The following is a 57,671-nucleotide window of genomic DNA, read 5'->3' on the forward strand; positions in this document are numbered from 1 at the left end:
CCGCTAATCCGCTTGAGTTTCTTTAGAACGAAAGACTTCGTCGCCAGCAGCGCCGCCGCCCTCGTTCAGTGAGTGGGCTTATAGAACTAACCCTCCCAAACAGTCAACACACCAAACAAAAGTTTTTTGACATTTTTGTAACAGGTTGAAAATGAAGGGCTTTTAGCTCTCATCTCCAAAAACGACGAAATTCACCGCCCGAATGGGTGGCTTTTGAGATTCGTTTTCGCCGAATCCCCAAGAACGGCTTCGACGAGGGAGACAAGGCTTATATGGGGCGCTTGGCAGGGAATTCCAGGGCGCTTGCCTATGCCACGCCTCACTCGCTAGTTTGGCGATGAAGAACGATGCGGCGGAGTGAAGAATGCTTGTCCTTGATGAAGAACAGACGCGGGCGGCCCTGCCCTGGCCGGAATTGATCGAGGCGATCGCCCGGATGTTCCAGAGCGAATGCGTGATGCCGGTGCGCCATCACCATGAAATGGACGTGCCGGATGAGGAAAGCGCCACACTGCTCTTGATGCCGGCCTGGGTTCCCGGACGCTATGCCGGGGTGAAAACGGTCTCGGTCTTTCCAGGCAATGTGCGGCGGGGCCTGCCGGCGATCTTCGGAACCTATCTTCTTTCCTCCGGCGCTACCGGCGAAATGCTTGCTGCAATCGACGGCGGCGAGTTGACCGCGCGGCGGACGGCGGCCGCATCGGCGCTGGCGGCCCGTCATCTCGCCCGCCCCGACGCGGAAGAGTTGCTCGTCTGCGGAACCGGGCGGCTGTCGCTTAACCTGATGCTGGCCCACGGCACGACCCGGCCGATCAAGAGGTACCGGGTCTGGGGCCGCAACGGCCAAGCGGCGAAAAAGATCGCAGCCGAAGCACGGGCGCTCGGGCTGAATGCCGAGGCGGTCGCGGATGCTGAAGCCGCAGCGCGGACAGCTGACATCATTTCCTGCGCCACGCTTTCCAACGAGCCGCTGATATCAGGCGAATGGCTGAAGCCCGGCGCCCATCTCGATCTCGTCGGCGCCTTCAAGCCGAGCATGCGCGAAAGCGACGACGAGGCCATCCGTCGTGCTTCGATTTATGTCGATACCCGCGCCGGCGCCATCAGCGAGGCGGGCGACATCGTCCAGCCGCTGAAAAGTGGCGTGCTGAAGGAAGGCGACATCAGGGCTGAGCTTGCGGAACTCGTCAGCGGTGCCCATGGCGGACGAAGCCATGACGAGGAGATCACGCTGTTCAAGTCGGTCGGCGCGGCTTTGGAGGATCTCGCCGGCGCCATTCTTGCCTATGAGACAGTGACGGGCCGAAAGTGACAATCAGTGCATCCTTGCCGGAACTTCCGGTTTCACATGTCCTGCCGGCCGTCGCTGCTGCGCTGGAAAAGCAAATGCGCGCCGTTCTTTCCGCCCCGCCCGGCGCCGGCAAGACGACGCTGGTGCCGCTCCACCTGCTTGGTCAGGCCTGGCGCGGCGACGGCAAGATCATCCTGCTGGAGCCACGTCGGCTGGCGGCGCGGGCGGCGGCAGGTCGGATGGCATCGCTGATCGGCGAACAGGTCGGCGGGACGGTCGGCTACCGCATGCGCCTTGACAACAGGATATCGGCAGCGACACGGATCGAGGTGGTGACCGAAGGAGTTTTTGCCCGGATGATCCTCGACGATCCGGAACTGGCCGGTGTCTCGGTTGTCATCTTCGACGAGTTCCACGAGCGTTCGCTGGACGCAGACTTCGGACTCGCACTGGCGCTCGACGTCCAGTCGGCGCTGCGCGACGATCTGCGTATCCTCGTGATGTCGGCGACCCTCGACGTCGAACGCGTGGCCGCCCTGCTCGACCACCCACCGGTGATCGAAAGCCTCGGGCGCAGCTTTCCGATCGATATCCGTTACCAGGATCGGCCGGGCGGCGAGCGCATCGAGGATGCGGTCACGCGGGCAATACTCGATGCGCTTGCCAATGAGGCCGGCTCGATCCTTGCCTTCCTGCCCGGCCAGGCGGAAATCACGCGAACCGTAGAACGCCTGCAGGGACGATTCGGAGCCGAGACGCTGATTGCGCCGCTCTACGGCAATCTCAGCCAGAAGGAGCAGGATGCGGCGATCCGGCCGGCATCCCAGGGGACACGCAAGATCGTGCTTGCAACGTCTATCGCCGAAACATCGATCACCATTGACGGCGTCAGGATCGTGATCGACAGCGGCTTGCAGCGTCTGCCGGTATTCGAGGCGTCGACCGGAATCACGCGGCTGGAGACGGTGCGCGTGTCGCGGGCTTCCGCCGATCAGCGGGCGGGTCGTGCCGGACGAACGGAGCCGGGCATCGCGGTCAGGCTGTGGCACCAGGGACAGACGGCGGCATTGCCGGCCTTCACACCGCCGCAGATCCTTTCCAGCGATCTCTCGGGGCTGGTGCTCGACCTCGCGCATTGGGGCGTTCAAGATTCGGCATCGCTTGCCTTCGTCGATCAGCCGCCGGAAACGACCCTGAGGGAGGCGCGGGTTCTGCTTGGCCAGCTCGGAGCGCTCGACAAGGATGGAGCGCTGACAGCGCGGGGCAAGGTCATGCGCGATCTGGCTTTGCCGCCGCGGCTTGCCGCCATGGTCGTCTCGGCCGGAGAAGCGGGACACGCACGGGATGCGGCGATGATCGCCGTGCTTCTCACCGAGCAGGGGCTTGGCGGAACGAGTATCGATATCGAGGAGCGGCTGCGACGCTTCAAGGCCGAGCGGGGCGAGAGAGCGGAGGCTTCAAGGCGGCTGGCAGGACGGCTGGCAAGCGGTCTCGACAGCGTTGCATCAACGGCGCCGGCGCTTGCAGGCCAGCTGCTGCTGCATGCGTTCCCAGATCGAATCGCTCTTCAGCGCGGCGGGCGCGGGCGATTCGTAATGGCGAACGGGCGTGGAGCGGAGCTACCGGAAACCGAGAGGCTGGCCGGCAGCCAGATGCTGGTGATTGCCGACCTGACCGGACGGGCAGCCCAGGCGCGGATTCTGGCAGCTGCCGAGGTGACACGCGGCGACATCGAAGCCGAGTTACCGGGCGAAATCAAAACCGGGGACCAGATATTCTTCGACCGACAGAGCCGGCAAGTCAGAGCGCGGCGGGCAACCCGACTCGGCGCGATCGTCTTCGAAGAGACGCCGTTGCCACGACCTTCCGGGGCAGCAGTCACCCAGGCACTGGTGGAGGGAGTGCGCGAGCTGGGGCTCGATCAGCTTGCCTTCTCGAAAGAGGCCGTGCAGCTTCGCGAGCGGATCGGATTCCTGCATCGGACGATCGGCGAGCCCTGGCCTGATGTCAGCGACAGCGCCCTGCTTTCCCGGCTGGACGAGTGGTTCGCACCCTTTCAGACCGAGGCCCGCGGCCTTTCCGAGATTTCCGCAGCCGGCCTTTCGAACGGGCTGATAGCGCTGGTACCGCACGAATTGCAGCGCGACCTCAGCCGGCTTGCGCCAACGCATTTCGAAGCGCCGACCGGCCAAAGGCATCCGATCCAGTATGAGGGTGAGGAGCCGGTGCTGACGATCCGCGTACAGGAGCTGTTTGGACTGAAGCAGCATCCAGCCATTGCCGGTGGCCGCCTGCCGCTGCTGCTCGAGCTCACCTCGCCGGCGCACCGGCCGATCCAGACGACACGCGACCTGCCGGGCTTCTGGGCCGGCTCGTGGAAGGATGTGCGTGCAGATATGCGCGGCCGCTATCCCCGGCATCCCTGGCCGGAGCGGCCGGAGGATGCGTTGCCGACGACACGGGCAAAACCGCGTGGTACATGAGGGCCATTCAAGGAGCCCCCGGCATGATCGACAAGCCTAGCATGATCGACAACACGGAAGGCTATACGCTGGAGGACCGGCACAACAGCCGCAGGCTGCGTCTGCAGACATTGGTGCGGCTGCGCTGGCTTGCCGTCGGCGGACAGGCGCTGACGGTTTTTATCGTTGCCTTCTGGCTGAAATTTCCTCTGCCGTTGATTGCCAGCTCTTCGTTGATCGCCGCCCTTGCCTGGGTGAATTTCTACTTGACGATCCGCTATCCGCCGACGCATCGGCTGGAACCGCCAGCCGCCTTTGCGCTGCTCGGCTTCGATCTCTTGCAGCTCTGCGCTCTGCTCTTCATCACCGGTGGCCTTGCCAATCCTTTCGCGGCGCTCGTCTGCGTGCCCGTCATCATCTCCTTTGCCTCGCAGCCGATCCGCTACAGCACCGCGCTGATCGGCTTTGCGATGGTCTGCATCACGGTGCTTGCCTTTTCGCCCTTTCCGCTGCCCTGGTTCGACGGGGTCGAGATCAACGTGCACAACGTCATGCAGTTCGGTGTCTGGTGCTCGATTGCCTCGACGATGGCATTTGCCGCCTTTTATGCCTATCGGGTCTCGATGGAAGCGAGCCAGCTTGCCGATGCGCTGGCTGCGACCGAACTGGTGCTGCAGCGGGAAAAGCATCTGTCGCAGCTCGACGGCCTGGCGGCTGCGGCCGCCCATGAGCTCGGTACGCCGCTTGCGACGATCAGCGTCGTCGCCAAGGAAATGGAGCGGGAACTCAAGAACGACGATCGTTTCCGCGAGGACGTGATGCTGCTGCGCAGCCAGAGCGAACGCTGCCGTGACATCCTGCGGCGGCTGACGACGCTTTCCTCCGAAGACGAGGCGCATATGCGCCGCCTGCCGCTTTCGTCGATGATCGAGGAGATCGTCGCCCCGCACCGGGAATTCGGTATCGCTCTCGAGCTCATCGAAAAGAGCCCGCGCAAGGGTGAGCCGGTCACCGACCGCAATGCCGGCATCATGTACGGGCTCGGCAACCTGATCGAAAACGCCGTCGATTATGCGCGGGAGAAAGTGATCGTTACTGTCGAGCACGATCACGACAAAGTGCTGATCGTCATCGAGGACGATGGCAACGGTTATGCGCCTGACATTCTGACGCGGATCGGCGAACCCTATGTGACCAAGCGGCAGAAGGAGGATACGGCGGGCGGCCTCGGGCTTGGACTTTTCATCGCCAAGACGCTGCTGGAGCGCTCCGGCGCATCGCTGGTTTTCGAGAACCGCGATCCGGAAAGTGCGGGCGCGCGTATCCGAATCGAATGGCCGCGCATGCTGATTGACGCAAATTCGACAAAATGACTTTGTCGGCATAAACAGGATATAGCGGTTGACGCAGATCGGGCGCTCAACCGCCGGGACCGAGACGATGACAGAACAGAATCATGACAATTTCGCCGCGTCGGACGAGGATCATATCGGTCCCGACGCCAGCCTACTGATCGTCGACGACGACGGGCCGTTCCTGCGCCGCCTGGCACGGGCGATGGAGACGCGCGGCTTCCAGGTGGAGACGGCCGAATCAGTGGCGGAGGGCGTTGCGAAATCGAAAGGCAGGCCGCCGAAATATGCGGTGGTCGACCTTCGGCTCGGCGACGGCAATGGGCTCGACGTCATCGAGGCGATCCGTCAGCGGCGCGACGACACCAGGATCATCGTGCTGACCGGCTACGGCAATATCGCAACGGCGGTAACGGCCGTGAAGCTCGGCGCCGTCGATTATCTTGCAAAGCCTGCAGATGCCGACGACGTGTTTTCGGCGCTGACACAGCGGCCGGGCGAAAAGGCTGAGCTTCCCGAAAATCCGATGTCGGCCGACCGCGTGCGCTGGGAACACATCCAGCGGGTCTATGAAATGTGCGAGCGCAATGTTTCCGAAACGGCGCGCCGGCTCAACATGCACCGGCGGACGCTGCAGCGTATCCTTGCCAAACGCGCGCCGAAATAGACGAACACCTCGCGCGCTTATAATCAGACGTCGTCCACAGTGAACGGTTTTCCGCTCGCCCATTCGGCCATCATCAGCCTTTGGGCGGCGGCACGCGAGAAGTTGAGCGTGACGGATTTGCGCGTGGCCGGCGCCATGCGGTGTTCCGGCGCCTCGCGAATCATATGGGCGCCATAACCATCCGACAGGAACAATCCGCATTCCTCGGGAAAGATCTCCAGCTGCACATCCTTGTGAGTCGCAAAGAATAGACGGTCGCAATGCAGCCTATATTCCGGCCATTTGCGATCCACCCTGAAATCCTCGATCGACGTCTTGATTTCGATGATCCAGACCTCGCCCTTGTCCGAAAGAGTGATCAGATCGGCGCGGCGGCCGCTGGCTAGCGGCAGTTCGGGCAGCACGGCGTGGCGCATTTCATGCAGCAATATCTGCGTTCCGCGCCGTACCATCATGGCCCTGTCCGATTGCCGGCCATCGATTAACGGATTGTTATTGTAAACGCTCAAAATCGTCATGGATAACCATCAGAGGGGCTGGCGTGTTGTTGCAAAAAAACCATGCGCTTCTAATTTGCGCGGCAGACGGATTTGTCGCGCTGCAGTAGCCTTGCAAAGCGCAAGTTAATCGAAAATAAACCATAATCAACGATGGTCGAAAGACCGTTCTCCTTGCCCCAAAACTTCAAGAGTCATCCATGCGCATCTGCAATGCATTCCCTGTATTTGGCCTGCTGGCGACGCTCGCTCTGGCCGGTTGCTCCACGACATCAGACAGCGCATCCGTCGACGACAAGGGCGCAGGCCCAACGGTACAGACAGCACAGATCTTCAATGACGCCTACGGCGTGACGAAGGATGCCGGATACTCCCTGCCGGCGATCCCGATTGATAGGGTCAAGCCGCAGTTCCGCCGCCAGGTCGTCAGCTACGAGACCACCGAGCGCCCCGGTACGATTATTGTCAACACGCGCGAGCGCTTCCTCTATTACATCCTGGCCAACGGCAAGGCGATGCGCTACGGCATCGGCGTCGGTAAGCAGGGCTTCGCATGGGCCGGCACCGCCTACGTCGCCTGGAAGCAGGAATGGCCGAACTGGCACCCGCCAAAGGAAATGGCCGTCCGCCGGCCTGATCTCGCCAAGTACGTCGAAGACGGCATGGGCCCGGGCCTCACCAATCCTCTCGGCGCACGCGCCATGTATCTCTTCAACGAAGACGGCAAGGACACGCTCTTCCGCCTGCACGGCACGCCGGAATGGGCCTCGATTGGCACCGCCGCTTCCTCGGGCTGCATTCGCCTGATGAACCAGGATGTCATCGATCTCTACAGCCGCGTCCGTCCCGGCAAGGGCACGTCCAAGGTCGTCGTCATCCAGTAAGCTAATTGCCGAATTCGGTATAAAAAAGGCCGCCGGACTGTCGTCCCGGCGGCCTTTTCGCATCCTCCCTCACGCCATCAGGCGGCCTGTTTCGCCTTGAGCTCGAGGCGACGGCGGTGAAGCACCGGCTCGGTGTAACCGTTCGGCTGTTCCCTACCCTTCAGGACGAGATCGAGGGCAGCCTGGAAGGCGATCGAATCGTCGAAGTTACCAGCCATCGGCTGATAGGCGATATCCGACGCATTCTGCCCGTCGACGACGGCGGCCATGCGTTTCATCGTCTCGACGATCTGAGCTTCGGTGACGACCTTGTGATGCAACCAGTTCGCCATGTGTTGGGCCGAAATGCGCAGCGTCGCGCGATCTTCCATCAGGCCGACATTGTTGATGTCGGGCACCTTCGAGCAGCCGACACCCTGATCGACCCAGCGCACGACGTAGCCAAGGATGCCCTGGGCGTTGTTGTCGAGTTCGCGCTGGATTTCCTCGGGCGTCCAGTTCGGCCGCACCGCAACCGGCACGGAGAGAATGTCGGAGAGCTTGGCGCGAGCGCGGTCTTTCAGTCCCTGTTGAACTCGGGCGACATTGACCCGGTGATAATGGGTGGCATGCAGGGTTGCGGCCGTCGGCGACGGCACCCAGGCGGTGTTGGCGCCAGCCTTCGGGTGGGCGATCTTCTGTTCGAGCATCGCCGCCATCAGATCGGGCATCGCCCACATACCCTTGCCGATCTGGGCGTGGCCGGAAAGACCGCATTCGAGGCCGATGTCGACGTTCCAGTTCTCATAAGCGGAAATCCAGGCCGCCTGACGCATGTCGCCCTTGCGAATCATCGGACCGGCTTCCATCGAGGTGTGGATCTCGTCACCGGTCCGATCGAGGAAGCCAGTATTGATGAAGACGACGCGCTCGCGGGCAGAGCGGATGCATTCCTTGAGGTTGACGGTCGTGCGGCGTTCCTCATCCATAATGCCCATCTTGATGGTATTGCGCGGCAGGCCAAGCGCATCTTCGACCCGCGAGAAGATTTCGACGGCGAAGGCGACCTCTTCGGGCCCATGCATCTTCGGCTTGACCACATACATGGAGCCGGTGCGGGAATTCTTCTTCCTGCCGGCCGGGCCAATATCGTAAAGCGCGATCAAGCCGGTGATCACAGCATCCATGATACCTTCAGGCACTTCGTTGCCGTCGCGGTCGAGGATCGCCGGATTGGTCATGAGGTGGCCGACATTGCGCACCAGCATCAGCGAGCGGCGATGCACCTCGAAGGAGGTGCCGTCCGGACCGGAATATTGCAGATCCGGGTTGAGCTTGCGGATGAAGCTTGTTCCGCCCTTTGCCACCTCTTCCTGCAGGTCGCCCTTCATCAGGCCGAGCCAGTTGCGATAGACAACGACCTTGTCCTCGGCATCGACAGCGGCAATCGAATCCTCGCAGTCCATGATTGTCGTGATTGCCGACTCCAGCCAGACATCGGAAATATCGGCCGGATCGGCCTTTCCGATCGTCGTCGTCGCATCGATGACGATTTCGATGTGAATACCGTTATTCTTTAGAAGAATATGCGTGGGAGCGACGGCGTCACCACGATAGCCGGCAAAATGCTTGTCGTCCGTCAGCATTGCCTGCTCGCCATCGACCGATCTGACGACCAGCGCTCCATCCTTGACGGCGAAGCTTCCGACATCCTTCCAGCGGCAGTCCTGCAACGGCACTGATGTATCGAGGAAATCGCGCACCCAGGCGATGACCTTCTCGCCGCGTTTCGGATTGTAGCCCTTGCCCTTCTCGGCGCCGTCGCTCTCGGGAATCGCGTCCGTGCCGTAGAGGGCATCGTAGAGCGAGCCCCAGCGGGCATTGGCGGCGTTCAGAGCATAGCGGGCGTTCATGACGGGAACGACGAGCTGCGGGCCGGCGATCGAGGCGATCTCCGGATCGACATTTTGGGTCGAAACCTGAAAGTCCGAGCCTTCCGGCAGGAGATAGCCGATTTCGCGGAGGAAGGACTGGTAGTCGTCCATATCCGCCGGGGCGCCATGCCGGCGATACCACTCGTCGATCTTCACCTGCAGGTCGTCGCGTTTTGCCAGCAGCGCACGATTTTTCGGGGCGAGATCGTGGACGATCGCCGAAAAATCGGCAAAGAACTTGTCTGCATCGACCGCCAGACCCTGCAGCACCTCCTTGACGAGGAAATCATGAAGGACGGTTTCGATGGCAAGACCGTTCTTATCAACGCGGCTCATGCGACATTCTCCCTGGCAACGACTTTGAATGCTGCCACTTTGCCCGGCTTTCATTCACAGTCAATTCTGCAATAATTCGAAAGATTTATGCCTTCGTGGAAATTATGCGCGGTGTCACGCGCATCGGCAGGCCGTTCTGCGGCTGCGTCGTCAGCTTCTGCACCGGCCAGGGGTTGGTCTGATCGGTGGAATCGAAACGATAGCGATGCATCAGGACGGCAAGGGCGATCACCGCCTCCTGAAGTGCAAATGTTGCACCGATGCAGACACGCGGACCGGCGCCGAAAGGCAGGAACTGGAAACGGCCGATCGAGCCGCGATTTTCCGGCAGGAAGCGTTCGGGCATATAGGCACGTGGCCTGTCCCAGTGAAGTTCGTGGCGATGCAACGTCCAGGGCATGATCAGCACCGTGACACCGGCCTCGATCTCGACCCGCTCGCCCTTGGGGCTTGTCCAGGAATCATTCGATATGGCGGCGCGATTGATGGATGGCGCCGGCGGATAGAGGCGCAAAGCCTCCTCAAAGGCGGCGCGCGTCTGCGGCATCATATCCAGCCATTCCACGGGTTCAGCCCGGGTGGCGAGCACCGCGTCGATTTCTTCTTCCATCGCTTCGCGGATATGCGGGCTGTTTGATACGCAATACAGCGTCCAGGCCAATGCCCGGGCTGTGGTCTCATGCCCGGCGCCGATGAAGGTCAGAATATTGTCTTCGATCTCCTCCTTCGTCAGCCCCTCAGGGCCGGCCTGTTCCAGGAGCAGGGTCAGGAAATCCTCGGGCGCGGTGCTGCGATTCGCCTTCATCTTTGCGAGCCGCATATCCATCGTGTTGCGCACGATGGCGCGGAATTTCTCCAGCACTTTCTGACCGCCGATGCGTGTCACACGTGGAACCCAAGACGGAGCGCGCATCAGATCCATCGGATCGACGCGGCCCATGCGATGCAGGAGTTCATTGACATCGTCGGCGAAATGGCCGCTCGAGGTGACGATTTCACCGGAGAACAACGTATCGGCGAGAATCGCGAAGGTCAACTCGGTCATGTCGGTGCTGATATCGAAAATTGCGCCTGCCTCGTCTGCGCTTTCATATTTACGGACATAGTCTTCGGACTGGCGCAGCATCTGCCCGGCGAAGCCTTGGGCGTGGCGAGGCGTGAAGACAGGCGCCACCGCCTTGCGCGATCTTTTCCAGACCGAACCTTCGGCGGTCAGAAGGCCGTCGCGGAGGATCGGTCGCAGGACGAGTTGGCGCACATCCGACATGCGGTAATTATTGGCATTGTCGACCAGCACATGTTTGATAAGGCCGGGATCGTTGACGATCAGCGTCCGCTGCCCGAAGAAATTGGTACGGATCCAGGGAAGCGTGTAGGACGGCTCGCCCCAGAGTTCGAGCGGATTGCGCAGGATGATGCGAATGATTTCCAGCCGGCTCGGCGGCACGGTACGCGGCAGCGGTGCTGGCGGAACGAAGGGGTCCGGACGCATGTCCATCGTAAAAGCCTTTCGGGGAAGATCTAAGCTTCCCGGCAAGCTTGAAGCTAGAGCAGGCCCTTAAGTTCGTCCAGCTTGTCGTTGATCAGCCAGCCGTAATAATTCTCTTCCGGCCAGACGGTCGTACCGGCGCCCCGGTTCTTCGCAGCAAGTGCTGCGGCGCGCTGGCGCGAATTGCCGACATTATAAAGCGTCGCCGTCAGGCCGGGATTGCCCGAGATATCCATGCCGGCGATCTCCTTGTAGTCGTCGATCGACCTGCGGATCGAAGCCGCGACGAAGGCGAGCGAGATATCGGGATCCATGATTGCCTTGTAGACGGCGCCGGCATCCTTCTCAGTCAGCTTCGGATAACCCGACACGCGGGTCACGAGATCGGAGAGCATCAGTGCCGTCAGCGGATTGACCTGGCCGAGGCCGAAGGTCTGGCCGGCGTAGAAAGGCTGGAAGAAGACCGCGCTGAAGCGGTTGTTGGGGAAACTCTTGCCACCTACCGTCTTGCCGCGGAAATCGCTTTCCCACACATCTTCGCGGCAGGACCAGAGCGTGTAGGAATCGCTCTTGCCCTTGCATTCGGAAAATTGCGGCCGCGCCACGAATTCGTCGACGCTTTCGCCGTCATAGGCGAAGCGGAAGCTTTCTCCGGCATAGGAGGCCGCCTTGACATAATAGGCCTGCAGCCGGTCATAGGCGTCGACATTATAGGTGTGCTCGCCGACGATCGCGCCGACGACATGGATGGGATTGATGCCGTAGGCGCTGGAGATCTTCCGGATCTTGCCCATCAACTCGCGATCGGTCGCCAGAAGCTCATGAACCTTTTCGTATTTCAGATCGAAGCTGCTCATGGTGCCCTTGGTGCGCCTGATGGAAGCGCCCGGAATATCGGGCTGCTCAGCGTGACGATTGCCCGCCGGCACCGTCTGCATCGCGAAGGCAGGCGCCGAATTCACCAGGGCAACGGCAATCATAAGGCTTGTCAAAAGGCGTCGCACGATCCGTTATCCCGTCCGTTCCATCGTCCTGTTTGCGATGCGGCTGCCTGGACCAGAATCTTGGCCGAATAAAGCCGGAGCAGAAAACAAGACGGGCCTTCACTAGAAAGTAAAAGGCCCGCTGTCGAGAGTCGAGTTCGTCACAATCCGGCATTCATACCGGGAAAGTCATGAACCGGTGCGCCGATATCACAGAATGAAGCGCGACAAATCCGTGTTCTGTGCGAGATCGCCGACATGCTCGCGCACATAGGCGGCATCGATCGTCACGGCCGTCCCGCCCCGATCCGGCGCGTTATAGGAAATATCGTCGAGCACCCGCTCCATGACCGTCTGCAGACGGCGTGCGCCGATGTTTTCGACGGAAGAGTTAAGATGCACGGCGACATCGGCAAGCGCGTCGATCGCGTCGTCGGTGAATTCGAGGCTCAGGCTTTCGGTTTCCATCAGTGCGCGGTACTGACGGATAAGGCTCGCTTCCGTCTCGGTCAGGATTCGACGGAAATCATCCTTGTTCAGCGGACGCAATTCGACACGGATCGGCAGGCGGCCTTGCAGCTCCGGCAAAAGATCCGAGGGCTTGGAGACATGGAAGGCGCCGGAGGCGATGAAGAGGATGTGGTCTGTCTTCACCGGTCCGTACTTGGTCGAAACCGTCGTGCCTTCAACGAGCGGCAAGAGGTCGCGCTGGACGCCTTCGCGCGAAACGCCGGCGCCCATGCCACCGTCGCGGGCGGCGATCTTGTCGATTTCGTCGAGGAAGACGATGCCGTCATTCTCGGTGGAGCGAACGGCTTCGCGCTGGATCACTTCGTTGTCGATCAACTTGTCGGATTCGTCGCGGATCAGGTCGCTGTAGGAGGCCTTGACTGTGGTGCGGACCTTCTTGGTGCGGCCGCCCATCGCCTTGCCGAACATTTCCGACAGGTTCAGCACGCCGATATTGGCGCCCGGCATGCCAGGAATTTCAAAGCCACCCATGCCGGAACCGGCATCGGCCACCTCGATATCGATTTCCTTGTCGTCGAGCTCGCCATCTCTCAGCTTCTTGCGGAAGTTTTCGCGGGTGGCGGGCGAAGCGGTGGTGCCGACCAGCGCATCGAGAACACGCTCCTCGGCGCTCACATGCGCCTTGGCCTGCACCTCGGCCCGCTTCTTCTCGCGCACCAGACCGATGCCGACCTCGACCAGATCGCGGATGATCTGCTCAACATCGCGGCCAACATAGCCGACTTCGGTGAACTTGGTGGCTTCCACCTTGATGAAGGGTGCTCCGGCAAGTTTTGCCAGGCGGCGGGAGATCTCGGTCTTGCCGACACCGGTCGGGCCGATCATCAGGATGTTCTTCGGCATGACTTCATCGCGCAGGCTCGGGTCGAGCTGCTGGCGGCGCCAGCGGTTGCGCAGCGCAATTGCGACGGCGCGTTTGGCATCATGCTGGCCGATGATGTAGCGGTCGAGTTCGGAAACGATCTCGCGGGGGGAAAAGGTCGTCATTGGGTGTTATTCTCCTGGCGGTCCAGGGCCATTAGCAGCGCCCGGCCGTAATTCGTCGTTGTTTCGCCAAGTCCTCGAAGGCCTGTTCGTCTAGGCCAAGCGGCCGGAAGGCATGGGGTTCAGCCTTCAACATCCAAGGATTCCACCACGATATTGTGGTTCGTGTAGACGCAGATGTCGGCTGCGATATCGAGGGCGCGGCGAGCAATCTCTTCGGCCGATTTGTCAGTATCCATAAGCGCACGGGCGGCGGCCAAGGCAAAATTGCCGCCCGAACCGATCGCCGTCGTGCCATGCTCAGGCTCCAGGACGTCGCCGTTGCCGGTGATCGCCAGCGTGATCGACTTGTCGGCGACGAGCATCATGGCTTCGAGATTACGCAGGTATTTGTCGGTGCGCCAGTCCTTGGCGAGCTCGACGGCGGCACGCATCAATTGACCGGGATATTGCTCAAGCTTCTTTTCGAGCCTTTCGAGCAGGGTAAAGGCATCGGCAGTGGCGCCGGCGAAACCGGCGACGACTTCGCCCTTGCCGATACGGCGCACCTTGCGGGCATTGCCCTTCATGACGGTCTGGCCGAGGCTCACCTGGCCGTCGCCCGCCATCACTACCTTGCCGCCTTTTCGAACTGTAATGATTGTTGTCATAAAACACCTGTCCGCCCATGACGCGGGCCGTTACGCTAGAGCATGATGCCGAAAAGTGTGAAGCGGTTTTCGGACGACATCATGCTCTATTTCTTCAATTTAGATCCGGATTCAGATCTTAGGCCGAAGAGCCTGAGATCATCCGGATCTAAGCCGCACACCGGCCTTGTTGAGCCCTATGTAAGGGGGCCGAGGCAGATTGCAAATGGGCCGGCTTTTCTCTTGCCCGGCTTCTGGATATTTCCCGATGCGCCTGATAAGGAACGGCCTTATTCCCGATGGAGGGCCATATGGCCGAGACCGCAGCAAGCCGCACGGGCAGCGTTTCCCGCAGGACCAACGAAACCTCGATTTCCGTTTCCGTCAATCTCGACGGCACCGGCAAATCGACGATTTCGACGGGCGTTGGCTTCTTCGACCATATGCTCGACCAGCTTTCGCGACACTCCCTCATCGACATGGAGATCGATGCCAAGGGCGACCTGCATATCGACGACCACCATACGGTCGAAGATACGGGCATCGCCATCGGCCAGGCGATCTCCAAGGCGCTCGGCGACCGGCGCGGCATCACCCGCTACGCCTCGATCGATCTCGCCATGGACGAGACGATGACCAAGGCTGCTGTCGATCTTTCCGGTCGGCCGTTCCTCGTCTGGAATGTCGCCTTCAGCGCGCCGAAGATCGGCACTTTCGACACCGAACTCGTTCGCGAATTCTTCCATGCGCTCGCCCAGAATGCCGGCATCACCTTGCATATTCTCAACCATTATGGTGCCAACAACCACCATATTGCCGAGACATGCTTCAAGGCCGTTGCCCGCGCATTGCGCACGGCGACAGAGATCGATCCGAGACAGGCGGGCCGTGTTCCCTCGACCAAGGGCACGCTCGTCTGAGCCCTTAGAGGGAGCGGCGACAATGACATCCAGCTATATCTTCCTGACACCGCCCGGCAGCACGAGCGCCACGGCCGACGAGACGCGAACCATCCGCGACGGCTTCACGCTGCTCGGCTTCCTGTTTCCATGGGCTTGGCTGCTGGCGCATCGGCTTTGGCTGCACGCCGCCGCCGCCTTTCTGCTGCAGGGGATTGGTGGTGCGCTGATGGACGAACCGGGCCTCGGGCCGGCGGGAGCGGCAATCCTCCTGGGCGTGAATATGCTGGTCGGTCTCGAGGGCCAGAATTTCCGTGTCCGCAAGCTTGCCGCCAAGGGATGGAACGAAGACGCACTCATTGCAGCCGATACGATCGGCATTGCAGAGCAGATCTATTTCTCGGACAGGGCTGTAATCGCGGATAGCGACGACGCCGCGGCACCGGACTGGCAGAACAGGGCCCGTCCGAACAGCCCGCGCGGCCACGGCACATCGCTTGGTCTCTTTGGTTTTGATGGAGGACGCTGACGATGCGCGTCGCGATTATCGACTATGGCTCCGGTAACCTGCGTTCGGCGACCAAGGCTTTCGAGCGTGCCGCCCGCGAAGCGGGCATCGATGCCCATATCGATCTTACCGACCGGGCAGAGGATGTTGCCGCGGCCGATCGTATCGTGCTTCCCGGTGTCGGCGCCTATGCCGATTGCCGGCGCGGCCTCGATGCCGTGCCTGGGATGGCCGAGGTGTTGATCGAGGCTGTCGAGAAGAAGGCGCGGCCGTTCTTCGGCATTTGCGTCGGCATGCAGCTCATGTCCTCGCGCGGCCTTGAGAAAACCGTGACGCACGGCTTTAACTGGATTCCCGGTGACGTCGTCGAGATGACGCCTGACGATCCCGCGCTGAAGATCCCGCAGATCGGCTGGAACACGCTCGACCTGAAGCGCGAACATCCGCTCTTCGAGGGAATTCCGACAGGGTCGCAGGGGCTACATGCTTATTTTGTGCATTCCTACCATCTTGCTGCCGAAAACGCCGAGGATGTCATTGCGACGGCCGACTATGGCGGTCCGATGACCGCTTTCGTCGGGCGCGACAACATGGTCGGAGCACAGTTTCACCCCGAAAAGAGCCAGAAGCTCGGCCTGGCCCTGATCCGCAATTTCCTGCGCTGGAACCCATAGTTCACGCAATTCCGGACGCAAAATCGCTGCGCAGTTTTGCTGGAATTGCTCCAAGGGCTGGCTTTTAATACAGCCGCCTTATTTCCTCTGTATGGAAACGGCGGAACAGGAGCGCACTCGATGCCGGCTTCACGGAAATCAGGCAAGGTGTTCTACACGTTGCGGCCCTCCAGGGAAGGCTTGCCTGCCTTTTCTGATATCAAGCTTCCCGGCGGCACGATCATCCGCCGTGTCGACGAAGCCATCCACAGACAAGCGCTTTCCAATGCAGCCAAGGCGCTGAAAGAAAGGCTGGACCGATGATCCATGAATCGTTCCCCGCAAACGACAGTGCGAGCCGGCGGCAAAATGGGGTCAGCGCCAGCGACATCGCCGAGGCCGTGCTGGAATTCTATATCGAAGGTGAGGACGATCTGATCGGCCTGCTCGCCTACGCACTCTACGAGCGTCAAAAGCGCGATTTCGTTCTCAGCCATCGCAAGCGAAATGCCGGCCGTTCGCCCGATGAGGCCGAACTTGCCGCCGTCAACAGCAATTATCTCTCGACCGACCTGCGCAATACGCTGCGCGACCGCGCCTCGCAGATCCTTTCGAGTTATGCCGAAACCTATGTCGAGGCGATGGAGCCGCAGATCCGGCTCACTGCCGTCAACAACGATGCGCTGCGCCAGGTGCGAAACATCGAGAAATCGATCAAGAGGCGCCTGGGCTTCTGGCGTCAGGTCCGGGCCGGCTTTGCCGTCATCCTGCTGCTTCTTCTGCTTTTCGGCGCGGCTACCATTGCCGCTGTCTTTTTCCGCTCGGATATCGTAGATGCGTGGAATGCGCTGATGGTACCGACCACTCTACGGACGTAAGACGACATGATCCTTTTTCCCGCGATCGACCTGAAAGGCGGCCAATGCGTCCGCCTGAAGCTCGGCGACATGCAGCAGGCGACGGTCTACAACACCGATCCGTCCGCCCAGGCGAGATCCTTCGAAGATCAGGGTTTCGAATGGCTGCATGTGGTCGATCTCGACGGCGCCTTCGCGGGACATTCGGCCAATGGCGATGCCGTCGAAGCGATCCTCAAGGCAACTGACAATCCGGTGCAGCTCGGCGGCGGCATTCGCACGCTCGATCATATCGAGGCCTGGCTGTCGCGCGGGCTGCGACGCGTCATTCTCGGCACCGTGGCGGTCAGAAATCCGGCGCTGGTCATCGAGGCCTGCCGGAAATTTCCTGGTCATGTCGCCGTTGGCATCGATGCCAAGGGCGGCAAGGTGGCCGTCGAGGGTTGGGCGGAGGCCTCCGAACTCGGTATCATCGAGCTCGCCAGAAAATTCGAGGGGGCCGGCGTCGCCGCGATCATCTACACCGATATCGACCGTGACGGCATCCTGGCCGGCATCAACTGGACCTCGACGCTGGAACTTGCCGACGCCGTTTCCATTCCCGTCATCGCCTCGGGCGGCCTTGCCTCTCTCGACGATGTCAGGCGCATGCTGGAGCCCGATGCGCGAAAGCTGGAAGGGGCGATTTCCGGCCGTGCGCTTTATGATGGCCGTATCGACCCCAAGGAAGCGCTGGCGCTGATCAAGGCGGCCCGGACCAAGGAGACCGCGTAATGACCCTCAAGGCCCGTGTCATCCCCTGCCTCGACGTCAAGGACGGCCGCGTCGTCAAGGGCGTCAACTTCCTCAACCTCGTTGATGCCGGCGATCCCGTCGAAGCCGCGAAGGCCTATGATGCGGCCGGTGCCGACGAACTCTGTTTCCTCGACATCACCGCTTCCTCGGACAATCGCGAGACGATCTTCGATGTCGTGTCGCGCACGGCCGACCAATGCTTCATGCCGCTGACGGTCGGCGGCGGGGTGCGTACTATCGCCGATATCCGCAAGCTGCTGCTGTGCGGTGCCGACAAGGTCTCGATCAATTCGGCGGCCGTCAGCAATCCCGACTTTGTCACTGAGGCGGCCGACAAGTTCGGCGACCAGTGCATCGTCGTCTCGATCGACGCCAAGCGCCGGCGCACCCAGGCGGTCGGCGGCGACAATCTCAGCGCCTGGGAAATCTATACCCATGGCGGCCGCAACGCGACCGGCATCGATGCCGTCGAATTCGCCCAGAAGATGGTGGCGCGCGGCGCCGGCGAGCTGCTGGTCACCTCGATGGACCGCGACGGCACCAAGGTCGGCTACGATCTGGAACTGACGCGGGCGATCGCCGATGCAGTGCGTGTGCCTGTCATCGCCTCCGGCGGCGTCGGCGATCTCGACGATCTCGTCGCCGGGGTAAAGGAGGGCCATGCCAATGCCGTCCTCGCCGCGTCGATCTTCCACTTCGGCACCTATTCCGTCAGCGAGGCAAAGCACTATATGTCGAAGTGCGGCATCGACATGCGTCTCGACTGAACCTTGAAAGCGGACCTATGAGCGGATTTTCCCTTTCCGATCTCGAGAGCATCGTCGAAGAGCGATCGAAAGCCTCGCCGGAGCAATCCTGGACCGCCAAGCTCGTGGCCGCCGGCCAGCCGAAAGCGGCAAAGAAGCTCGGCGAAGAAGCGATCGAAGCCGTGATGGCGGCGGTGACGGGCGACCGCGACAATCTGACCTATGAGGCTGCCGATGTGCTCTATCACCTATTGGTCGTATTGAAGATTGCTGAAATACCGTTAGAGAATGTCATGGCCGAGCTCGAGCGCAGAACCGCGCAGTCCGGCCTCAAGGAAAAGGCCAGCCGGCAGAGTTCATGAGTATCGCGACTGAGATTATCGGGGTGCCGGAAACGTTGGATCATTTCCAGTCGGAATCCTATTCCCCCTACCACTTCTTCTCTTCCGAACAATGGGCGAAATTCCGCGCCGACACGCCGTTGACGCTGACGAGCGACGAGGTCAAACGGCTGCGTTCGATGGGCGATCCGATCGATCTCGACGAGGTCCGGCGCATCTATCTGTCGCTGTCACGGCTGCTGTCGGCGCATGTCGAATCCTCGCAGATGCTGTTCGAACAGCGCAACCGCTTCCTCAGCCTGTCCGATGTGACGAAGACGCCCTTCGTCATCGGCATCGCCGGCTCGGTCGCTGTGGGAAAATCGACCACCGCCCGCATCCTCAAGGAGCTTCTGGGGCGCTGGCCCTCCAGTCCGAAGGTCGATCTCGTCACCACCGACGGCTTCCTTCATCCGAACGCCGTGCTGCAGCGGGAAAAGCTGATGCAGCGCAAGGGCTTTCCGGAAAGCTACGACACGGCTGCGATCCTGCGCTTCCTCTCGGCCATCAAGGCCGGACAGCCGGATGTGAAGGCGCCCAGCTATTCGCACCTCGTCTACGACGTGCTGCCGGACGAATACAAGATCGTCGACCGGCCCGACATCCTGATCTTCGAGGGCATCAACGTGCTGCAGTCGCGCGACCTGCCTGCCGGCGGCAGGATTGTGCCGATGGTCTCCGACTTCTTCGACTTCTCGATCTATATCGATGCCGCGGAAGACGAGATCCACAACTGGTATGTCACGCGCTTCATGCGGCTGCGCGAGACCGCCTTCCGCGATCCGAATTCCTATTTCCATCGCTATGCCTCGATCAGCGACGCGGAAGCGCTCGAAATCGCCGAGGATCTCTGGGCAAACATCAACCTGAAAAACTTGCGCCAGAACATTCTGCCGACGCGTCCGCGCGCCGATCTCATCCTGAAAAAGGGCAAGGATCACCTGATCGAACAGGTCGCGCTGCGAAAACTATAGCGACGTCTCTATTTCAGGGATTGACGCAGCGCAGCGTCAGATTGATGCGGCCGCCATTCTTCAGCAGCGTCGAAGTCGCCGGATGGATACGGTCGACGCCGTGGAAACAAAGCCTCCCCTCGCCGCCCAGCACCACCAGATCACCGCTTGAAAGTTTGAAAGACAGCGTAGGATCATTGCGGCTGAGGCCGCCGACACGAAAGAGGCAGCTGTTGCCGAGCGAGATCGAGACGACCGGGGCCTTGAGATCCTGTTCGTCCTTGTCCTGATGCAGGCCCATGCGGGCTTCGTCGGAGTAGAAATTGACGAGGCAGGCTTCCGGCAGCTTGTCGCAACCCGAAACGTCATTCCAGATATCGAGCAATTGCTGCGGCATATCAGGCCAGGGCCTGCCGGTTGCCGGATGCGTCGGCTGGTAGCGATAGCCGCGCTCCTTGTCCGTCACCCAACCGAGCGGCCCGCAATTGGTCATGCGCACCGACATCGGCTTACCGGTGCCGGGCATGACGGGCACGTAAAGCGGCGCTTCGGCGACGATGGTGCGGATCACCTCGACCAATGCCTCCTGACGCGCGCGGTCGAGATAGCCGGGGAGATGGCGGATGCCGTTCAAGAGCGCGACCATGTCATTCACTACCGCCGGGGCGGCCGCGCATTTTCTTGACTTCCGAGCGGCCGGATTTTTCTTTCAGGCGGCGTTCGACCGAACCCTTGGTCGGCTTGGTCTTCTTGCGTGGCGGCGGTGGCGGCTTGGCGGCCTCCAGGATCAGCTCCTTTAGCCGGTCGCGCGCATCCTCGCGGTTGCGATCCTGGCTGCGAAACCGGCTCGCCTCGATCATCAGCACGCCGTCCTTCGACAAGCGCCGGCCGGCCAGCTTGATCGCATTGGTTTTGACACGATCATTCAGGGACGGCGAATTCGGGATGTTGAAGAACAGCTGGACCGCGGTCGAGACCTTGTTGACATTCTGCCCGCCGGGGCCGCCCGCCAGAACGAACTGTTCCGTCAGCTCCCATCCCGCGATGGTGATCCTGTCATCGATATAGAGCGCGTCGCTGGCCATGCGGCGTTCTATCTCACATCAATGGCGAATTGAAAATATCGGCCATGATCAAGAAAAACCCGGCAATCCTGCGATGCCGGGTTTCACGTGAGTCAGAGACTGGGGCATTCCGTTCTTCTTGGAAGTACGGAATGCTCTAGCTTTTTGTTTTCACGCAATTCCGGACGCAAAACCGCTGCGCACTTTTGCTGGAATTGCTTGTTCGCCTTATTCGGCGGCAACCTTCACGCCGGGGGCGGCATCGCGAACACCGCCGTCGACATGATTTTCAAACTTGGCGAAGTTCGCAATGAACATCGAGACCAGCTTTTCGGCCTGCGCGTCATAGGCTGCCTTGTCGGCCCAGGTCGAGCGCGGATCGAGAATGCTGCTGTCGACGCCGTCGACGGAGACGGGCACGGCGAAGCCGAAGTTCGTGTCAGCACGGAATTCGGCCTGTCCAAGTTCGCCGGTCAGGGCGGCGGCGAGAAGTGCGCGCGTCGCCTTGATCGGCATACGCTTGCCGGTGCCGTAGGCGCCGCCGGTCCAGCCGGTATTGACGAGCCAGCATTGGACACCATGACGGCTGATCAGCTCCTTGAGCAGATTGCCATATTCGGCCGGATGCCGCGGCATGAAGGGTGCGCCAAAGCAGGTGGAGAAGGTCGCTTCCGGTTCGACGACACCCTTTTCCGTGCCGGCCACCTTGGCGGTGTAGCCGGAGAGGAAGTGATACATCGCCTGGTCAGGCGTCAAGCGGGCGATCGGTGGCATGACGCCAAAGGCATCGGCGGTCAGCATGATGATCGTCTTCGGATGCCCGGCGCGGCCCGTTTCCGAAGCGTTCGGGATGAAGTCCATCGGATAGGCGCAACGGGTGTTTTCGGTCAGCGACCCGTCGTTGAAATCCGGCTCGCGGCTTTCGTTCAGCACGACGTTTTCCAGCACGGTGCCGAAGCGCTGCGTCGTCGCATAGATTTCCGGCTCGGCTTCAGCCGAGAGGCGGATCGTCTTGGCGTAGCAGCCGCCTTCGAAGTTGAAGATGCCGTTTTCGCTCCAGCCGTGTTCGTCATCGCCGATCAGCGTCCGTGCCGGATCGGCCGAAAGCGTCGTCTTGCCGGTGCCGGAAAGGCCGAAGAAGACCGCCGCGTCACCGTCCGGACCGACATTGGCCGAGCAGTGCATCGGCATCACGCCCTTGGCCGGCAGCAGGTAGTTGAGCACGGTGAAGACCGATTTCTTCATTTCGCCGGCATAGGACGTGCCGCCGATCAGGACGAGACCATTGGTGAGATCGCAGGCGATCACCGTTTCAGAACGGCAGCCGTGGCGAGCCGGATCGGCCTTGAAGCTCGGCAGATCCATGATCGTCAGCTTCGGGACGAAGCTGGACAGCGCTGCGGTGTCGGGGCGGATCAGCAGATTGCGGATGAACAGCGAATGCCAGGCGAACTCGGTCACGACGCGGGTCGGCAGGGCATGGCCTTCCTCGGCGCCGCCGACGAGGTCCTGGACGAAAAGCTCCTTGCCCGCGGCATGCGCCAGCATATCGTCGCGCAACAAGGCGAAATGTTCCGGCGAGATCGGCTTGTTGTTGTCCCACCAGATTTCGCCATCGGTATTGATGTCGCGAACGACGAACTTGTCGCGCGGCGAACGGCCCGTGTGCTGGCCGGTGATAGCCCGCAGCGCGCCCTGAGCGGTCAGTTCGGCTTCGCCCCGGCGGATCGCTTCTTCATAGAGCGCGGCGGCGGAAAAGTTGTAACGAACGCTGGCTGCGCCGCCCAATCCCACCGTTGCCAGCTCTATTGCCGGGTTATGAACTCCGAACATTTCCATGGCTAGTTCCCTTCGCTCAGGCTCGTTGCCGTTAAAACTGAGCACGAAAATACGGGCAGAAATTTTAAAACACAAGATGGAAAACTTGAGAAAATGCAGTGATATCAAATAATTAATCGATTTAAATTTATACCCTCAATTTTAAATCGTTTGAAAAGTCTGCGTTTAACTATTTTGATATGCCACCTGAGATTGCTTTGCGAATTTTACGACAATCCTCCCCCTTTATCTTTGCCACAATTTGTTCCACCTTTATCCTCCATAAGCGCATCCGGTCATTGAGACCGCCTGGGGAGAGCAAAATCCGGGAGATTGCGCACTGATGACGGAGACCAACACCATGCCGACAATCGCGCTCGTTGATGACGACCGCAACATCCTCACCTCGGTGTCGATCGCGCTGGAGGCCGAAGGATACAAGGTCGAGACTTATACGGACGGTGCCTCGGCGCTCGACGGCCTCCTGGCACGACCGCCGCAGCTGGCGATCTTCGACATCAAGATGCCACGCATGGATGGCATGGAACTGCTGCGCCGCCTGCGGCAGAAGTCGGATATTCCCGTCATCTTCCTCACCTCCAAGGACGAGGAGATCGATGAACTCTTCGGTCTGAAGATGGGCGCCGACGATTTCATCACCAAGCCTTTTTCGCAGCGTCTGCTGGTGGAGCGCGTGCGCGCCGTCCTGCGCCGCGCATCAAGCCGTGAAGCCGCCGCCGCCGGCACCAGCCCCACCGGCGCGCCGAAGACCGGCGCGGTGCAGCAGGCCCGCTCGCTGGAGCGCGGTCAGCTGGTCATGGACCAGGAACGCCACACCTGCACCTGGAAGGGCGAGGCGGTGACGCTGACGGTGACCGAATTCCTGATCCTGCATTCGCTGGCGCAGCGCCCCGGCGTCGTCAAAAGCCGCGACGCGCTGATGGACGCGGCCTATGACGAACAGGTCTATGTCGACGACCGAACCATCGACAGCCACATCAAGCGGCTGCGCAAGAAATTCAAGATGGTCGACACCGACTTTGATATGATTGAAACACTTTACGGAGTGGGATACCGCTTCCGCGAAGCAGCCTGAGCCCAAGCGGCGCAGCAGCAGTCAAAATGTTACAGCGTCCTTTGCGCGTCTGAAAAGACGCGCGGCGCTGTAGGAAATATTAAGGGCTGCGGGCCGGTTCATCCGGCCCCGCCCTTCGAAAGGGCCTGTCATTGGCACAGTTGGTGCAGGAAAGGGATCTGGACGATGCGGAGGGCGTAAGCACCCGTCGCGTCCGGGGCCGGCGTTGGTCGCATCCCTTCACCCTGATCCGCCGCATCTTCGGCAATGCGGTCTTTTCGAGCCTGACGCGGCGCATCCTGTTCTTCAATCTTGCCGCACTGCTGGTGCTCGTCGGCGGTATCCTCTACCTCAACCAGTTCCGGGAGGGGCTGATCGACGCCCGCGTCGAGAGCCTGCTGACGCAGGGCGAGATCATTGCCGGCGCCGTTTCGGCCTCCGCTTCGGTCGATACCAACTCGATCACCATCGATCCGCAGAAACTGCTCGAGTTGCAGGCCGGCCAGAGCATCACGCCGGTGCCGAATGACGAGGATCTCGAATTCCCGATCGATCCCGAGAAGGTCGCGCCCGTCCTGCGCCGACTGATTTCTCCGACGCGCACGCGCGCCCGCATCTTCGATGCCGACGCCAATCTGCTGCTCGATTCGCGCCATCTCTATTCGCGCGGCCAGGTGCTGCGCTTCGACCTGCCGCCTGTTGAAGAGGAGAAACAGACCTGGAGCGAGTGGTTCGCCACCCTGTTCAACAAGGCGCTGCAGCCCGGCAATCTGCCGCTCTATAAGGAAGCGCCGGGCGGCGACGGCTCGATTTATCCCGAGGTGATGAATGCGCTCACCGGCGTGCGCGGCGCGGTCGTGCGCACCACCGAGAAAGGCGAGCTCATCGTTTCCGTCGCCGTGCCGATCCAGCGTTTCCGTGCCGTGCTCGGCGTTTTGCTGCTGTCGACGCAGGCGGGCGACATCGACAATATCGTCCATGCCGAGCGGCTTGCCATCATGCGCGTCTTCGGCGTCGCGACTCTCGTCAACGTGCTGCTTTCGCTGGTGCTTTCATCGACGATCGCCAATCCGCTGCGCCGTCTTTCGGCGGCCGCCATCCGTGTGCGCCGGGGGGCCAAGGCACGCGAGGAGATCCCCGATTTCTCTGCCCGCCAGGACGAAATCGGCAACCTTTCCATCGCGTTGCGCGAGATGACGACGGCGCTCTACGACCGCATCGATGCGATCGAGAGTTTCGCGGCCGATGTCAGCCACGAGCTCAAGAATCCGCTGACCTCGCTGCGCAGCGCTGTGGAAACGCTGCCGCTTGCCCGATCCGACGATTCCAAGAAGCGGCTGATGGACGTCATCCAGCACGATGTCCGCCGCCTCGACCGGCTGATCAGCGATATCTCAGACGCCTCCCGTCTCGATGCCGAACTCGCACGCGTCGATGCCGGCTCCGTCGATATGGAAGTGCTGCTGCGTGACCTCATCGAGGTTTCGCGCCAGGTCAGGAGCAGCAAGAAGCAGGTGGAGATCGAATATGCGATCGAGCGCAAGCCGAACATCAAGACGCGCTTCGTCGTCAATGGCCACGATCTGCGCATCGGCCAGATCATCGCCAACCTGATCGAGAATGCCCGCTCTTTCGTGCCGGAAAAGGGCGGCAAGATTACCGTGCGGCTGGTGCGGACGCGTTCGCGCTGCGTCACCACTATCGAAGACAACGGCCCCGGCATCCAGGCGGAAAATATCGACCGTATCTTCGAGCGCTTCTATACGGACCGGCCGGAATCGGAAGGCTTCGGCCAGAATTCAGGTCTCGGCCTTTCGATCAGCCGGCAGATTGCCGAAGCGCATGGCGGTTCGCTGAGAGCTGAAAACATCACCGATGCCGAAGGCGGGCATGTGCTCGGCGCGCGCTTCATCCTCTCTTTGCCAGTCGGCACCGCGGCATGACCGAGGCAGCTTTCAACATCCATGCGACGGCGATCGTGGTCGGCAAGACGGGATTGCTGTTCAGCGGGCCTTCCGGCTGGGGCAAATCGATGCTGGCCTTCACCTGCATGACGGAGGCGCGCCGCCTCGGACTGTTCACGGCGCTGGTCGCCGACGACCAAGTTCTTCTCTCAGGAGAGGCCGGCGCGGTGATTGCCGCGTGCCCGCCGTCGATCACCGGGCTGATGGAGCTTCGTGGCACCGGTATCGTTCATCAGGAGCATATTCCCAGGGCGGCCATGCATTATGCCGTGCTCCCGGGCAGTGCCACCGGCGAAAACCGGGTGCCTCCCGAGGGCGAAATGGTGAGCCTTGCCGCCGGTTTGTCGCTTCCCGCATTGCGGTTGCTCGCGGGCGTTTCCTCACCCCTTGCGATCCTGATGGCAAAAGTGCCGGATATCGGGCGCTAGGGCCTTCCGGATTGGTCAATCTGCCTTATATAGTCGCATTTTTATCTTGCACTTCGGCTTTTCATAGCCAAGATGTGCCCCCACCGGTGGACGTAATTGCTGCATTGCGATATTGGGTCCACCGTTTGCGTCTATGGGAGCAGTAATATCATGATCGGACTTGTGCTTGTCACTCATGGCAAGCTGGCTGAAGAGTTTCGTCATGCTGTCGAGCACGTCGTCGGTCCTCAGAAATTTATCGAGACGGTCTGTATTGGCCCCGAAGACGACATGGACCAGAGACGGCAGGATATTCTGGAAGCCGTTTCCGGTGCCGATGATGGCCATGGCGTYGTCATCCTGACCGACATGTTCGGCGGCACGCCGTCCAATCTTGCCATATCAGTCATGAGCAGCGGCCATACCGAAGTCATTGCCGGCGTCAACCTGCCGATGTTGATCAAGCTTGCCGGCGTGCGCGGCGAGAACAACATGGAGAAGGCGCTGGTGGAGGCTTCCGAAGCCGGGCGGAAATATATCAATGTCGCAAGCCGTGTGCTCAGCGGAAAATAACGAGCCTTCATGACATCGCTCTCCCGGGAACTCCTCATTATCAACAAGCGCGGTCTTCACGCGCGCGCTTCCGCCAAATTCGTGCAGATGGTCGAGACCTTCGATGCCGCCATTACCGTTTCCAAGGACGGGATGACGGTCGGTGGCACCTCCATCATGGGGCTGATGATGCTTGCGGCAAGCCCCGGCTCGAGCGTCGTCGTCTCGGCGAGCGGCAGCCAGGCCGAGGAAGCCCTGGAGGCGCTGGACCAGCTGATCCAGAATAGGTTCGGCGAAGAAATGTGAGCGCCGGCGAGCTCATATAAACATATAAAGACTTCTTTATATCCTTATTGCCATCCCGGGCGAAGCCTGCTAAACGGCGGACATGCCGTGCGCTTGCACGCGGTCATCTTCGCGCCTGCGCCAATTTTGAGACGTTTTCAGCCTGGAGGCCTCTATGAGCACTGAAAAAGATTATGTTGTCGCCGATATCGGGCTTGCGGATTTCGGCCGCAAGGAAATTACGATCGCCGAAACCGAAATGCCGGGGCTGATGTCCTGCCGCACCGAGTTCGGCCAGACTAAGCCGCTGAAGGGCGCGCGCATCACCGGCTCGCTACACATGACCATCCAGACGGCCGTGCTCATCGAAACGCTGGTAGCGCTCGGCGCCGAAGTCCGCTGGGCCTCCTGCAACATCTTCTCGACGCAGGATCATGCCGCTGCCGCGATCGCCGCTTCCGGCGTGCCTGTCTTCGCCATCAAGGGCGAATCGCTCGAGGATTACTGGGTCTACACCGACAAGATCTTCCAGTGGGCCGATGGCGGCCTTTCCAACATGATCCTCGATGACGGCGGCGATGCCACCATGTACATCCTGCTTGGCGCCCGCGCCGAGGCCGGCGAGGACGTGCTGTCTCACCCGCATTCCGAAGAAGAGGAAATCCTCTTCGCACAGATCAAGAAGCGCCTCGCCGCTTCCCCGGGCTGGTTCACCAAGCAGCGCGACGCGATCAAGGGCGTCACCGAGGAAACGACGACCGGCGTCAACCGCCTTTACCAGCTCAGCCAGAAGGGTCTGCTGCCCTTCCCGGCGATCAACGTCAACGACTCGGTTACCAAGTCGAAGTTCGACAACAAGTATGGCTGCAAGGAATCGCTGGTCGACGGCATCCGTCGCGGCACCGACGTCATGATGGCCGGCAAGGTTGCGGTTGTTTGCGGATACGGCGACGTCGGCAAGGGTTCTGCCGCTTCGCTCTCCGGCGCCGGCGCCCGCGTCAAGGTGACCGAAGCCGATCCGATCTGCGCATTGCAGGCTGCGATGGACGGTTATGAAGTCGTTCTGCTCGAGGACGTCGTTTCCTCTGCCGATATCTTCATCACCACCACCGGCAACAAGGACGTCATCCGCATCGACCATATGCGGGCGATGAAGGATATGGCCATTGTCGGCAATATCGGTCACTTCGACAATGAAATCGAAGTCGCTGCATTGCGCAATCTCAAGTGGACCAACGTCAAGCCACAGGTCGACCTGATCGAATTCCCCAAGGGCAACCGCATCATCCTTCTTTCCGAAGGCCGTCTGCTCAACCTCGGCAACGCCACCGGTCATCCGTCCTTCGTGATGTCGGCTTCGTTTACCAACCAGACGCTGGCGCAGATCGAGCTCTTCACCAAGCCCGACCAGTATTCCAACCAGGTCTATATCCTGCCGAAGCATCTCGATGAAAAGGTCGCACGCCTGCATCTCGACAAGCTCGGCGTGAAGCTGACTGAGCTTTCTGAGGAACAGGCTGCCTATATCGGCGTCTCGCCGAAGGGGCCGTTCAAGTCCGACCACTACAGATATTGATCTGATCGTTAATATCCACAAGATGTAGAAGCCGCGGCATTGACAAATGTCGCGGCTTATTTTTTGGGCGCTCCCTTCCCGCCGATTCCCTTCCGAAGTATTGTTTTAAGACTTGATTCGTGGCGCCGGACCCTGTCCGACCGCTGCGAAAATGGGATGTCTTGTCGTAATGCGGCACATTGAAGGACGGAGACATACCGCGGATGTCGGAAATGAAAAGCAGCCTGCCCGGTCAGGCGGATGATGGCGCTCGCGCCGATCGCCGCCCGCTCATGGCAGGCCAAGGATATAAATCTGCAACGGCACACGAGGCCGCAAAGCAAGGGCACGGACCATTGGCGCGCTTCCTGAAAAGCTGCGCTGCCGGCACGGCGCTTGCCGCGCTGGCGCGGCCGGCTCTGGCACAGGCGGAGCAGCAAGCGGCGGCTTCGGCTCACCTCTTCACATCCTCGCAGGTGATCGGTGTTTCCGTCGTCATCGGCGTCATATCGGCAGCACTGCTGTCGACGCTGTGGCTCGTGCGCCAGCGCGGCAACCTGGAAAACGAGAGCCGGGAAATCCGCTCGGCGCTCTCCGATGCCCAGCAGCGTATTTCGCAATACCAGGCTCTGATCGCCGACAAGAACCGGCGGATCGTTATCTGGGACGGCAATGCGCGCCCCGAACTGCTCGGCCAACTTCCGCCCGAGACCGGCGCGCCGCAGGACGGCGAATTCCTGGCCTTCGGCCTGTGGCTGAAGTCACGTTCGGCTTCCGAGCTGGAAAAGGCGATCGACCGGCTGCGCGACGAGGCGCAGAGCTTCGACATGGTGGTCGAAACCATCCGCGACGAAATCCTCGAGGCGCAGGGCCGGGTTTCCGGCGGGCGGGCCTTCGTCCGTTTCGTGGCGCTCAACAATCTGCGCGCCGAGCTCGCAGAGCTCAGGATCGAGCGCGACCGGCTGATGACCTCGATCTCGGCCTTCCAGACCATGCTCGACGCGATTGACATGCCGGCCTGGCAGCGTGACCCGGTGGGCCGCCTCACCTGGGTCAACCAGGCTTATGGCGAGGCGGTCGAGGCGCGATCGCCGCAGCAGGCGATCAATGAAGGCCGCGAGATGTTGACGACCGTGGCGCGCGAACGCATTCGCGCGACGACGACGCCGGAATCGCCCTTCCACGACAAGATTTCGACGGTCGTTCACGGCAACCGCACTTTCTTCGACGTCGTCGACGTCAGGGTTCCCGGCGGCTCGGCCGGCATCGCGATCGATGTGTCCGACATAGAGGCAGTGCGCGCCGAGCTGGAACGGACGCTGAAGAGCCATGCCGAAACGCTCGACCATCTCGCCACGCCGGTTGCCATCTTCGACGGCGACCGCCGGCTGCAATTCTACAACCAGGCCTTCGTCGCGCTCTGGGAGCTGGATATCGCCTTCCTCGAAGGCCGACCTGACAATAGCGAGCTGCTCGAGCGGCTGCGGGCGGCCAAGAAGCTACCGGACCAGCTCAACTGGAAAAGCTGGAAGGAAGCCGCACTTTCCGTTTATCGCGCGCTCGACACGCAATCCGATCTCTGGCACCTGCCGAACGGACAGACGTTGCGCGTCTTTGCAACCGCCCATCCGCAGGGCGGCGCCACCTGGGTGTTCGAAAACCTGACCGAGCAGGTCGATCTCGAAACGCGCTACAACACACTGGTCAAGGTGCAGGGCGAAACGATCGACCATCTTTCCGAAGGTGTGGCGGTGTTCGGCCCTGATGGACGCATCCGCCTTTCGAACCCGGCCTTCCGCGCGCTCTGGGGGATCACCGAAACCGAAGCCAAGCCCGGCACCCATATCCGTGCGCTGGGCGAGGCCTGCGCGCCGTCCTATGACCGGCCGGACGGCTGGAAGACCTTTGCGGAACTGATCACCAGCTTCGACGACGAACGCCGCTCGGGCCAGGGAACGCTGGAACTCTTCTCCGGCCTCGTGCTCGACTACGCCGTCATCCCGCTGCCGAACGCGCAAACCATGCTGACCTTCGTCAACATGACGGACAGCGTGCGTGCCGAGCGCGCGCTGACCGAGAAGAACGAAGCGTTGCGCAAGGCCGACGAGCTGAAGAACGACTTCGTCCAGCACGTTTCCTATGAACTGCGTTCGCCACTGACCAACATCATCGGCTTCACCGATCTCCTGCGCACGCCGGGTGTCGGGCCGCTGAACGAACGGCAGGCCGAATATATCGACCACATCTCGACCTCGTCCTCGGTTCTCTTGACGCTCGTCAACGATATCCTCGACCTTGCGACCGTCGACGCCGGCATCATGCGCCTCAACTATGCGGATATCGATCTCAACGACCTGCTCGACGACGTCTCGATGCAGATCGCCGATCGCCTCCACGAAAGCGGCGTGGCGCTTGAAATTACCGCACCCGCCTATCTCGGCTCGATCATTGCCGATCCGCAGCGGCTGAAGCAGATCCTTCTGAAGCTTCTTTCCAATGCGGCGAATTTCTCGCCCGAAGGCACCTCGATCTCGCTGGAATGCCATCGCGAAGGCACGGATTTCGTCTTCTCCGTCGGCGATCGCGGCCCCGGCATCTCACCTGATATGATCGCAACCGTCTTCGACCGTTTTGCCACGGGGGCGAAAAGCGGCAAACGCGGCGGCGCCGGCCTCGGCCTCTCGATCGTCGACAGCTTCGTCAGTCTGCATCATGGCGATGTGACGATCGACAGCGAGCCGGGTAAGGGCACGACCGTCGTCTGCCGTATCCCCTCGGTCGATGTACCGCATTCCGCCGCCGCCGAATGACGACCAGCGATGCGATCTCGCTTTTCCTGAAAGACGAGGCGGCTACCATCCGCCTCGGTGAAGATCTGGCGCTGGCCCTGAAGGCCGGCGATTGCCTTGCCCTTTCCGGCGATCTCGGCGCGGGAAAATCCTCGCTCGCCCGGGCGATCCTGCGCGCCATGGCCGATGACGAAGAGCTCGAGGTCCCGAGCCCGACCTTCACGCTGGTCCAGTCCTACGATCTGCGCATCCCCATTTCGCATTTCGATCTCTACCGGCTCGGCGACCCCGCCGAACTGACGGAACTCGGCTTCGACGAGGCTCTGCAGAACGGCATCTGTCTCGTCGAATGGCCGGAGATGGCAGAGAGCGAGCTGCCCACTCAGCGCATCGCACTGACACTGGAACATGAGGGCGAGGGCCGCCGGGCAACAATCAAAGCCGTTGGCGCGCAAATTACACGCATCCGCCGTGTCCTGGCGATCCGCGATTTCCTTGACGCTGCAGGTTACCCCGCAGCGAAACGCCGCTTCCTGACCGGCGATGCCTCGCTGCGCGCCTATGAGGCGATCTATCCGAAGGCCGAGAACCAGCGCATCATCCTGATGGACTGGCCGCCACTTGCCGAAGGCCCGCCGGTTCTCGACGGTAAACCCTATCCCAAAGTCGCGCATCTTGCCGAAAACGCCTATCCGTTCGTGGCGATCGCCGATGCGCTGCGCAAGGACGGCTTTGCGGCGCCCGAAGTCTACAAGGTGGATTATAACAAGGGTATCCTGCTCATCGAAGATCTCGGCAGTGACGGCGTGCTGGATGCCCACGGACAGCCTATTATCGAACGCTATCGCGAAAGCGTTGCCTGCCTGGCCAGACTGCACGCTCTGAAATTTCCGCACGACATCCCTGTTGGAAAGGGGCATGTCCATCATATTCCTGATTTCGACCGGACGGCGATGAAGATGGAGGTGCGGCTGGTGCTCGACTGGCACCTGCCCTGGAAGCGCCAGGGCGCACCCACAACCGAAGCCGAACGCGCGGATTATCTGGCGATCTGGGATACACTCATCGACGAACTCGCAACGGCCGAGAAGAACCTGCTGCTGCGCGACTTCCACTCGCCGAATATCATCTGGAGACCGCATGCGAAGGGCGTCGAACGGATCGGCCTCATCGACTTCCAGGACGCCATGATCGGCCCCACGGCTTATGATCTCGCCTCGATCGTCCAGGATGCGCGCGTAACGATCGAGCCGGGCCTCTTCCGGCAACTGATGGATGATTATCTGGGGCTTCGCCGCGCACAGGGCGGTTTCGACGAAGCCGGCTTCATGAGGGCCTGGGCAATCATGTCGGCGCAGCGCAATTGCAAGCTTGCCGGTCTCTGGGTGCGCTTGTTGCAGCGCGACGGCAAGCCGGGCTATCTGAAACACATGCCGCGCACGCTTGCCTATCTGAACGTCGCGCTAGAGCATGAAACGCTTGCCCCCTTGCGCGATTGGTGCACAAGGGCTGGAATAGACCAGAGCGAATCATAAGTTCCGGATCAGAATGACCATCAGACAAGCCATGGTACTGGCCGCGGGTCTCGGAACCCGCATGCGCCCGATCACCGATACGATCCCGAAGCCGCTGGTGAAGATCGACGGCAAGCCGATGATCGACTACGCGCTGGATTCACTGGTGGCGGCCGGTGTCGAACGGGCCGTCGTCAACGTCCACCACTTCGCCGATCAGATGCTCGACCATCTCAGGAACTACCGCGGCCTCGACATCATCATTTCCGACGAGCAGGACGCTCTGATGAATTCCGGCGGCGGGCTTGCGAAGGGCCTGACATTACTTAACCGCAACAATGTCTTCGTCATGAATGCCGATCTCTTCTGGATCGGCGAGCAGCCGGGGCGACCGACCAACCTGCAACGCTTAGCCGGATTCTTCGATAGTGAACGCATGGACATGGCGCTGCTTTGCGTTGGGATCGAGGATACGACAGGTCACAACGGCAAGAATGACTTCAGCCTCGCAACCGATGGCCGGCTGACGCGTTATCGCGACGATCCGTCCAATCCCGTTGTCTATGCCGGAGCGATCGTCATGAACCCGTCGCTGCTCGACGATGCACCGAAGGATGCCTTCAACCTCAATATCTATTTCGACAAGGCGATCGCGCGCGGACGGCTTTTCGGCATGGTGCTCGAAGGCCATTGGTTGACTGTGGGAACGCCGGAGGCAATCGGCGAGGCGGAGGAAACGATCCGCAGGTTGCGGGCGTTTGCCTGAGCCATGGCAGAGCGGCACCAGCCACGCATCCTGACAATCCCGGCGGGCCTCCCCTTCCTGAAAATGCTGGCGACGACGCTTTGCGATGGCCGACTGACGCCGCTTTTCCAGCACGAGGCCGATGATCCGCTGTCGCTCGCCAAGGTGACGATCTACCTGCCGACCCGGCGCGCCGTGCGTGTGCTGCGCTCGGAATTCGTCGACCTGCTCGGCGGCCGCTCGGCCATCCTGCCGGTCATCCGTCCACTCGGCGAAACCGACGACGATAGCGGCTATTTCGACGAGGTGCTGCCGGCAACGATCGATCTCGCCCAGCCGCTGTCGAATACCGCCCGTCTGCTGGAGCTGGCGCGCCTGATCCTTGCCTGGCGAAACAAGCTGCCGGAGATCGTCCGCCACATCCATTCGGACTCGCCGCTCGTTGCGCCGGCAAGTCCGGCGGATGCGATCTGGCTCGCCCGCAACCTTGCGGAGCTGATCGATTCCATCGAGACCGAGGATCTCGACTGGTCCGAATTGTCGAAACTCGACACCGGCGACTATGCCGCCTGGTGGCAGCTGACGGCGGAATTTCTGCAGATCGCCAGCGCTTTCTGGCCGGAGCGGCTTTCCGAACTCGGCAAATCCTCGCCGGCGCGGCACAGAAACGCCATTCTCCGGGCCGAAGCAAGCCGGCTTTCGGCGACGAAACCCGCCGGACCGATCATCATTGCCGGTTCGACGGGTTCCGTTCCCGCCACCGCCGATCTGATCAACGCCGTCGCCCATCTGCCTGAAGGCGTGATCGTGCTTCCGGGTCTCGATCTCTCCATGCCCGAAAGGCACTGGCAGATGGTCGCGCCGGAACTGACGCCCGGCCAACATGCCAATCCGGCAAGCCGGAGCCATCCGCAGTATGGTGTGTCGTCGCTGCTCAAGCGGCTGAAGCTGACGCGGGCCGACGTCATGCTCCTCGATAGGCCGGAGGCCGATCTCGACCGGCGCGCCGAAATCCTGTCGCGCGCACTTGCGCCGGCGGAGGCGACCAGCGACTGGGGGGCGTGGAAGAACGACCTGCCGGCAGGTGCGCTATCTTCGGCCTTCTCCGATGTCTCGCTGATCGAAGCCGCCAATGAGCGCGAGGAAGCAACCGCAATTGCCGTCGCACTCCGGCTGGCGTTGGAAAGACCTGGACAGGATGGCGAAAGCCGGGCAGCACTCATCACTCCGGACCGCAATCTCGCGCGGCGGGTGATGGCCGAGCTCTCCCGCTTCGGCATCCTCGCCGACGATTCGGCGGGCACGCCACTTTCGGCCATGCCGCAGGGCACCTTGCTGCAATTGTTGCTGGAGGCAGCGCTGCGGCCGGGCGATCCAGTGGCGATCATCTCGCTGCTCAAACATCCGCTTGCCCGCTTCGGGCTAGAACGCGACGCCTTGATTTCCGCTACCGAGGCGCTCGAGCTGCTGGCGCTGCGCGGCGGCGTGGCAGAGGTTGATATCAGCACGCTGGAACCGCTGCTCACTCGCCAACTTGCCGAACAGGCCCTGGATAGGCATGCGCCGCAATGGCGAAAAGCGCTTTCGCCTGAGGCCGCCGACGCCGCATACGGCCTCGCCCGGCGGGTCGCACAAGCGACCGAGCCTCTAGCTTCGGCGCTGATCCGGCACCGGCCGGAAGATCGCGGAAGAACAGTGCGCTTCACATTGTCCGAATGGGCGGAGCGCACCGGCCGTTCGCTTGAAGCGGTCGCGGTCGATCCGCAAGGCAATCTCGCCGATCTCTGGTCTGGTGAAGCAGGAGATGCACTCGCTGCCCTGCTCGGTGAAGTGATCGACACGGACGGCCAGATGGAGGCCGACGGGCCGCAATGGATCGACATCATGGCAGCCCTTGCGGCCGGTCATGCGGTGAAGCCGCGGGCGCTCAGCCATCCCAGGCTCTTCATCTTCGGCACGCTGGAAGCCCGACTGCAGAGCGTCGATACGTTGATCCTCGGCGGCCTGAACGAAGGCACCTGGCCGGGGCAGACCGCCAACAATCCCTTCATTCCACGAATGATGAAGACGGAGATCGGCCTGGAGCCGCCGGAGCGGCGCATCGGCCAGCTGGCGCATGATTTCGAGATGGCAAACGGCACGCGCCATCTGATCTATGCGCGCGCGCTGCGCCAAGGTTCGACGCCGACCGTCGCCTCGCGTTGGCTGCAGCGGCTGCTGGCGCTCGGGGGAGAGGCGTTCGAAGCGGAATTGAAGGGACGCGGCAACTGGTTTCTCCAATGGGCCGGTCTCATCGATCGGGGAGATGGTCAGGCGCCGGCGCTGCGACCTTCGCCGAAACCGCCGCTGGCCCTGCAACCAAAATCCTATTCCTTCAGCGAAGTCGGCCGGCTGCGCCGTGATCCCTATGCCATCTATGCCCGCCGTGTGCTGCGGCTCGACCCCGTCGACCCGTTCAATCGCGATCCAGGGGCGGCCGAACGCGGAACGCTCTACCACAAGATCATCGACCGGTTCATTCGCGAGGCTCACATCGCCGGCACGCCGGATGCGGCAGCGGCCATGGAGCGCATCCTTTCCGAGCTTTTCGACATGGAGCAGCTGCCGCCGCATATCGATGCCGTGTGGCGGCCGCGCTTTCGCGCGGTGGCCGGCGTCTTCCTCGAATGGGAGGCCGGACGGCGACATGGCATCCGGAAAACGCTGACGGAAGTGCGGGGCGGCATGGAGCTGGAGGCGATCAATATCCGGCTCACCGGTGTCGCAGACCGGATCGACGTCACCGGACCAAACGCCGCCGATATCATCGACTACAAGACCGGCTACAATCCCTCGCCCACGCAGGCACGCGTGCTTCTCGATCCGCAGCTTGCGCTCGAAGCGGCCGCCTTGAGCGCCGGCGCCTTCCGCGATGCCGGCAGCCTCGTGCCGCAGGACCTTCTCTATGTGCGTCTGCGTCCGGGAAGCCGCTTCCAGGTCGATACGGTCAACAACGAGAGCTCTGCCCGCAGCGACAAGGCGAAATCGGCGATGGATCTCGCGGCCGAATCGATCGATCAGTTGGTCAAATTCGTGGGGTTGCTGCAATCCAACGAAAGGGGCTTTACCTCCCGGCTGATCCCGGCCCAGCAATTCGATTTCGGCGGCGACTACGATCATCTTGCCCGCGTCTCCGAATGGTCAACGGCCGAAACCGAAGAGGGCGGTGATGAGTGATGTGACCACCCTTCCCAACGACGACGATCCGGGCGCCTGGATCGGCTGGACTACGATCCAGCAGGCGATTGCCTCTGATCCGCTGCGTTCGGCATGGGTCTCGGCCAATGCCGGTTCCGGCAAGACGCATGTCCTGACACAGCGCGTCATCCGGCTGCTGCTTGCCGGTGCGCGGCCTTCCGCCATTTTATGCCTCACCTATACCAAGGCCGCGGCGTCCGAAATGTCGAACCGCGTCTTCGAACGGCTGGCGGAATGGGTGGTGCTTGACGATGAAGACCTCGGCCGGCGGATAACGCAGATCGAGGGTACGGCTCCCGACGGACTGAAGCTCGCCGAAGCTCGCCGGCTGTTTGCCAAGGCGCTGGAGACACCCGGCGGACTGAAGATCCAGACGATCCATGCCTTTTGCGAGGCGCTGCTGCATCAGTTCCCGCTGGAGGCTAACGTTGCCGGACATTTCTCGGTTCTTGACGATCGCGCGGCGGTGGCACTGCTTTCCGATGCGCGCCGGGCGCTGCTGACGGCAACAGCGCCTGACGAAGACAGCGCCCTTGCCGAGGCATTCGCTTACGTGCTCAATCTCGGCGACGAATCCGGACTGGAGAACCTGCTCGGCGACATCGTCGCCAACCGCAACGCCATTCGTCGTTTCACGGTGACGGCTGGACAGCAGGGCGGTGTGGAGAAGGTCCTGCGCAAGAGGCTGGGTCTCGCCGATGGCGACACCGAAAGCCGGATCGCAGCGCAATATTGGCCTTTGCCGGAGCTTTCGGGCGGCACGCTGGAGCTTTATCTCTCGCTTGCCGACCAGAAGGGCGGTGCGAAGGCGCAGGAGGTTGCCTACGGCCTCAGGCTCGCCGGGCGGGAGCGCGATGAGGCAAGGCGCGCTGAGTTTCTCGAGAAAATCTTTCTGACCGTGAAGGGCGAGCCCAAGGCGGACTCGCAATTCTTCGTCAAAGCCATGCTTGCCGAGGCACCGCAGCTGGCGGGCGCCATCGCCATTGCCCGCGCGCATGTCGCAGCAAGCCGCGACCGGCTGAAACTGATGCGGATGTACGGCGCCACACATGCAGCGCTCGTGCTCGCCGACCGACTGAACCACGACTATGAAGAGCTGAAGAAGCAACGCAGCCAGCTCGACTTTGAGGACCTGATCACCCGCACCGCCGACCTGCTGACGAAAAGTGGCGTCGGTCCGTGGATCCACTACAAGCTCGATCGGGGTATCGATCATATCCTCGTCGACGAGGCGCAGGATACCAGCCCGATCCAGTGGAGCGTCATCCAGTCGCTCGCCGAAGATTTTTTCTCCGGCGAAAGCGCCCGGCCGATCGTGCGTACGCTCTTTGCCGTCGGCGACGAAAAGCAGTCGATCTATTCCTTCCAGGGGGCGCGGCCTGAGCGTTTTTCCGAGGAGAGCGACCGGACGCGGCGGCGCGTTTCCGACAGCGGGCAGAGCTTTTCCTCGGTGCGGCTTCCGCTCTCCTTCCGCTCGACTGCCGACGTGCTCGAGGCCGTCGACCACATTTTCAAGGCACCCGACAACGCGCGCGGCCTGAGCGCGCTCGGCGAACCGGTCGTGCATCGTTCCAGCCGCATCGGACATCCCGGCGCTGTCGACCTCTGGGAGATGGTCGCGCCGGAAGCCGTGGTGAAGGAGGAAGACTGGACGGCGCCCTTCGACGCGACGCCGGAAAGCGCGCCGGCCGCAATCCTCGCGCGGCGGATCGCTCATTCGATCGGCACGCTCGTCGGCCGCGAAACGATCGTCGACAAAGGCAAGGAGCGCCTGATCGAGGCCGGCGACATCCTGGTGCTGGTGCGCAAGCGCGACGCCTTTGTCAATGCGTTGACGCGGGCGCTGAAACGCCGCGGCGATATTCCGGTCGCCGGCGCGGACAGGCTGGTGCTGACCAGCCACATCGCCGTGCAGGATCTGCTGGCGCTCGGCCGATTCCTGCTTCTGCCGGAAGACGACCTGTCGCTCGCCGCCGTGCTCAAGAGTCCGCTTTTCGATCTCTCCGAAGACGACATCTTTGCGATCGCCGCATTGCGCGGCGACAATCAGAGCGTCTGGAGCCATCTCAAAAGCTTCGCCGCCGACGGCACCGAACGTTTCCGTGCTGCCGTTGAGAGGCTGGAACTGTTTCTCCGGCAATCCAGGAGCCTGTCGGTCCATGATTTCTATGCGCGCGTGCTGGGTAGCTATGGCGGGCGGCGGCAATTCCTTGCCCGTCTCGGCACCGAGGTCAGCGATATTCTCGACGAATTCCTGACCTTCACGCTCGACCACGAGAGCTCCGGCCTTCCCGGTCTGCAATCCTTCATCTCGACGCTGGAGCTCGAAGCACCCGTGATGAAACGCGAGCAGGATAAGGGGCGCAACGAGGTGCGGATCATGACGGTGCATGCCTCCAAGGGTCTTGAAGCACCGATCGTTTTCCTCGTCGACGGCGGTTCGAAGGCCTTCACCCATACCCATCTGCCGAAGCTTCGCCTGATCGAGACCGGCCCCTACGAGCCGCCGATGCCCGTCTGGGTTCCTGTCTCCGATCTCGCCAATTCGCTGACCCAGGACGATGCGGCGCGTATCCAGATGCTGGCGGAAGAAGAATATCGCCGGCTGCTCTATGTCGCCATGACACGCGCCGCCGACCGGCTGGTCGTCTGCGGCTATCGTGGCGTGCGTGTGAACAACGACACCTGGCATATGATGATTTCGACGGCGCTGCACGACGACCATCCGCATGTGGAGGCGACCACATTCTCCGGCCCCGATGGGCAATGGCCGGGTATCAAATGGCGCGTGCCGCGGGTAGAACGAAGCTTCGAGCGTACCGATCGCAACGAAGAGCGCGACAGCGAGGAGACCTTGCCGGACGGCCTGTTGCGGCCATTGCCGCCGCAGGCTGAGCTGCCTCGGCCGCTCAGCCCTTCCGGTGCCGGGACGATCGTCGATGAAGATGAAGGCAGTCTGCTGGTCATTTCGCCGCTGTTCGGCGAGAAGGAGCGCAGCGATCGCTCACTGGAGAAGGGCAGGCTGATCCATCGCATGCTGCAGGCGCTTCCCGAAATTCCACTTGCCGAACGGCCTGATGCGGCAAGCCGCTATGCCGAACGAGCGGCGCGATTCTGGCCGGAAGCGGAACGGCGCAAGCTTGTCGATTCAGTTTTGAAACTATTGGACGAGGAAGGTCTGCAGGCCGTCCTCGGTGCGCAGGCCCAGCCAGAGGTCTCGATCATGGGAACATTGACGCTCGAGGACCGGCGCTATGCTGTCTCCGGCCGTATCGACCGGCTTGCCGTCCTTGCCGATCGCGTCGTCATTCTCGACTACAAGACCAATCGGGTGCCGCCGACAACAGAAGAGACCATCCCCTTCGCGCACCGGGCGCAGCTGGCGATCTATCGCGAGATCCTGGCGCCGCTCTATCCTGAGAAGCGTATCGATTGCATGCTTGTCTATACCGAGAACGCCTCGCTCTTCACACTAAGCGAAAAGGCGCTCGGTTTGGCGCTTGCAGCGGTCAAGACAAAGTGAAATACCGGACATTGAAAATTCGGCACCGCACCATCACATGTGGTTCAACACCCAATTCGGTTAAAGGAGCAGCCCATGGCTACCGTGAAAGTCGATATCAATAACTTCCAGTCGGAAGTTCTGGAATCCGCAGAACCCGTCGTCGTCGATTTCTGGGCTGAATGGTGCGGCCCGTGCAAGATGATTGCTCCGAGCCTCGAGGAAATCGCCGTCGAGATGGAAGGCAAGGTCAAGGTGGCCAAGCTGAATATCGATGAGAACCCGGAACTCGCTGCACAGTTCGGTGTGCGCTCCATTCCGACGCTTGCAATCTTCAAGGGCGGCGAAGTTGCCGATATCTCGGTTGGCGCAAAGCCGAAGACGGCCCTTTCGAACTGGATTTCGAACGCTGCCTGATTGATATCTCTCAATTTGTATCACAATGAAAAAGCCCGGTTCGACCGGGCTTTTTTCATCTTACCGCCTTCATTTCGGGGGCGTGCCGTTGTCGGCAAGGACATCGCCGACGAGATAGAGAGAGCCGCCTACCAAGATGCGCGGCGGCAAAGCCTCTGGATCGAGAACGGCTCTTATTGCTTCCAGCGCATCGCCGACCGTCAACATCGGTTCGGCAACCAAACCGGCATCATAAGCGGCATTGGACAATATCACCGGGTCGATCATCGCTTCGCTGCCGCGGATCGGCACGCAGAAAACCTTCTCGACCAGGCCGGTAAAGGCCTTGAAATAGCCGACCGGATCCTTGGTGTTGATCATGCCGGTAATCAGGAAAAGCGGCCGAGACTGGCGTTCCTCGAAATTGGCCATGGCTTCGGCGATCACCTCGCCTGCACCGGGATTGTGTCCGCCATCGATCCAGATCTCGGCGCCGGCGGGCGCATGCGACAGCAGCCGGCCCTCGCTCAGACGCTGCAGCCGGCCCGGCCATTCGACCGAACTCATCGCCTTTTCCATCATCGTCTCGGTGACCGTGAAACCCGCCGCCTTGACGGCACGAATGGCGGCGGCGGCATTGGCATATTGATGCCGGCCGGGAAGGCGCGGCAGCGGCAGGTCGGCAAGACCGAATTCGTCCTGGTAGACGAGCCGGCCATATTCCTCATGCGCCATGAAATCCTGCCCGAAGACCGCGCTCGGGCAATGCAGCCGCTCGGCCGTCGACATCAGCACGTCGAGTGCTGCGTCATATTCCTGATGACCGATGACAACGGGAAATCCCGGCTTCATGATGCCGGCCTTTTCGGCTGCGATCAGCTCGACCCTGTCGCCGAGATAGGGCTGGTGATCCAGCGAAATCGGCATGATGACCGAGACGCCCGGATCGGAAATGACATTCGTGGCGTCGAACCGGCCGCCGAGACCGACTTCGATGATCGCGGCATCGGCCGGATGTTCGGAAAACAGGATGAAGGTGACCGCTGTCAGGATTTCGAAGACGGTAATGTGTTGTCCTGCATTGGCATCGGCCACGCGACGCACGGCCTCGGCAAAAACGGCGTCGTCCACAAGCTGCCCGCGTCCGCCCTTGACGCCAATGCGATAACGCTCGTGCCAATTGACGAGATGCGGCGAGGTGTGGACATGGGCGCTGTAGCCGCCGGCTTCGAGCAGGGCGCGGCAGAAGGCGGTGACAGACCCCTTGCCATTGGTGCCGGCGACATGGATCACCGGCGGCAGCTTCCTGTGCGGATTGCCGAGCACATCGAGAAGACGAGTGATGCGATCGAGAGACAGATCAAAGCCCTTGGGATGCAATCCCATAAGCTTGTCGATCTCCTGTGCTGCCTCACTCACCGCGGTTTGGCCTCTGGGTATCAATTCAGCACCCCGCCTGCTTGTCGGTTATCAGGCGCTCGCCGCCAGAGCAATCGCGCCGCCATTCATGTCGTTCGCCGCAGAAACCGGCTTCTTCGTCAGGATCTTCAAGAGGCGCGCCAGCGTTTCCGGAATATCGTGACGTTTAACGACCATATCGACCATACCATGCTCCAACAGATATTCGGAGGTCTGGAAGCCTTCGGGCAGTTTTTCACGCAACGTCTGCTCGATCACGCGCTTGCCGGCAAAGCCGATTTCGGCGCCGGGTTCTGCCAGATGAATATCGCCAAGCATGGCATAGGAGGCCGTGACGCCACCGGTCGTCGGATTGGTCAGCACGACGATATAGGGCTGGCCGGATTCCTTGAGCATGTCGACGGCAACCGTCGTGCGCGGCAACTGCATCAGCGACAGGATGCCTTCCTGCATGCGCGCGCCGCCGGAAGCGGGGAACATCACCAGCGGGCACTTTTCAGACGTCGCACGCTCGAAAGCCTTAACGATCGCCTCGCCGGCGGCCATGCCGAGCGAACCACCGATAAAGTTGAATTCATGCACGACGGCCACGAGTTTCAGTCCCTGCACCTTTCCGACACCGGCGAGGATCGTATCCTCCTGTTCGGTCTTCAGGCGGCTGTCGCGCAGGCGATCGCTGTATTTCTTCGAATCGCGGAACTTCAGCGGGTCCTGCGCGACCTTCGGCTGCGGCAGCGATTCGAACTCGCCATTGTCGAAAAGATCGGCCAGCCGGGCCTTGGCCGGCATCTTCATGTGATAACCGGACGCTGGAATGACCCATTTGTTGCCTTCGAGGTCCTTGTGGAAGACCATCTCGCCCGTTTCCGGGCACTTGATCCAGAGGTTCTCCGGCACTTCGCGACGGCCCAGCATGGAATTGATCCGCGGGCGAACGTAGTTGGTGATCCAGTTCAACTCGAATACTCCTGATTGACTAAAGCGCGTCGCGATCTTTCAGATTTGCCTGCCACGCTTCTAGGTCTTTGGTTTCCCGCATGTCGTTGGCAAAACCGCTGCACACCTTTGCGCGACATGCTTTAACGCCAATGTGGGCAAACTATTCGGCAGCAACAAGGCGCGCCGAACGTGTTCCCGTGGAAAGGCCGCGCACCAGCGTGGCAACGGCCTGAACCGTATCCGCCGTTGCCTTTCCGTCATTCGTCAAGCTGGTCGCGACCTGATTGACGATCGCGGTGCCGACGACGACGCCGTCGGCCGAACCGCCAATGACCTTTGCATGTTCCGCCGTCTTGACGCCAAAGCCGACGCAGACGGGCAGGCTGGTATGCTGCTTGATGCGGGCGACAGCGCCCGAAACCAGCGACGGATCAGGCAGCGCCGAACCGGTGATGCCGTTCATCGAGACGTAGTAGACGAAGCCGGAGGTGTTCTTCAGTACCTTCGGCAGGCGCTTCTCATCGGTCGTCGGCGTCGCCAGGCGGATGAAATTGATCCCTTTGCGGATGGCCGGAATGCAGAGTTCGTCATCCATCTCGGGCGGCAGGTCGACGACGATCAGGCCATCGATGCCGGCGGCGAGCGCGTCATCGAGGAATTTCTCGACGCCATAAATATAGATCGGGTTGTAGTAACCCATCATCACGATCGGCGTCGCATCGTTGGTTTTGCGGAAATCGGCCGCCAGCTGCAGCGTCTTCTTCAGCGTCTGGCCGCCTTTCAAGGCGCGCTGGCCGGCCAGCTGGATCGCCGGGCCGTCGGCCATCGGATCGGAAAAAGGCATGCCGAGCTCGATGATGTCGGAGCCCGCCTCCGGCAGCGCCTTCATGATGCCGAGCGAGGTGTCGTAATCGGGATCGCCGCCCATGAAATAGGTCACAAGCGCCGGACGGCCCTCGGCCTTCAGCTCGGCAAAGCGTTTGTCCATGCGTGCGGTCATGTCTTACAGTCCCATTCCCAGAATCTTGCCGACGGTGAAGATATCCTTGTCGCCGCGGCCGGAGAGGTTCATCAGGATGATCTCGTCCTTGCCCATCGTCGGTGCGCGTTTGATCACCTCGGCAATGGCATGCGAGGGTTCGAGCGCCGGGATGATGCCTTCGAGGCGGGTCAGGGTCTGGAAAGCCTCGAGCGCTTCGTGGTCCATGATCGGCACATAGTCGACACGGCCGGTATCGTTCAGCCAGGAATGTTCGGGACCGATGCCGGGATAATCGAGACCGGCCGAAATCGAATGGCCTTCCTTGATCTGACCGTCACCATCCTGCAGCAGATAGGTGCGGTTGCCGTGAAGCACGCCGGGCGAACCGGCGGTGATCGAGGCGCAATGTTCGTCGCCCTGCAGACCCTTGCCGCCGGCTTCGACGCCGACGATCTTCACAGAGGGATCATCCAGGAAAGGATGGAAAATGCCGATGGCGTTCGAGCCGCCGCCGACGGCAGCGATGACGAGATCCGGCAAGCGGCCTTCGGCTGCCAGCATCTGCTCTTTCGCTTCGATACCGATCACCGACTGGAAATCGCGGACCATCTCCGGATAGGGATGCGGACCGGCTGCGGTTCCGATCAGGTAATAGGTATCCTCGACATTGGTGACCCAGTCGCGAAGCGCCTCGTTCATGGCGTCCTTCAGCGTGCCGCTGCCTGCCGTGACCGGTTTGACCTCCGCGCCGAGCAGCTTCATGCGGAAAACGTTCGGCGCCTGACGCTCGACATCGGTGGCGCCCATATAGACGACGCAGGGAAGGCCAAAGCGGGCGGCAACGGTTGCGGAGGCGACGCCGTGCTGGCCGGCACCGGTTTCGGCGATGATGCGGGTCTTGCCCATGCGCTTGGCGAGCAGGATCTGGCCGATGCAGTTGTTGATCTTGTGCGAGCCGGTATGGTTCAGCTCCTCGCGCTTAAAATAGATCTTCGCGCCGCCGAGTTCGGCCGTCAGCCGCTCGGCGAAATAGAGCGGGCTCGGGCGGCCGATATAATGCGCGCCGAGATGCTTCAATTCGGCCTGGAATGCCGGATCGTTCTTTGCCCTGTTCCACTCGTCCTGCAGATCAAGGATCAGCGGCATCAATGTTTCGGCGACGAAACGACCGCCATAAATGCCGAAACGGCCATCTTCATCGGGGCCGGAACGGAAGGAATTCGGTTTAGGCGTCTCGTTCACTCTCAACTCCCTGAGGCCATCATCGGCGCATTCGCCTTTTCGACCGCGTCAAAAAATTCATCGATCTTCGCGACGCTCTTCACGCCAGGCGCAGTTTCGACTCCCGACGAGACGTCGATACCCGGTGCCTTGGTGATGAAAAGCGCTTCTGCGACATTGTCCTTGTTCAGCCCGCCGGAAAGCATGTAGTCGACGTTGCCGTCAAGCCAGCTGAGAAGGCTCCAATCGAAGGAAATACCGTTGCCGCCAGGCAGTTCCGAACCCTTCGGCGCTTTGGCGTCAAAGAGGAAACGGTCGGCGATGCCGATATAGGCCTCGACGCGCTTCAGGTCGTCTGCCGTGCGGACCGAAAAGGCCTTCATCACGGGCAGACCATAGACCGCCTTTATGGTCAGCACATGTTCGGGGCTCTCGTTGCCGTGAAGCTGTAGCATATCCGGCTTCAACAACGACACGATCTCGTCGAGTTCGTCATTGGTCGGATCGACGACGACGGCGACGATTTTCGCCTTGCCACGCGCAGGTTCGGCAAGCTTTGCCGCCAGGTCCGGCTCGATATAGCGCGGGCTCTTTTCGAAGAAGATAAAACCGATATGGGTCGCGCCGCGTTTCAGCGCGCGATCGACTGCGTCGGGCGTCTTCAAGCCACAGATCTTGATATCCGGTCTCATGGCAGCGAAGTGACACGAAATGCGGAAAGAGTCGAGCCAATTTGCGACGGACACTGAATTTAGCGCGGCTCTCGGCTAGAGCGCCGCGCGTCCAAACGACGCGCTGGGGACGCTCTATCACTTTAAATCTGCGCATAATCCTTTCCGAAAAATCGATTCCGATTTTCGGGTTGTGCGCTAGTCGAAATCGATGGCATGCAGCTGGCTTCCATGCCGTTTGAGCCAGGACTTCGCCTCCTCCATACCGGGGCAAAGCTTACGGCAGAGGGCCCAGAAGTGCGGACCGTGGTTCATTTCCTTGAGATGGGCGACCTCATGGGCGGCGAGATAATCGATCACCGAAGGTGGCGCCATGACGATACGCCAGGAAAAGCTCAGATTTCCTTCCGACGAGCACGAGCCCCACCGGCTGCGTGTATCCTTCATCGAGATCGAGCGGATCGGCGCCCGGATCGTTGCGGCATGCATCGTCGCCAGTCTTGCGAGATCGGCGCGCGCCTCCTTCTTGAGAAAGGCCGCAATGCGCCGTCCGACATGTTCCGGCATGCCGCTGACGCGCAGCACCGCCCTGCCATCTATGGACACCGCCTCGGTCAGCCCGCGCAAGCTGCCGCTATGCTGAATGCGATGGGAAACGCCGCGAACAAGGATTTCGGCGCCGTCACGCAGGCCGGCATCGGTCGAAAACTTCGCAAGCTTGGTGAGGAGCCAACCCTGGTGACGATCGAGGAAGGCATTAACCTCACGCACCGCAAGGCCTTTCGGCACCGTCATCTTCAAGGCGCGGCCACCCGGTTCGATGCGCAGCGTGATGCGTGTCGCCCGGTCATGCTGCTTGATCGTCAGCGGCATGAGCCGGCCAGCGACGTCGAGCGTCCGCATTTCGGGCGGAGCCGGCTTTCGCGCCTTCGACCTTGTTTTCAGAAGCGAGAACATGCGTGTTTTCTATACGATTCGCCGGCAGATCTAAATGATCGTCGGAAGGGCGGACATGGAAAAACCGGCATCGCGAGATGCCGGTCATCAATTCATCGTTCAGGTGTTTACGGCGTCTGGTATTCAGCGACCGGGCCGTTATCATCGCGCTTGGCGTTCCTGCGGTCGCGCATGAAACGGTCGAACTCTTCCTGATCCTTGGCGCGGCGGAGCTCACGCAGATAGGAGTCGAATTCCTCGCGCATTTCGTCAAGCTTGCGGCGCTCTTCCTCCATCCGGTCGAGTTCGGCCTTGCGCCAGTCGTCAAAGGCGACGTTGCCGGTCGAGAAGTGCGGGCGGTGACGGCCATGCGGGCGGCGGCAGGAGGCAAAGAAGCCATCGGTCGCCTGGTTGACGTCACGCTTGAAGCCGCGCAGACGGTCGCCGAAGATGATGTAGGCAAGCATGGCAAGACCCAGAGGCCAGAAAACCATGAAGCCGAGAATCATCAGGGCAATGGTAGCCGGAGTCCAATCCGGTCGAAGCAATGCTGACTGGTTCATCGTGCGGGTATCCCTCGCTTTCCGCGCCCGGCAGAATACCGAACGCTGAAATCGATGTGGTTACCGCAATAACCGCCTTCAAGACGATTGCCCGCGAAATCGGACAAGGCCTTGAATCCGTTTCGCTAATTCAGCTATCCCTGATTCAGCCCGCCCGGCCGCCCTTGATGACACGCGGGACCGGAGGCTTAATGGCAGAACGCGAATGCTGTCGGACGAAATCGATGATGCGCGGCGCGATCTCGCGGCGGAAACGCGAACCATTGAAAACACCATAATGGCCGACATCCGGCTGAAGATAGTGCATGCGCATATCTTCGGGAATGTTCACGCAGATGGTCTGAGCCGCCTTTGTCTGGCCGACCCCGGAGATATCGTCATTCTCACCTTCGACGGTCAGAAGCGCCACGTTGCGAATTGCCGCCGGATCAACGCGTTTGCCGCGATGCATCAGTTCGCCCTTCGGCAGTGAATGCTTGATGAAGACCTCCTCCACCGTCTGCAGATAGAATTCGGCGGTCAGATCCATGACGGCGAGATATTCGTCGTAGAAATCGCGATGTCTTTCCGGCTCGCCGTCGTTCTTCACGAGATGCATGAAGAATTCCTTGTGCGCGACGAGGTGGCGATCAAGATTCATCGACATGAAGCCCGAGAGCTGCAGGAAACCCGGATAGACCGGGCGCATGAAGCCCGGCTGCGGCCAGGGTACGTTCATGATGACATTGTCGGAGAACCACTGCAGCGATCGCTCCTGGGCGAGCTTATTGACTGCCGTCGGGTTGATGCGCGTGTCGATCGGGCCGCCCATCAGCGTCATCGACGCCGGCGAAAGCGGATCCCTGGCTTCTTCCATCACCGCAGCGGCTGCCAGCACCGGAACAGAAGGCTGACAGACGGCGATGACATGCGTGTCGTGACCGAGGAAATGCAGCATCTCGATGACATAGTCGACGTAATCGTCGAAATCGAACGTGCCTTCCGTCATCGGCACCATGCGGGCGTCGATCCAGTCGGTGATGTAGATATCCGCACTCGGCAGCAGCGCCTCGACCGTGCCGCGCAGCAGCGTGGCATAGTGGCCGGACATCGGCGCGACGATCAGGATGCGCGGATCATTGCCGCGCGCGGCGGGAACACTGCGCGCGAAATGCAGGAGATTGCAGAAGGGTCGCGACCAGACGACCTCTTCGCGGACGGACACCGTCCGGTCACCAATCGTCGTCTGCTTCAGTCCGAATTCCGGCTTCCCGTAGCGTCGTGTCGTGCGTTCGAACATTTCGAGGCTTGCCGCCATCGTCCGGCCGAACGGCGTATGGGAGAACGGGTTCAGCGGATTGGCATAGGCAAATCGCATGATATCGGCCGCGGCGCGAAACGGCGCCATGGCGGCATGGTTCAATTCATAAAGCTGATAAAACATGGAAGGCGCCACCTTTCTCTATCGAAAAGATGACGCTGATTGAGAGGCATCGAGTCTTTCCGTAATGCGGGCACGTAACGCAGACTAACAGGTTTCTGTTGCACAGCAACATGGACGAACCAAACCCACACAAGAAATGCCGGAGAATTGACCTCCGGCATCATAATCGAGCTGAAAACTTAAGTTTCTCAGCAAGAAGCGTCGTTAACGATCCGCTACGAAGGTCTGCTTCTGCGTGCCGAGACCTTCGATGCTGAGTTCGACCACGTCTCCCGCCTTGAGATAACGCGGCGGCTTGAGGCCCATGCCGACGCCCGGAGGCGTGCCGGTCGAGATCACGTCACCGGCATGCAGCGACATGAACTGGCTAAGATAGGAGACGAGGAACGCAACCCCGTAAACCATCGTCTTCGATGAGCCGTTCTGCATCTTCTGGCCGTTGACCGTCAGCCACATGCCGAGGTTCTGCGGTTCCGGAATTTCATCCTTGGTCACGAGCCAGGGGCCGATCGGGCCAAAGGTGTCGCAGGATTTGCCCTTGGTCCATTGACCGGACCGCTCGGTCTGGAAAGCGCGCTCGGAAACGTCATTGGAGACGCAATAACCGGCGACATGATCCAGCGCTTCGGCTTCTGTCACATATTTGGCGGTTTTGCCGATGACGACGCCGAGCTCGACTTCCCAATCGGTCTTTTCCGAACCGCGGGGAATGATGACATTGTCGTTCGGTCCAACGATTGCGGATGTTGCTTTCATGAAGATGATCGGCTCGGGCGGCACGGTCGCACCGGTTTCGGCAGCGTGATCCGAATAATTCAAGCCGATGCAGATGAACTTGCCAGTGCCCGCGACGCAGGCGCCAATGCGGCCGGGCGCGATTTCCGGAAGGCTCTTCGGATCGATGGCCGCTATCTTTGCAAGGCCTGCCGGTGTGATCGCTTCGCCGCCGATATCAGCGACATGACCGGAGAGATCGCGGATCTTGCCATCGGCATCGAGAAGTGCGGGTTTTTCACTGCCTGCTTCGCCAACACGCATCAGCTTCATGGAATTCCTCCTCATCGAAAACGGATTTGCAACCACCTATGAACGAATTATTCATCGGTGTCATTACGGCTTTGCCGGGAAGCGGTACGGCTTTTCCGCGATTTGGGTGATTTTCTGCCGAAAACCGCCCGTATCTTTCGGCATCAAGCTCTAAAAATTTCCGCCAGATCAGGGCCGACGGGAACGATCTTCGTCGGATTGAGGCTTTCGATCGAATAGTAGCCGCGCTTGATGTGATCGAGGTTCACCGTTTCGGCGATGCCCGGCCAATCCAGCATGCGGCGGCAGAAGGCGCGCAGCTTGGCATAGTCGGAAAGCCGGCGCAGATTGCATTTGAAGATGCCGTGATAGGCGACGTCGAAGCGCACCAACGTCACGAAAAGCCGGATATCGCTCTCGGTGGGATGATCGGCGAAGAGAAAAGACCGGCCCTCGAACTGCTGCTCGACCCAGTCGAGGCAGGAAAAGACATCGGCAAAGGCTTCTTCGTAGGCGACCTGCGTGGTGGCGAAACCGGCGCGGTAGACGCCGTTGTTGAGATCGGGATAGATGCGGTCGTTGAAAGCATCGATCTCGGTGCGCCTCTCCGCCGGGTAAAGATCGATCGGATTTTTTGCCAGGGCGCCAAAGCCGCCGTTCAGCATGCGCAGGATATCGGCGGATTCATTGTTGACGATGGTGTTTCTCTGCTTGTCCCAGAGAACCGGCACGGTGGCCCTGCCGGTGAAATCCGGCGCCGCCCTGGTATAGATTTCATGCATATAGGTTACGCCGTTGACGTGATCCTCCGTCGCGCCAGGATAATCACCGAAGCGCCAGCCCTGCTTGCCCAGCAGCGGTTCAGCGACCGAGACGGAGATGACATCTTCCAGGCCCTTGAGCTTGCGGCCGATCAGGGTGCGCGAGGCCCAGGGGCAGATATAGGCGACATAGAGATGGTAACGGCCGGCGCTGGCTTCGAAGCCAGCTTCGCCCGTCGGCCCGGCGCTGCCATCCGAGGTTACCCAATTGCGGAAACTCGAGGTCTGACGGACAAAGCCGCCCTTCTCGTCCTTTGCCTGAACGGGCTGCCAGTCTTCCGTCCACTTTCCGTTCACCAGCATGCGTAACTCCCGGTCAATTGACTAAAACGGTTCATTATCCTGCTTCGACGCCGGCGTGAGGCCGCTTTTATGAAGACAGTCTGTACACCCAAACTGCGACGATGCTGCGCTTGCCAAGCCGGTGAAGCAGGAAATATGACTGCGCTAAAGCGCGTCGCAATCTTTCAGCTTCGCTCCTCGCGCTTTAGTTTTTTATTTCGCCGCATGTCGTTATCGCAAAACCGCTACACACTCTTGCGCGACATGCTTTAGTCAAGATGACGTGGAGTTCGAAATGCATCTCTCGAAGGCCATCGTGCGGACCGAACATGCAAGCCGCTACCTGCAGCAGCTCTGCAAACACTGGAGCCACAAGTTCAGCGTCGATTTTGATCCTCTGAAGGGGCGGGTACCGTTCAGCGATACGGCCGAGGTGACGTTTGCGGCCGACGATGCGGCTCTGACCATGACGCTTTCCGTCGCCGATCCCTCGCAACAGGAAAGGATGCAGCACGTCATCGACGATCATCTGAAGCGCTTCGCCTTCCGCGAAGAACTCGACATCGTCTGGACGGATTAAGCCCAGCCCACGATCCAAATTTTCTGCCCCAAACCCTGGAACAAGCATGACGAAGAGCAATCACCGCGAATCCGAATATCCGGTCGATCCGATGTTTCTCGACCGCTGGTCGCCGCGCGCCTTCACCGGCGAAATCATCGAGGAAACGCAGCTGCTCGGTCTGCTCGACGCCGCCCATTGGGCGCCGTCCTCGGCCAACCACCAGCCCTGGCGCTTCATTTATGGCCTCAAGGGTTCGGAGCATTGGGAGAAATTTGTTGCCTTGCTCAACGATTCCAATCAGGACTGGGCCAGGAATGCATCGGCGCTGATCTTCGTCGTGTCGCGCGCCTTCACCGGGGCTGCCGGCTCAGCCGAGGAAAAGCCGAGCTACACCCATTCCTTCGATGCCGGTGCGGCATGGGGGCATCTGGCGATCCAGGCGCGCCTCTCCGGCTTTTACGCCCATGGCATGGGCGGCATCAAGCATGATGAGATCAGGCAGGCTTTCGCCGTTCCCGAGGGATACCGGGTCGAAGCAGGCGTCGCTGTCGGCCGCCTGGCGGACAAGAGCGTTCTTTCCGAACGCAATCAAGCGCGCGAATTCCCCAGCCAACGCAAGCCGCTCTCCGAAGTCGCCTTCAACGGCCGCTTCGTCGCGAATTGAGCTCTCAGGCAAACGAAAGCCCCGCGTCCAGGGACGGCGGGGCTTTTGCTTTCGACATCTCAGTTAGATATCAAGGTTTGCAACGCTCAGCGCATTGTCCTGGATGAATTCGCGCCGGGGTTCGACTTCATCACCCATCAGGCGGGCGAAGAGGCCATCGGCGTCCGTGGCATCATTGACCCTGACCTGCAGAAGCGAGCGAACATTCGGATCGAGCGTCGTTTCCCAGAGCTGCTCGGCATTCATCTCGCCAAGGCCCTTGTAGCGCTGCATGGTGAGGCCCTTGCGGCCGCTTGCGAAGATCGCGTCGAGCAAGGCGCGCGGACCAGAGATTTCGACGTCGCCTTCGCGGCGATGCAGCGACGGCGGCGTCTGATAGATTTCCTTGAGTCGTGCCGTCAGCTGGTCGATGTGACGGGCATCCGAGGAACCGATCAGCGCCATGTCGAGCACGACGATTTCCCTGACGCCGCGGACCATGCGCTCCAGGCGCAGCCCGCCATCGGTTGTCACATCGCCCTGCCAGCCGCGCTCGGTTTCCTCGGCGATGATGTCGAGCCGCCCTGCCACTTCGTTTGCCAGCGCCAGCGCTCTAGCCGGGTCGCTGGCGAGCTCGGCGTTTAGTGCTCCGGCAATCGCCGCTTGTTCGACGGCGGAACGATTGTAGCGCGAATGGAGATTGTCGAGCAGCGCGCGCATGCGCAGGGCATCGAGGATGACCTCGCGCAGATCCTGGCCGGCGCGAACCTCGCCGCTACCGAGCCTCAGCGAAGCATCTTCCAGGCCCTGGCTGATGAGATATTCTTCAAGCGCCTTCTCATCCTTCAGATACTGCACCGACTTGCCGCGCGAAACCTTATAGAGCGGCGGCTGGGCGATATAGAGATGGCCGCGCTCGATCAGTTGCGGCATCTGCCGGAAGAAGAAGGTGAGCAGCAGGGTGCGAATATGGGCGCCGTCGACATCGGCGTCCGTCATGATGATGATCTTGTGGTAGCGCAGCTTTTCGACATTGAACTCGTCCTTGCCGATGCCGGTGCCGAGCGCGGTGATCAATGTGCCGATTTCCTGACTCGACAGCATCTTGTCGAAACGGGCGCGTTCGACGTTCAGGATCTTGCCACGCAGGGGCAGGATCGCCTGGTTCTCGCGCGAGCGGCCCTGCTTGGCCGAGCCGCCGGCAGAATCGCCCTCGACGAGGAAGACTTCGGATTTTGTCGGATCACGCTCGGAGCAGTCAGCAAGCTTGCCCGGCAGCGAAGCGATGTCGAGTGCGCCCTTGCGGCGGGTCAACTCGCGTGCCTTGCGGGCCGCTTCGCGGGCGGCGGCTGCCTCGACGACCTTGCCGACAAGAATCTTGGCTTCGCTCGGATGTTCTTCGAACCAGGTGCTCAGCGCCTCGTTGACGAGACTTTCGACAACGGGACGGACTTCCGAGGAAACGAGCTTATCCTTGGTCTGCGAGGAGAATTTCGGATCGGGCACCTTGACCGACAGAACCGCCGTCAGGCCTTCGCGGCAGTCTTCGCCCTGCAGCGTTACCTTTTCCTTTTTGGTGATGCCGGAACTGTCGGCATAGGAAACGACCTGGCGCGTCAGCGCCGCGCGGAAACCGGCCATATGCGTGCCGCCGTCGCGCTGAGGGATGTTGTTGGTGAAGCAGAGCACGTTCTCATGATAGCTGTCGTTCCACCACATCGCGACTTCGACGGTGATGCCGTCCTTTTCGCCGCGGATGGCAACCGGTTTGTCGACGAGCGACTTCTTGGCGCGGTCCAGATAAGCGACGAAAGCCTCGAGGCCGCCGTCATAACGCAGCTCTTCCTGCTTGATATCGGAATGGCGCTTGTCGGTCAGCAGGATGCGGACGCCTGAATTCAGGAAGGCGAGCTCGCGAAGGCGATGCTCCAGCGTGCCGTAGTCGAACTCCGTCATGGTGAAGGTGTCGGTGCTCGGCATGAAGCTCACTTCCGTGCCGGTCTCATTCGGCGCGTCGCCCGTAACCTTCAGCGGAGCATCGGCGACGCCATGGGTGAAGCTCATTTCATGAATCTTGTCCTGACGGCGGATCTTCAGCTTCAACCAGACGGACAGCGCGTTGACGACGGAAACGCCGACGCCGTGCAGGCCGCCGGAAACCTTGTAAGAATTCTGGTCGAACTTACCGCCGGCATGAAGCTGCGTCATGATGACTTCGGCAGCCGACACGCCTTCGCCGGTGTGAATGTCCGTCGGGATGCCGCGACCGTTGTCGGTGACGGTCACCGAGCCATCCGGATTGAGGGTGACGGTGACGATGTCGGCATGGCCGGCAAGCGCTTCGTCGATCGCGTTGTCGACGACTTCATAGACCATGTGATGAAGGCCGGAGCCGTCGTCGGTATCGCCGATATACATGCCGGGGCGTTTGCGCACCGCATCGAGGCCCTTCAGAACCTTGATGGAATCTGCGCCATATTCGGTGCTTACGCCGTTTTCCGTCGCGGATGTATCGCTCATTCTGTCGAGATTTTCCCTGTTGTCGTAAAGCTGCGGCGCGCCTTGCGAATCACCGGCTTTCTTCACTCTCGTATATAGGTTTTTTGAACCCACTTCCCAATGGCAAGCCCCTAAAACAAGGCATAAAACAGGGGATTATGACGCTTTTCCGTCGCCTTTGCCGCCATTTTCGAGAAGAGCCGATAGCCGGCCTATCTCTGCACTGTCAAGGTTGCGAATCTGCCGGGCCAGCCGGTTGGCAAATTCGGTATATTCGGGGGGCAGGCCGGAGGTGTCGATCACGACGCGCGGGTCCGACGAGCGGGCGAGCAGGAACAGTTCCTCGGCCTCATCCCAGATGATGTTGAAATAACCGGCGATGCGCTGCAACAGATCGAAGGTCGGCAAACCACGCTTTCCATGTTCGAGCGCCGAAAGATAGGCGGGAGAGACATTCAGCGCTTCCGCCATCTCCTTCTGCGAGACGCCCTTGCGCGCCCGTAGCCTGCGAACCGCCTCTCCGAAGGGTGTCATGGCCTCTCCCCATGCCGCCGCGACAGGCGAATGTAGAGCGCGCCCTCACCGCCATGATGCTGTGCGGCCGGCTCATAGGAGGAGATGAGGTAGCGAAATTCGGGCTTGGAGAACCAGAGCGGCACGGCCCGCTTCAGCGCGCCCTCGCTGCCCATCGAGCTGCCCTTGCCCGTGATCACGAGCACGTGGCGCATGCCGCGCTCGTGGGCGCGGATCAGGAAATCGAGAAGGATGGCATGAGCCTGGCTCTGCACCAGCCCGTGCAGATCGATCCGCGCTTCGAGCGCCAGCCGGCCCTTGGCGATCTTACGCTTGACCGGCTTTTCCAGCGGATGATGCACCCCGGCCGATGGCTTCGCCGTTGACGGTGCTGTCGGCTGCGGCGGCATGAGTGTGGCGGGCGTCTGCTTTTCCTGTTCCCGTTCAGCCGCCGCTTCGGCTTCGGCAAGAAAAGCATCGAGTTCGGTCAACGCCCCCGCCTTGCCGGGCATCGGCCGCGTGCTGCGGGCAACCTTGCCCCAGAGGATCCTCTCAGCCGCGCTCAGCTTGCGATCCCTGGCCATCAGTCGAATCTTCCGGCGGCGGCATTGGGAATGAGGATGGCGAAATCGGCGTCATTGCGAACGGTGCCGGCACTTTCTCCGGCCATATCCCCCGAGCCGGTGAAGATATCACCCCGCGCCGGCCCGACGATCGCCGAGCCGGTATCGAGCGCCAGCATCAGCCGGCTGAACGGCCGGCCCTGGTCGAGATGGGTGAGGCTTTCGGCGTGAATGAAAAACGGAAAGCCGAAGGTATGGATCATCCGGTCGACCGCAAGCGAGCGCCCGGCGAGAAGCGGCACCTTGGCGGCCGCGATCGGACCTGCCTGCGGATCGGCAACCGGCGCTTCACGGAAAAAAATATAAGAGCGGTTATGCCACAACACCTCGTCGACGCGCTCGGGATTGCGCGCCAGCCAGACACGGATCGCCTGCATCGAAATCTCCGCCCGGTCGATCTCCCCGCGCTCGATCAGCAGCTTACCGATCGCCGAGAAAGCATGGCCGGCCTTCGCCGCATAGGTGATGCGGCCGATACGACCATTCTTATAACGCAGGCGGGCAGCACCCTGCACATGCACGAAGAAGACATCGACCTTCGACTTCGTCCAGGCAATTTCGAGGCCGCGGCCTTCGAGAAAACCCTGATCGATAGCGCGGCGATCCGGATAGGCCGCGACGCGGTCGTCATGCAGACGGCCGAAAGCATAGGCCTTGTCGAGCTCGACGGGACGATTGGCGTCGTCGAGATCGATCAGATCGTCCGGGCGCCTGTAGAAAGGAAAACGGAAAATTTCGTCCGGCCGCTCCGACACGTCGATATCAGGTTCGTAGAAGGCGGTGACGAAGCCGGAATTGCCATCCTTGCGGCGGATCAGAAAAGGCCGACAGTGCGTCTCGAAAAAGGCGCGTGCCGATGCCGGAGATGACGGCGTGAAATCTGCGGCAGCGGCGAGAAGCGGAAGCAGGTCTTCGGAACTCAGGCCAAGCGATCCGGTGCGGTACGGTTTGACATCGGTGATCTGCCGTCGGCAGCTTCGCATGACTTCAAAAAGGCCGGAGGGATCATCATCCTTCCAGCCTTCCAGAGTGTCGAAGCTTATGGCCTGCAGGACGAAGTCCGATGCGTGGTCACTCATGTTCCGATTCGGTCGCCACGAGTTTCCAGTTCGGATCGCGCGAACGTGTGTCGCGGGCAAAGGTCCAGAGGTCGTTGACCTCGGCGACGTTTTCGGCGTCGCCTTCGATCAGCACATCCGCCTTGTCGTAGGTGGCCGATATCAGCTGGCTGACGATGCGCACGGTGATCTGCGCTTCGCTTCCCTTCGTCTCCGCATGGGTGATTTCGGCCTTGTCGATGCCGACGAAAGTGGACTTCACCTTCTCGCCCCGGGCTTCGCGCTCGCCGATCGCCGCATCGAACCCGTCATAGACTTCGCGAGACAGCAAGTTCTTCAGCGTTTTCCGGTCGCCATCGGCATAGGCCATGACGATCATCTCGTAAGCCATGCGGGCGCCGTTCAGAAACTCCTTCGGGCTGAAGGCGGGATCGGCCTTGTTCAGCGCGCGCAGCGATTCGTTGAGCGGCGTTCCGGGTGCCGCGAAAGCATCGATGGCGGCGAAGCGATCCTCGTCCTCCGTCGTCGCATCGCGGCGCGGCAGAGTCACGACCTTGCCGGCATCGGCGGCTTCAGCCGGAGCCGCATCCCGCGGCGTATAGAGATCGCGCGGCGGCTTCTCATTTCCTGTGCGGCGCCCGAGCACGGAGCGGAGCTGAAAGAAAATCAGCACAGCCGCCACCAGGAAAAATAATGTGATGAAGTCGTTCGAACTCATATCGTATCGCAGCCGCCGTTAACATCTCTGATTTGTACTCCCATATAGTCTGCCTATACA

Annotated in this window: 52 protein-coding genes and 1 pseudogene; 28 read left to right on the plus strand and 25 right to left on the minus strand. The window is 61.0% G+C overall.

Going from position 1 to position 57,671, the window contains the following annotated elements; all coding sequences use genetic code 11:
- Positions 1–364: 364 nt before the first annotated feature.
- The 4 genes from lhpI (at position 365) to AC1D2N_RS14015 (ending at position 5,772) form a co-directional block, all read left to right on the plus strand.
- Positions 365–1,312, plus strand: a complete 948-nt coding sequence (lhpI, locus tag AC1D2N_RS14000; protein ID WP_130653351.1) for a bifunctional Delta(1)-pyrroline-2-carboxylate/Delta(1)-piperideine-2-carboxylate reductase — start codon at positions 365–367, stop codon at positions 1,310–1,312.
- Entirely contained in the window at positions 1,309–3,774 is a 2,466-nt protein-coding gene (gene hrpB, locus AC1D2N_RS14005; protein WP_130653350.1) for an ATP-dependent helicase HrpB, read from the plus strand. The genes lhpI and hrpB overlap by 4 nt, the downstream gene beginning before the upstream one ends.
- A gap of 23 nt (positions 3,775–3,797) precedes the next feature.
- Positions 3,798–5,126: an ActS/PrrB/RegB family redox-sensitive histidine kinase gene (locus AC1D2N_RS14010; RefSeq protein ID WP_408988001.1), complete on the plus strand. Its 1,329-nt coding sequence runs from the start codon at positions 3,798–3,800 to the stop codon at positions 5,124–5,126.
- Between the two features lie 67 nt (positions 5,127–5,193).
- Entirely contained in the window at positions 5,194–5,772 is a 579-nt protein-coding gene (locus AC1D2N_RS14015) for an ActR/PrrA/RegA family redox response regulator transcription factor (RefSeq protein WP_025396545.1), read from the plus strand.
- Between the two features lie 23 nt (positions 5,773–5,795).
- Here the strand turns inward: AC1D2N_RS14015 and AC1D2N_RS14020 are convergent, their stop codons facing one another.
- A complete protein-coding gene (locus AC1D2N_RS14020; RefSeq protein WP_130653349.1) occupies positions 5,796–6,290 on the minus strand; it encodes an MmcB family DNA repair protein in 495 nt (164 codons plus the stop codon).
- Between the two features lie 179 nt (positions 6,291–6,469).
- Here AC1D2N_RS14020 and AC1D2N_RS14025 point away from each other — a divergent pair, with 179 nt between their 5' ends.
- The gene (locus AC1D2N_RS14025) at positions 6,470–7,153 is read left to right on the plus strand and encodes a L,D-transpeptidase (RefSeq protein WP_018244199.1); all 684 of its coding nucleotides are present in this window, start codon (positions 6,470–6,472) and stop codon (positions 7,151–7,153) included.
- 77 nt (positions 7,154–7,230) lie between these two features.
- Here the strand turns inward: AC1D2N_RS14025 and AC1D2N_RS14030 are convergent, their stop codons facing one another.
- From AC1D2N_RS14030 to hslV, 6 genes and pseudogenes are all read right to left on the minus strand, one after another.
- Positions 7,231–9,402 (minus strand): malate synthase G, encoded by a 2,172-nt coding sequence (locus AC1D2N_RS14030; protein WP_130653348.1) that lies wholly within the window; start codon positions 9,400–9,402, stop codon positions 7,231–7,233.
- A gap of 85 nt (positions 9,403–9,487) precedes the next feature.
- Entirely contained in the window at positions 9,488–10,900 is a 1,413-nt protein-coding gene (locus AC1D2N_RS14035) for a cytochrome P450 (RefSeq protein ID WP_018448437.1), read from the minus strand.
- Positions 10,901–10,947: 47 nt separating this feature from the next.
- The gene (locus AC1D2N_RS14040) at positions 10,948–11,895 is read right to left on the minus strand and encodes a DUF1402 family protein (protein ID WP_477981451.1); all 948 of its coding nucleotides are present in this window, start codon (positions 11,893–11,895) and stop codon (positions 10,948–10,950) included.
- Positions 11,896–12,084: 189 nt separating this feature from the next.
- The gene (gene hslU, locus AC1D2N_RS14045) at positions 12,085–13,392 is read right to left on the minus strand and encodes an ATP-dependent protease ATPase subunit HslU (protein WP_011649875.1); all 1,308 of its coding nucleotides are present in this window, start codon (positions 13,390–13,392) and stop codon (positions 12,085–12,087) included.
- Positions 13,389–13,481 (minus strand): annotated as a pseudogene (locus AC1D2N_RS14050) (GNAT family N-acetyltransferase); the annotation flags it as partial. The pseudogene AC1D2N_RS14050 and the gene hslU, both read right to left, overlap by 4 nt.
- A 30-nt stretch (positions 13,482–13,511) precedes the next feature.
- A complete protein-coding gene (gene hslV, locus AC1D2N_RS14055; RefSeq protein WP_018244195.1) occupies positions 13,512–14,039 on the minus strand; it encodes an ATP-dependent protease subunit HslV in 528 nt (175 codons plus the stop codon).
- Positions 14,040–14,329: 290 nt separating this feature from the next.
- Here hslV and hisB point away from each other — a divergent pair, with 290 nt between their 5' ends.
- The 9 genes from hisB to coaA all read left to right on the plus strand — a co-directional run bounded on the left by hisB (position 14,330) and on the right by coaA (position 19,830).
- Complete coding sequence (gene hisB, locus AC1D2N_RS14060) at positions 14,330–14,938, plus strand: imidazoleglycerol-phosphate dehydratase HisB (protein ID WP_018448434.1); 609 nt, start codon at positions 14,330–14,332, stop codon at positions 14,936–14,938.
- A gap of 22 nt (positions 14,939–14,960) precedes the next feature.
- On the plus strand, positions 14,961–15,446 hold the full coding sequence (locus AC1D2N_RS14065) for a DUF2628 domain-containing protein (protein ID WP_028734076.1): 486 nt from the start codon (positions 14,961–14,963) through the stop codon (positions 15,444–15,446).
- 2 nt (positions 15,447–15,448) lie between these two features.
- A complete protein-coding gene (gene hisH / locus AC1D2N_RS14070) occupies positions 15,449–16,099 on the plus strand; it encodes an imidazole glycerol phosphate synthase subunit HisH (RefSeq protein ID WP_130653346.1) in 651 nt (216 codons plus the stop codon).
- Positions 16,100–16,219: 120 nt separating this feature from the next.
- A complete protein-coding gene (locus AC1D2N_RS14075; protein ID WP_018244192.1) occupies positions 16,220–16,402 on the plus strand; it encodes a hypothetical protein in 183 nt (60 codons plus the stop codon).
- Positions 16,399–16,956, plus strand: a complete 558-nt coding sequence (locus AC1D2N_RS14080; protein ID WP_018244191.1) for a hypothetical protein — start codon at positions 16,399–16,401, stop codon at positions 16,954–16,956. The genes AC1D2N_RS14075 and AC1D2N_RS14080 overlap by 4 nt, the downstream gene beginning before the upstream one ends.
- Positions 16,957–16,962: 6 nt before the next feature.
- Positions 16,963–17,709: a 1-(5-phosphoribosyl)-5-[(5-phosphoribosylamino)methylideneamino]imidazole-4-carboxamide isomerase gene (gene hisA / locus AC1D2N_RS14085; protein ID WP_018448432.1), complete on the plus strand. Its 747-nt coding sequence runs from the start codon at positions 16,963–16,965 to the stop codon at positions 17,707–17,709.
- A complete protein-coding gene (gene hisF, locus AC1D2N_RS14090; protein WP_011649867.1) occupies positions 17,709–18,497 on the plus strand; it encodes an imidazole glycerol phosphate synthase subunit HisF in 789 nt (262 codons plus the stop codon). The genes hisA and hisF overlap by 1 nt, the downstream gene beginning before the upstream one ends.
- A 17-nt stretch (positions 18,498–18,514) precedes the next feature.
- Complete coding sequence (locus tag AC1D2N_RS14095) at positions 18,515–18,838, plus strand: phosphoribosyl-ATP diphosphatase (RefSeq protein WP_017995608.1); 324 nt, start codon at positions 18,515–18,517, stop codon at positions 18,836–18,838.
- Positions 18,835–19,830 (plus strand): type I pantothenate kinase, encoded by a 996-nt coding sequence (gene coaA, locus AC1D2N_RS14100; protein ID WP_018244189.1) that lies wholly within the window; start codon positions 18,835–18,837, stop codon positions 19,828–19,830. Before AC1D2N_RS14095 ends, coaA begins: the two co-directional genes overlap by 4 nt.
- A 13-nt stretch (positions 19,831–19,843) precedes the next feature.
- On the opposite strand, the gene AC1D2N_RS14105 is transcribed toward coaA, so the two are convergent.
- The 3 genes from AC1D2N_RS14105 to AC1D2N_RS14115 all read right to left on the minus strand — a co-directional run bounded on the left by AC1D2N_RS14105 (position 19,844) and on the right by AC1D2N_RS14115 (position 22,712).
- Entirely contained in the window at positions 19,844–20,455 is a 612-nt protein-coding gene (locus tag AC1D2N_RS14105) for an alpha-ketoglutarate-dependent dioxygenase AlkB (RefSeq protein ID WP_130653345.1), read from the minus strand.
- Position 20,456: 1 nt separating this feature from the next.
- Positions 20,457–20,894, minus strand: a complete 438-nt coding sequence (gene arfB / locus AC1D2N_RS14110) for an alternative ribosome rescue aminoacyl-tRNA hydrolase ArfB (RefSeq protein ID WP_018244187.1) — start codon at positions 20,892–20,894, stop codon at positions 20,457–20,459.
- A 207-nt stretch (positions 20,895–21,101) separates the two neighbouring features.
- Entirely contained in the window at positions 21,102–22,712 is a 1,611-nt protein-coding gene (locus AC1D2N_RS14115) for a phosphoenolpyruvate carboxykinase (RefSeq protein WP_130653344.1), read from the minus strand.
- 340 nt (positions 22,713–23,052) lie between these two features.
- On the opposite strand from AC1D2N_RS14115, the gene AC1D2N_RS14120 reads away from it, so the two are divergent.
- The 12 genes from AC1D2N_RS14120 to trxA all read left to right on the plus strand — a co-directional run bounded on the left by AC1D2N_RS14120 (position 23,053) and on the right by trxA (position 40,733).
- Complete coding sequence (locus AC1D2N_RS14120; protein WP_003544146.1) at positions 23,053–23,787, plus strand: response regulator transcription factor; 735 nt, start codon at positions 23,053–23,055, stop codon at positions 23,785–23,787.
- Between the two features lie 131 nt (positions 23,788–23,918).
- Positions 23,919–25,709, plus strand: coding sequence for a sensor histidine kinase (locus AC1D2N_RS14125; protein ID WP_018244185.1), 1,791 nt, complete (start codon positions 23,919–23,921; stop codon positions 25,707–25,709).
- Positions 25,706–26,158 carry an HPr kinase/phosphorylase gene (locus tag AC1D2N_RS14130; protein WP_018448427.1) on the plus strand — a complete coding sequence of 151 codons (453 nt, stop codon included), beginning with the start codon at positions 25,706–25,708 and terminating at the stop codon, positions 26,156–26,158. The genes AC1D2N_RS14125 and AC1D2N_RS14130 overlap by 4 nt, the downstream gene beginning before the upstream one ends.
- Positions 26,159–26,308: 150 nt before the next feature.
- Positions 26,309–26,710: a PTS sugar transporter subunit IIA gene (locus AC1D2N_RS14135; RefSeq protein WP_003544139.1), complete on the plus strand. Its 402-nt coding sequence runs from the start codon at positions 26,309–26,311 to the stop codon at positions 26,708–26,710.
- A 9-nt stretch (positions 26,711–26,719) separates the two neighbouring features.
- The gene (locus AC1D2N_RS14140) at positions 26,720–26,995 is read left to right on the plus strand and encodes an HPr family phosphocarrier protein (RefSeq protein ID WP_003544133.1); all 276 of its coding nucleotides are present in this window, start codon (positions 26,720–26,722) and stop codon (positions 26,993–26,995) included.
- 154 nt (positions 26,996–27,149) lie between these two features.
- Entirely contained in the window at positions 27,150–28,550 is a 1,401-nt protein-coding gene (gene ahcY / locus AC1D2N_RS14145) for an adenosylhomocysteinase (protein WP_011649859.1), read from the plus strand.
- A 203-nt stretch (positions 28,551–28,753) separates the two neighbouring features.
- Complete coding sequence (locus tag AC1D2N_RS14150) at positions 28,754–31,339, plus strand: sensor histidine kinase (RefSeq protein WP_028734080.1); 2,586 nt, start codon at positions 28,754–28,756, stop codon at positions 31,337–31,339.
- The gene (gene tsaE / locus AC1D2N_RS14155) at positions 31,336–32,853 is read left to right on the plus strand and encodes a tRNA (adenosine(37)-N6)-threonylcarbamoyltransferase complex ATPase subunit type 1 TsaE (RefSeq protein ID WP_130729450.1); all 1,518 of its coding nucleotides are present in this window, start codon (positions 31,336–31,338) and stop codon (positions 32,851–32,853) included. The genes AC1D2N_RS14150 and tsaE overlap by 4 nt, the downstream gene beginning before the upstream one ends.
- A gap of 13 nt (positions 32,854–32,866) precedes the next feature.
- Positions 32,867–33,598 carry a nucleotidyltransferase family protein gene (locus AC1D2N_RS14160; RefSeq protein ID WP_018448424.1) on the plus strand — a complete coding sequence of 244 codons (732 nt, stop codon included), beginning with the start codon at positions 32,867–32,869 and terminating at the stop codon, positions 33,596–33,598.
- Between the two features lie 3 nt (positions 33,599–33,601).
- Complete coding sequence (gene addB / locus AC1D2N_RS14165) at positions 33,602–36,793, plus strand: double-strand break repair protein AddB (RefSeq protein ID WP_130653341.1); 3,192 nt, start codon at positions 33,602–33,604, stop codon at positions 36,791–36,793.
- Positions 36,786–40,337 carry a double-strand break repair helicase AddA gene (gene addA / locus AC1D2N_RS14170; RefSeq protein ID WP_130653340.1) on the plus strand — a complete coding sequence of 1,184 codons (3,552 nt, stop codon included), beginning with the start codon at positions 36,786–36,788 and terminating at the stop codon, positions 40,335–40,337. The genes addB and addA overlap by 8 nt, the downstream gene beginning before the upstream one ends.
- Positions 40,338–40,412: 75 nt before the next feature.
- The gene (gene trxA, locus AC1D2N_RS14175) at positions 40,413–40,733 is read left to right on the plus strand and encodes a thioredoxin (RefSeq protein WP_008528748.1); all 321 of its coding nucleotides are present in this window, start codon (positions 40,413–40,415) and stop codon (positions 40,731–40,733) included.
- A gap of 69 nt (positions 40,734–40,802) precedes the next feature.
- On the opposite strand, the gene AC1D2N_RS14180 is transcribed toward trxA, so the two are convergent.
- From AC1D2N_RS14180 to AC1D2N_RS14225, 10 genes are all read right to left on the minus strand, one after another.
- Positions 40,803–42,155 (minus strand): bifunctional folylpolyglutamate synthase/dihydrofolate synthase, encoded by a 1,353-nt coding sequence (locus tag AC1D2N_RS14180; RefSeq protein ID WP_197728276.1) that lies wholly within the window; start codon positions 42,153–42,155, stop codon positions 40,803–40,805.
- A gap of 27 nt (positions 42,156–42,182) precedes the next feature.
- Entirely contained in the window at positions 42,183–43,088 is a 906-nt protein-coding gene (gene accD, locus AC1D2N_RS14185; RefSeq protein ID WP_018068910.1) for an acetyl-CoA carboxylase, carboxyltransferase subunit beta, read from the minus strand.
- A 142-nt stretch (positions 43,089–43,230) separates the two neighbouring features.
- A complete protein-coding gene (gene trpA, locus AC1D2N_RS14190) occupies positions 43,231–44,070 on the minus strand; it encodes a tryptophan synthase subunit alpha (RefSeq protein WP_018244177.1) in 840 nt (279 codons plus the stop codon).
- A 3-nt stretch (positions 44,071–44,073) separates the two neighbouring features.
- Positions 44,074–45,294: a tryptophan synthase subunit beta gene (gene trpB, locus AC1D2N_RS14195; RefSeq protein WP_003544114.1), complete on the minus strand. Its 1,221-nt coding sequence runs from the start codon at positions 45,292–45,294 to the stop codon at positions 44,074–44,076.
- A 2-nt stretch (positions 45,295–45,296) separates the two neighbouring features.
- The gene (locus AC1D2N_RS14200) at positions 45,297–45,965 is read right to left on the minus strand and encodes a phosphoribosylanthranilate isomerase (RefSeq protein ID WP_027689457.1); all 669 of its coding nucleotides are present in this window, start codon (positions 45,963–45,965) and stop codon (positions 45,297–45,299) included.
- Positions 45,966–46,142: 177 nt separating this feature from the next.
- A complete protein-coding gene (locus AC1D2N_RS14205) occupies positions 46,143–46,901 on the minus strand; it encodes a M48 family metallopeptidase (RefSeq protein WP_130653339.1) in 759 nt (252 codons plus the stop codon).
- A gap of 107 nt (positions 46,902–47,008) precedes the next feature.
- Positions 47,009–47,443 carry a DUF2852 domain-containing protein gene (locus AC1D2N_RS14210; RefSeq protein ID WP_017962639.1) on the minus strand — a complete coding sequence of 145 codons (435 nt, stop codon included), beginning with the start codon at positions 47,441–47,443 and terminating at the stop codon, positions 47,009–47,011.
- 145 nt (positions 47,444–47,588) lie between these two features.
- Positions 47,589–48,866: a polyhydroxyalkanoate depolymerase gene (locus AC1D2N_RS14215; protein WP_018244173.1), complete on the minus strand. Its 1,278-nt coding sequence runs from the start codon at positions 48,864–48,866 to the stop codon at positions 47,589–47,591.
- Between the two features lie 204 nt (positions 48,867–49,070).
- Positions 49,071–49,913: a fumarylacetoacetate hydrolase family protein gene (locus AC1D2N_RS14220; protein ID WP_130653338.1), complete on the minus strand. Its 843-nt coding sequence runs from the start codon at positions 49,911–49,913 to the stop codon at positions 49,071–49,073.
- Positions 49,914–50,056: 143 nt separating this feature from the next.
- Entirely contained in the window at positions 50,057–51,016 is a 960-nt protein-coding gene (locus AC1D2N_RS14225; protein WP_130653337.1) for a glutathione S-transferase family protein, read from the minus strand.
- 274 nt (positions 51,017–51,290) lie between these two features.
- Here AC1D2N_RS14225 and AC1D2N_RS14230 point away from each other — a divergent pair, with 274 nt between their 5' ends.
- Both AC1D2N_RS14230 and AC1D2N_RS14235 read left to right on the plus strand, forming a co-directional pair.
- Positions 51,291–51,575 (plus strand): DUF2218 domain-containing protein, encoded by a 285-nt coding sequence (locus AC1D2N_RS14230; protein WP_018448416.1) that lies wholly within the window; start codon positions 51,291–51,293, stop codon positions 51,573–51,575.
- Between the two features lie 46 nt (positions 51,576–51,621).
- Positions 51,622–52,221: a nitroreductase family protein gene (locus tag AC1D2N_RS14235; RefSeq protein ID WP_112905595.1), complete on the plus strand. Its 600-nt coding sequence runs from the start codon at positions 51,622–51,624 to the stop codon at positions 52,219–52,221.
- Between the two features lie 63 nt (positions 52,222–52,284).
- Here the strand turns inward: AC1D2N_RS14235 and gyrB are convergent, their stop codons facing one another.
- The 5 genes from gyrB to AC1D2N_RS14260 all read right to left on the minus strand — a co-directional run bounded on the left by gyrB (position 52,285) and on the right by AC1D2N_RS14260 (position 57,611).
- Positions 52,285–54,720, minus strand: a complete 2,436-nt coding sequence (gyrB, locus tag AC1D2N_RS14240; RefSeq protein WP_112906694.1) for a DNA topoisomerase (ATP-hydrolyzing) subunit B — start codon at positions 54,718–54,720, stop codon at positions 52,285–52,287.
- A 135-nt stretch (positions 54,721–54,855) separates the two neighbouring features.
- The gene (locus AC1D2N_RS14245; protein WP_018244167.1) at positions 54,856–55,233 is read right to left on the minus strand and encodes a helix-turn-helix domain-containing protein; all 378 of its coding nucleotides are present in this window, start codon (positions 55,231–55,233) and stop codon (positions 54,856–54,858) included.
- Entirely contained in the window at positions 55,230–55,796 is a 567-nt protein-coding gene (locus AC1D2N_RS14250; RefSeq protein WP_477981459.1) for a Smr/MutS family protein, read from the minus strand. The genes AC1D2N_RS14245 and AC1D2N_RS14250 overlap by 4 nt, the downstream gene beginning before the upstream one ends.
- Positions 55,796–56,914: a murein transglycosylase A gene (gene mltA / locus AC1D2N_RS14255; RefSeq protein ID WP_130653336.1), complete on the minus strand. Its 1,119-nt coding sequence runs from the start codon at positions 56,912–56,914 to the stop codon at positions 55,796–55,798. Before mltA ends, AC1D2N_RS14250 begins: the two co-directional genes overlap by 1 nt.
- Entirely contained in the window at positions 56,907–57,611 is a 705-nt protein-coding gene (locus AC1D2N_RS14260) for a Tim44/TimA family putative adaptor protein (RefSeq protein WP_018068923.1), read from the minus strand. The genes mltA and AC1D2N_RS14260 overlap by 8 nt, the downstream gene beginning before the upstream one ends.
- Positions 57,612–57,671 lie beyond the last annotated feature (60 nt).

Source organism: Rhizobium sp. P1_B8, assembly GCF_056406515.1.

Bases quoted from the DNA above. Each gene is read 5' to 3' on its own strand.
- trxA (WP_008528748.1), top strand. From the start codon at position 40,413: ATGGCTACCGTGAAAGTCGATATCAATAACTTCCAGTCGGAAGTTCTG.
- hslU (WP_011649875.1), bottom strand. From the start codon at position 13,392: ATGACGACCTTTTCCCCCCGCGAGATCGTTTCCGAACTCGACCGCTAC.
- AC1D2N_RS14150 (WP_028734080.1), top strand. From the start codon at position 28,754: ATGTCGGAAATGAAAAGCAGCCTGCCCGGTCAGGCGGATGATGGCGCT.
- AC1D2N_RS14015 (WP_025396545.1), top strand. From the start codon at position 5,194: ATGACAGAACAGAATCATGACAATTTCGCCGCGTCGGACGAGGATCAT.
- AC1D2N_RS14250 (WP_477981459.1), bottom strand. From the start codon at position 55,796: ATGGCCAGGGATCGCAAGCTGAGCGCGGCTGAGAGGATCCTCTGGGGC.
- AC1D2N_RS14080 (WP_018244191.1), top strand. From the start codon at position 16,399: ATGATCCATGAATCGTTCCCCGCAAACGACAGTGCGAGCCGGCGGCAA.
- AC1D2N_RS14210 (WP_017962639.1), bottom strand. From the start codon at position 47,443: ATGAACCAGTCAGCATTGCTTCGACCGGATTGGACTCCGGCTACCATT.
- AC1D2N_RS14075 (WP_018244192.1), top strand. From the start codon at position 16,220: ATGCCGGCTTCACGGAAATCAGGCAAGGTGTTCTACACGTTGCGGCCC.
- AC1D2N_RS14220 (WP_130653338.1), bottom strand. From the start codon at position 49,913: ATGAAGCTGATGCGTGTTGGCGAAGCAGGCAGTGAAAAACCCGCACTT.
- AC1D2N_RS14025 (WP_018244199.1), top strand. From the start codon at position 6,470: ATGCGCATCTGCAATGCATTCCCTGTATTTGGCCTGCTGGCGACGCTC.
- lhpI (WP_130653351.1), top strand. From the start codon at position 365: ATGCTTGTCCTTGATGAAGAACAGACGCGGGCGGCCCTGCCCTGGCCG.
- addB (WP_130653341.1), top strand. From the start codon at position 33,602: ATGGCAGAGCGGCACCAGCCACGCATCCTGACAATCCCGGCGGGCCTC.
- AC1D2N_RS14160 (WP_018448424.1), top strand. From the start codon at position 32,867: ATGACCATCAGACAAGCCATGGTACTGGCCGCGGGTCTCGGAACCCGC.
- addA (WP_130653340.1), top strand. From the start codon at position 36,786: ATGAGTGATGTGACCACCCTTCCCAACGACGACGATCCGGGCGCCTGG.
- AC1D2N_RS14120 (WP_003544146.1), top strand. From the start codon at position 23,053: ATGCCGACAATCGCGCTCGTTGATGACGACCGCAACATCCTCACCTCG.
- AC1D2N_RS14205 (WP_130653339.1), bottom strand. From the start codon at position 46,901: ATGTTCTCGCTTCTGAAAACAAGGTCGAAGGCGCGAAAGCCGGCTCCG.
- hslV (WP_018244195.1), bottom strand. From the start codon at position 14,039: ATGACAACAATCATTACAGTTCGAAAAGGCGGCAAGGTAGTGATGGCG.
- AC1D2N_RS14215 (WP_018244173.1), bottom strand. From the start codon at position 48,866: ATGTTTTATCAGCTTTATGAATTGAACCATGCCGCCATGGCGCCGTTT.
- AC1D2N_RS14200 (WP_027689457.1), bottom strand. From the start codon at position 45,965: ATGAGACCGGATATCAAGATCTGTGGCTTGAAGACGCCCGACGCAGTC.
- AC1D2N_RS14065 (WP_028734076.1), top strand. From the start codon at position 14,961: ATGACATCCAGCTATATCTTCCTGACACCGCCCGGCAGCACGAGCGCC.
- AC1D2N_RS14095 (WP_017995608.1), top strand. From the start codon at position 18,515: ATGAGCGGATTTTCCCTTTCCGATCTCGAGAGCATCGTCGAAGAGCGA.
- tsaE (WP_130729450.1), top strand. From the start codon at position 31,336: ATGACGACCAGCGATGCGATCTCGCTTTTCCTGAAAGACGAGGCGGCT.
- arfB (WP_018244187.1), bottom strand. From the start codon at position 20,894: ATGGCCAGCGACGCGCTCTATATCGATGACAGGATCACCATCGCGGGA.
- AC1D2N_RS14030 (WP_130653348.1), bottom strand. From the start codon at position 9,402: ATGAGCCGCGTTGATAAGAACGGTCTTGCCATCGAAACCGTCCTTCAT.
- trpA (WP_018244177.1), bottom strand. From the start codon at position 44,070: ATGACCGCACGCATGGACAAACGCTTTGCCGAGCTGAAGGCCGAGGGC.
- gyrB (WP_112906694.1), bottom strand. From the start codon at position 54,720: ATGAGCGATACATCCGCGACGGAAAACGGCGTAAGCACCGAATATGGC.
- coaA (WP_018244189.1), top strand. From the start codon at position 18,835: ATGAGTATCGCGACTGAGATTATCGGGGTGCCGGAAACGTTGGATCAT.
- AC1D2N_RS14230 (WP_018448416.1), top strand. From the start codon at position 51,291: ATGCATCTCTCGAAGGCCATCGTGCGGACCGAACATGCAAGCCGCTAC.
- AC1D2N_RS14245 (WP_018244167.1), bottom strand. From the start codon at position 55,233: ATGACACCCTTCGGAGAGGCGGTTCGCAGGCTACGGGCGCGCAAGGGC.
- hisH (WP_130653346.1), top strand. From the start codon at position 15,449: ATGCGCGTCGCGATTATCGACTATGGCTCCGGTAACCTGCGTTCGGCG.
- hisF (WP_011649867.1), top strand. From the start codon at position 17,709: ATGACCCTCAAGGCCCGTGTCATCCCCTGCCTCGACGTCAAGGACGGC.
- ahcY (WP_011649859.1), top strand. From the start codon at position 27,150: ATGAGCACTGAAAAAGATTATGTTGTCGCCGATATCGGGCTTGCGGAT.
- hisA (WP_018448432.1), top strand. From the start codon at position 16,963: ATGATCCTTTTTCCCGCGATCGACCTGAAAGGCGGCCAATGCGTCCGC.
- AC1D2N_RS14225 (WP_130653337.1), bottom strand. From the start codon at position 51,016: ATGCTGGTGAACGGAAAGTGGACGGAAGACTGGCAGCCCGTTCAGGCA.
- AC1D2N_RS14115 (WP_130653344.1), bottom strand. From the start codon at position 22,712: ATGGAAATGTTCGGAGTTCATAACCCGGCAATAGAGCTGGCAACGGTG.
- mltA (WP_130653336.1), bottom strand. From the start codon at position 56,914: ATGAGTGACCACGCATCGGACTTCGTCCTGCAGGCCATAAGCTTCGAC.
- AC1D2N_RS14010 (WP_408988001.1), top strand. From the start codon at position 3,798: ATGATCGACAAGCCTAGCATGATCGACAACACGGAAGGCTATACGCTG.
- AC1D2N_RS14130 (WP_018448427.1), top strand. From the start codon at position 25,706: ATGACCGAGGCAGCTTTCAACATCCATGCGACGGCGATCGTGGTCGGC.
- AC1D2N_RS14035 (WP_018448437.1), bottom strand. From the start codon at position 10,900: ATGGACATGCGTCCGGACCCCTTCGTTCCGCCAGCACCGCTGCCGCGT.
- AC1D2N_RS14140 (WP_003544133.1), top strand. From the start codon at position 26,720: ATGACATCGCTCTCCCGGGAACTCCTCATTATCAACAAGCGCGGTCTT.
- AC1D2N_RS14020 (WP_130653349.1), bottom strand. From the start codon at position 6,290: ATGACGATTTTGAGCGTTTACAATAACAATCCGTTAATCGATGGCCGG.
- AC1D2N_RS14260 (WP_018068923.1), bottom strand. From the start codon at position 57,611: ATGAGTTCGAACGACTTCATCACATTATTTTTCCTGGTGGCGGCTGTG.
- AC1D2N_RS14105 (WP_130653345.1), bottom strand. From the start codon at position 20,455: ATGGTCGCGCTCTTGAACGGCATCCGCCATCTCCCCGGCTATCTCGAC.
- hisB (WP_018448434.1), top strand. From the start codon at position 14,330: ATGGCCGAGACCGCAGCAAGCCGCACGGGCAGCGTTTCCCGCAGGACC.
- AC1D2N_RS14235 (WP_112905595.1), top strand. From the start codon at position 51,622: ATGACGAAGAGCAATCACCGCGAATCCGAATATCCGGTCGATCCGATG.